Below are 56,113 nucleotides of genomic sequence, written 5' to 3'. Positions count from 1 at the left end.
GGTAACCCGATAGAATACAAAAAAATGGTAGCAAAAATCGCCGTTGGAGATGAAATAAACCAAAGAGATTTTATGCTTAGACTCCTTTCCATGGGATATACAAGAAACGACAAATATTTTGAAAGGGGAAATTTCAGGGTAAACGGGGAAGTAATTGATATTTTCCCCACATATTTTGAAGATGATGTTATAAGAATTGAATTTTTTGGAGATGAGATTGATAGAATTTATACAATAGATTATCTTACAAATGAAAAACTCGAAAACTTAAAAGAAATAACCGTTTATGCGGCCAACCAGTTTATCGTTGGGGCTAACAGGCTGGCCGAGGCTGTAAATTCCATTGAAAAAGAACTGCAGGAGAGACTTAAATTTTATGAAGAAAACGAAAGAATAATAGAATATCAAAGACTAAAACAAAGATGCGAATTTGATTTGGAAATGCTTGAAACTACAGGGACATGCAAGGGAATAGAAAATTATTCAAGGCATCTCACAGGCAAAAAACCGGGAGAAACGCCCTATTCGCTTTTGGATTATTTTGAAATAAAAGGTAAACCTTATTTGGTAATTGTGGATGAAAGCCATGTCAGTCTGCCTCAATTCAGGGGAATGTACAACGGGGACAGGGCAAGAAAAGAGGTATTAGTAGAACACGGCTTCAGACTTCCAAGCGCATTAGACAACAGACCTTATAAATTCGATGAATTTATAAATAAAGCGCCCCATTATCTTTTTGTTTCGGCTACCCCCAATGAATACGAATTAAATCTTTCAACCTGCGTTGCCGAACAGATAATAAGACCCACAGGTCTTTTGGACCCGGTAATTGAGCTGTATCCAAGCAACAATCAGGTGGAAATTCTGTACGATAAAATAAAAGAAGCCACAGCAAAAAATGAAAGGGTTTTGGTTACAACTCTTACTAAAAAAATGGCGGAAGATCTGCAGAAGTATTATCTGGAACTCGGAATAAAAGTAAAATATATGCACAGCGATGTTGATGTGGTTGAAAGAAATGAGATAATTAGGGGGCTTAGAAGCGGGGAATTTGATGTTTTAATAGGAATAAACCTGCTAAGAGAAGGGCTTGATTTGCCGGAAGTTGGCACGGTTGCAATACTTGATGCAGATAAAGAAGGTTTTTTAAGAAGTGAAACAAGCCTGATTCAGACAATGGGAAGGGCTGCAAGAAACGTAAACGGAAGAGTAATTATGTTTGCAAATAAAATTACTGAACCTATTATTTTAGATGATAATTTAGAAAAACTTGAAAAATTAAAAGACAAAATTACAAAATCTATGTACAATGCAATAAAAATAACGCTAAAAAGAAGAATCAAACAAAAAGAATATAATAAAATACATAAAATTACACCAAAAAGCACAGTAAGAAAACTTGATGTAAGCTTAAAAGAGGAAGGCTACGAGGCTATAGCGAAAGAGATTAAAAACAAAAATAAAATTCCGCCCCGTGAGAAAAAATCTATTATAGCCAAACTGAAAAAAGAGATGATTGAGGCGGCAAAACAGTTGGAATTTGAAAAAGCTGCCATGATTAGGGATAAAATAGAAGAAATTAAAAAAAGCTGATTTTAATGTAAAACTGATAATAAAAAATTCAAAAAATATAAAGGAGAGACAATGATTTTAAGATATAAAGATGATTTTCCAAAAATTGCCACGTCTGCATGGATAGCCCCGAGTGCGGATATAATCGGTGATGTGGAAATAGGAGATGATTCAAGCGTATGGTTTGGATGTGTAATTAGAGGCGATGTTCATTATATAAAAATAGGAAAAAGGGTCTCCATTCAGGATTTGTCAATGATACATGTTACACATTTTGAAAAAGAAAAAAAAATTGGTGACGGTTTTCCTACAATAATCGGGGATGATGTAACAATAGCGCATAAAGTAATGCTGCACGGCTGTAAAATTGGGAATGCGTGTCTTATTGGAATGAGTGCCACAATACTTGACGGTGCTGAAATCGGGGATGAATCGATAGTTGGAGCCGGTGCGCTGGTCACAGGAGGTAAAAAATTCCCGCCAAGAAGTTTAATTTTAGGAAGTCCCGCTAAAGTTGTAAGAAGTTTGACAGACGGGGAAGTTGAAAAAATTTATCAAAATGCAAAAAATTATGTAAATTATAAAAATGAATATATAAATTTTTTAAAATAATTATACAATTAAGAATATTAGCAATAACTAAATGGAAATAGAAGAAAGGATAAAAATTAAATGGTAAAAAAGCTCGATTTAAGTGATTATATAAACAGACTCTATTCACTTTTTGCAAGGGAAAAAGATTTTAAACTAAACGGCGATATTAATGTATTTTATAAATATCTTAAAAAACTCGAAAACAAAGATTTCAAAAGCCCGCCTGAGGTTAAAAATCTGGATAAAGAGCTGATTCATTTAAAAAAATACGGTGATTTAAGCCATTCTCAAATTTTCGAATTTGTAAAAATTATCAATTATTTTGACTATTTAAAATCAAGAAACTGGGAAGATTTAGCTGAGTGGTTCGATAAAATTGAAATTCCCTCTGAAATAAAAAAACTGACACTGCATTATAATAAAAAAGGCGAAATAATCGGATTTATAGAACTTGACGAAATAAATGAAAAAATAAAAGAAGTAAAAACCCTGATACGTCAGGAACTTTACAAATATATAAATTCAAAAAAACTTGAGCCTTTTTTGGTAGATAAACAGATACATATGCAAGGAGATGAAGAAACACTTCTTCTAAGAGGCGGCTTTAATAAAATAATCGATGCAGAAATTCTCGGCAGAAGCCAAAGCGGATTTTTTTACATTTTTCCAAGAAGTATAGGAAAACTAAAAAAAAGAATAGATGATTTATTGTCTTTAAAAGAAGAATTTTTAGAAAAAAAATCAAGGAAATTTAGCAATATATTTAGAAAATGGGTCAAATTTCTAAATTTTATTAATTCTGAGTTTGACAAATTCGACCATTTGCAGGCAAGAATATTTTTGGCAAAAAATGAAAATCTGGAATTTATACTGCCTAAAAAAAGCAAAAATTTTTGTTTAAGGGATTTTTGCCATCCGGCTTTAAGTGGTTGCAAACCGGTAAACGTGCAATGGGATAAGCAGGTATTGATTATCACTGGGGTTAACGCCGGCGGTAAAACAATGCTTCTAAAATCAATCCTCAGCTCCGCTTTTATGGCAAAACACCTTCTTCCAATGAAAACAAGGGAAACTTCAATTATTCCCGCATTTAAAGAGATAAAATCAATTATACAAGACCCCCAAAATGTAAAAAACGATATTTCTACATTTGCGGGAAGAATAAAAGAATTTAAAGAAGTTTTTGGAAAAGAAGATTATTTAATAGGAGTGGATGAAATTGAATTAGGGACGGATGCCAACGAAGCCGCAACACTGTTTAAAGTAATTATTGAAGAAATTATGAAAAAAAACAGGATTGTAATTACTACACATCATAAAAGACTTGCCTCTTTACTTGCAAAACACGAAGATGTGGAATTATTAGCCGCTGTTTATGATGAAAAACAACAAAAGCCCACATATGAATTTATAAAAGGAACTATCGGGAGAAGCTTTGCGTTTGAAACGGCAAAAAGATATGGAATTCCTTTAAATATAATAAATAAAGCCAAACAGGAATATTCCGAAGATTTGGAAAAACTTGACATATTGATAGAAAAGGCTGCAAATGCCCAATATGAATACAATAAAAAACTGAACGAATTAAATCAAGAACTTAAAAACACAAAAGAATTAAAAGAATCCCTTCTTTTACAAAAAAAAGAATTTAACGAATCATTAACAAAAGAAAAAAACAAACTTCTAAAAGAATTCAACAACGCAATAAAAGCGGCGAAAGAAGCCATAAAGGCAAAATCTACAGGCGATGCCCACAGAAAATTAAACGAGGCAAATCAAATATATAAAAAAATAAAAATCAAAAAAGAAGAAATTAATAAAGAATTTAAAGTGGGGGACAAGGTAAAATTCAAAAGTTCAGTGGGTGAAATATTGGAAATAAAAGGCAAAAACGCACTTGTAAATATTGAAAGCAAAAAACTTCTGATTCCCAAAAATCAGCTGGAATATTATAAAGCACCTATAAAAAAAGAAAAAATTAAAATTTCAAAGCCAAAAGCTGCTAAGGCCGATATAAAACTTGATTTACATGGCTTGAGAATGGAAGAAGCAATTGAAAAAACAGAAGAATTTTTAAACAATGCCGCGCTTGCCGAGCTTGAAGAAGTATGGATTTATCACGGTATGGGAAAAGGAATATTGGCAAAGGGAATAACCGAACTTCTTAAAAATCATCCTCTGGTAAAAAGTTTTACAGACGCACCGCCTCATATGGGAGGATACGGAGCAAAAATAATTAAATTATAATTGAGTTTAATTAAGTTTCATTTATATAATTAGCATTGCATCACCGTAGCTGTAAAACCTGTATTTTTTTTCTATTGCCTCTTTGTAAATTTCAAGAGTTTTAATTCTGCCTATAAAACTTGCCACAAGCATTATAAGCGTTGATTTTGGAAGATGAAAATTTGTAAGCAGATGATTGACCCTTATGGGAGGATTTTGGGGATGCAAAAACAAATCGCATTCTCCGCTTAATTTTTTTTCTCTTGCATAATATTCCACCGTTCTTGTCACGGTTGTTCCGACTGCCACTATTTCTTTATTTGAATCTAAAATTTTAGCTGTACATTCAGGAATTTCGTAAAATTCGCTATGCATTTTATGCTCTCTTATATCTCTAACCTCAACAGGTTTAAATGTTCCGGCCCCTACGTGAAGCGTTAAAAAATATTTTTCTTTTATTTTTTTTAATAATTCATCCGTAAAATGAAGTGAAGCGGTAGGCGCTGCAACAGCCCCTTCTTTTTTGGCAAAAATACTCTGGTATTCCAATTCATCAATTTGTTCATCTTCCCTTTTAATATACGGAGGCAATGGAACATGCCCTATCTTTTCTAAAATATTAACTAATTCTAAAAAATCCAATGCTTTAAACTTTTCACTTTCAACTTTTAACTTAAAACTAACTATTCTGCTTCCGTCTTCTAAAAGCTCTTTTACCTCAGCCATAAGCCCATTATCAAAATAAAGTTTGCTGCCTGTTTTTACTTTTCCCCTGATATAAACCAAATAACCGTTTTTATAAGGCCTGTTTAAAAGTAATTCTATTTTTCCACCGCTCTCTTTTTTTCCAAAGATTCTTGCTTTTATTACTTTAGTATTATTAAAAATAAAAGTTTTATCGCCCATGAAATCTAAAATATTTCTAAAAACTGTATGAATTATTTTATCTTTTTTCCTGTCGTAGACCAAAAGTTTAGCCAAATCCCTAGGATTTGCAGGATATTTGGCAATTAAACCCTCAGGTAATTTATAATCATAAGAAGAGACTAAAAAATTTTCCATTAAACACCTATTAATTTTCTGAGCTCTTCCGGTTTTGTGCTATAAGCCATGGCTGTATCTTTATCGATTATATGTTTCATTGCAAGTTCAGCCAATACCTGATTCATTGTCTGCATTCCTGTTACACCCTGGTTAAGCTGCATTTGTGAATATATCTGGGCAATTTTATTTTCCCTGATTAAGTTTGCAATTGCAGGATTATTAATCATTATTTCATGAGCCGCAATTCTTCCCCCACCTATTTTTGGTAAAAGAGACTGAGAAATAACCGCTAAAATAGCCATTGAAAGCTGTGTTCTTATCTGGTCCTGTTCTTCTGCTGGGAATACATTCACAATTCTGTTTATAGTCTGACTTGCCGAATTTGTATGAAGCGTTGCAAAAACCAAATGCCCTGTTTCTGCCGCTGTAATTGCGGCGCCTATTGTCTCTCTGTCTCTCATCTCACCGATTAATATAACATCCGGATCTTCCCTAAGAGATGCCCTTAAAGCCCTGAGAAACGATTTTGTATCTCTGTTTATTTCTCTTTGGGATATTAGACATTTGTTATGCTGATGCACAAATTCTATCGGATCTTCAATGGTAATAATATGCTTTCTGAAATTATCATTTATTTCTTTTATCATAGCGGCAAGAGTGGTTGATTTACCGCTTCCGGTAGGCCCTGTTACCAACACAAGACCTTTTTCATGCCTTACTAATTTTTTAAATACTCCCGGGGCGCGTAATTCATCCAGACTAAAAGGCCTCTCAGGAATAATCCTGAATGCGCCTGCCAAATTTTCTCTTTCGAAATAATAATTGGCCCTGAATCTTGAAACTTTCGGTACCTCAAAAGAAAAATCAAGTTCAAGTTCATCTTCTAATTTTGCTTTTTGTTTTTCTGATAAAACGGAATAACAAAGATCCGCAACATCTTCTTTTGTAAGTTTTGGAAGATTTAAAGGGGTTAATTTTCCGTCAATTCTCAGCGTCGGCTCTGCATTGACATTTAAATGCAAATCACTTGCATTGTAATCTTTAATACTTTTTAAAAGCTGTTCTAATGTAAAATTAAGTGCCATGATTTTTCCTATTCGATTATTTTAGGAACTATAAAATAATCATCTTTTGATTTTGGTGCATGCGAAAGAACATCTTTGATAACATTACTTTGCTTAACTTCGTCTTCTCTTAAAGGTGTAGGATTGTTTAATGTTGAAAAAGTAGCTTCTATTTTACTTGTATCTATTTCATGTAACATTTCAACAAATTCTACTATTTCTGCCAAATTCTCAGCCATTTTTTCTTTATCGGCTATCTCAAGCATAGAAAGATTTTCCAATTTTTCAACAAGTTTTGCATCGATTTTCATAAAAATCCTTTTTTAGTATAATTGTAACAAAAAAAAGGTAAAAAAATGAATCTATTTCAAGAAGCACAGAAATATATCGTAGGAGGAGTAAATTCACCTGTTAGGGCATTTAAAAGTGTCGGAGGGGAACCTCCTTTTATTGAAAAAGGGAAAGGGGCATATATATATGATATAACAGGCAAAAAATATCTGGATTTTATACAAAGCTGGGGTCCGCTTATTTTCGGACACTGTGACAAAGAAATAGAAAATGCAATTATAAAAGCCGTAAAAAAAGGAACAAGTTTCGGAGCCCCTACAAAAGTTGAAATAGATTTGGCAAAAGAAGTATTGGAACTATTTCCGCATTTGGATTTAATAAGATTTGTAAGCTCAGGCACAGAAGCCACAATGAGCGCCATAAGACTAGCAAGGGGCGTCAGCGGAAAAGACGATATTATAAAATTTGAAGGGTGTTACCATGGACACAGCGATTCACTGTTGGTCAATGCCGGCAGCGGCGCCGCCACATTCGGGACACCAAGTTCTCCCGGTGTTCCGGCTGATCTTACAAAACATACACTTCTTGCGAAATATAATGATATTGAAAGTGTTAAAAAATGTTTTCAAAACGGTGATGTGGGATGTGTAATAATAGAACCGATTGCCGGAAATATGAGTTTGGTACCTGCCAAAGCAGATTTTTTAGGTGAACTCAGAGAAATTTGCAACCATTATGAGGCAATTCTGATTTTTGATGAGGTGATGAGCGGATTCAGGGCATCTCTTAGAGGAAGTTTTGATATATACGGTATTGAAGCGGACATTGTAACATTCGGTAAAGTAATAGGAGGCGGAATGCCTGTTGGCGCATTTGCGGGAAAAAAAGAAATTATGGAAAAATTATCTCCAATAGGTCCCGTATATCAGGCTGGAACACTCTCCGGCAACCCTGTGGCCATGAGCGCCGGACTTGCACAAATTAAAAAATTAAAAGAAAATCCGGAAATTTATAAGACTCTTGAAAAAAAAGCAAAAAATCTAATGCATGGATTTGCCGAAATTTCAAAAGAAAACAGAATTGAATTTAATTATAATGTAATGGGCAGTATGTTCGGATTCTTCTTTAATTCTAAAAATCCAAAAAATTTTGATGAGGTAAATGAGAGTGATACAAAAAGATACGCATTATTTCATAATAAAATGTTAAAAAACGGTTTTTATTTTGCACCGAGCGCATATGAAACAGGCTTTATCTGTACCCCTATGAATGACGAAGATATACAAAACACAATAAAAACTTACAAACAAATTGCAAAAGAAATTTAATGCAAAAAAAAGGAAATCTGGGAAAAACCGTAAGAGGTGCAGAAAAGCTCTCTTTGGGCATTTCTATAGTTGTTGCGGTATTAATGGGGGTTGGGATAGGATTGTGGCTTAAAAACACTTTCCATCAAATATGGTTATTGTGGCTTGGTGTTTTTTGGGGAATTGCAGCTGCAATTTTAAATATAAAAAAAGAATATGACAAATTAAAAAAAGAATGGGATAAAATAAAAAACGACCCGAGATATAAAAATTACAAAATAAATAAAAAAGAAGATGAAGACGAGGATGATTATTTGGAAAATTTTGAAAAATAATTACATTGCATTTTTTGCCGCACTTGCCAAATCCCACATAGGCAAAAATATACCAAGGGCCAAGAGCAGCACCAAAGCCCCTATTACAGACAACATAATAGGTTCTATTGCAGCCTGCATATTGTCTATGATATCCTGGAATTTGTCTGCATAGTATTTTGCGGCGCTTTCAAGCATATTGTCTAATTCTCCGGATTGTTCCCCGGCACTTATCATCCTAAGGGCTACATAATTTACAAAATTGGTTTCACTTACCATTTCGGCAAAACTTCTTCCCTGATTAACGCCTTTAATAATCTCTCTTAGTTTTTCTTTTATAATTTCGTTTTCGACGATGCCTTCGGTAATTTTCAACGCATCCACCAAAGGAATACCACTTTTGATTAATGATGACAAAGTTGCCAATACCCTAGTCAAAGTGGCATATTCAATAACATCTTTTATCAGATACATTTTTAATAAAAATTTATCGACATAATATTTAAATTTATAAGATGTTTTATAAAAAAATGAAATCAAAACCAGAATTAAGATAAATCCAAACAACACATAAAGACCGTAATTTGATAAAACATGCTCCGCCCAAAGCAATATTCTGGTAGGCAAAGGGAGTTTTGCATGGAGCATGGAAAAAACAGCCTTAAATTTCGGAACTACAACCAAAACCAAAAAAGTAAATGCTGCAGCAATGGCAAAAAGAACAATAACGGGATAACGAAGGGCCTTTATCATTTTTCTTCTGTTTTCATACATATTTTCATAAATTCCGGCTAAAGATTCAAGAGCTGCCACCAAATCCCCCGTCTGCTCACCAAGTCTTATCATGGCGACGGAAATTCCCCCTACATAATTTTCGTATTCTTCAAATACTTCGGATAAACTTTTACCGCTGTCTATAGCTTCTGCCGCCTTTGCAAAAATTTCAGAAATCAGCGAATCTTTTGTATGGGAGGATATATCTTCAAGGGCATCTTTAAGGGAAATCCCCGCTTTTATCAATACAGAAAGTTGCCTTATAGAACCTATGTAAGCCGGATAATTTAATTTTCTTCTTAAAATTTTATTTAAAATAATATCTTTAAAGATTTTAATTTTTTCATTAAAAGGCATAGGAATTTCATTTATATCTATTAAAAGCCCCTTATGCAGTTTTTTTGCTTCAATTATCGCTTCTGCCCTATTTAACGCTTTAAATACCAAATTTTCTTTTTCACCCTTATAAATGAATGTTGCTTTAAAATATTTCATAATTTTGCCACCTTATAAATATCTTCTAATGTAGTAATTCCTTTTAACGCTTTAATCAATCCGTCATAAAACATACTCTGATAACCTTTGCTTCTTAAATAATTCAGTATATCTATTTTTTCTTTTTCTCTGCTTATCATACTTTCCATCTTTTCATCATTTAAAAATATTTCACTTATCATTGTTCTGCCTCCGTATCCGGTAAAATTACAATGTTCACAGCCGATACCTTTATAAAAGACCGCATCTTTAGGTATTATTGTTTTAATAGGATCCAAATAAATATCTTCGGGTTTATGTTTTGTTTTACAGTATGGACATATCGTTTTTACAAGCCTCTGGGCCTCAGCTCCGATTAAAGAAGCTGCAACCATAAAAGCATCCGCACCCATATCTATCATTCTTTGGATTGAGCTGACGGCATCATTTGTATGAAGTGTCGAAAGAACCAAATGGCCCGTCAAAGCGGCCTTGATTGCGATTTCAAGTGTTTCTAAATCCCTGATTTCCCCTATCATTATAATATCCGGGTCCTGTCTTAATATACTTCTTAGGGCGTTTGCAAAAGTCATATCAACTTTTGGATTCACCTGAACCTGTTGTATCCCGTGTAATTTATATTCTACCGGGTCTTCAACAGTAATAACTTTTCTGTTTACTTTTGCTATTTCATGCAAAGCCGCATACAAAGTTGTTGTTTTCCCACTTCCAGTAGGCCCGGTTACGAGAAAAATACCGTTAGGCTGAGAAAGGGCTTTTTTAAAAATTTCAAGATTTTTTGATGTAATTCCTATTTCATCTATTTTTTTAAGAATGCTCCTTTTATCAAGAATTCTTATAACGATACTCTCTCCCCAAATTGTAGGAAGAGTTGAAACCCTAAAATCAAATTTATTTTTGCCTAATTCCATGGAAAAAGAACCGTCCTGCGGCTTTCTTTTTTCGCTGACATCCATATTGGCGAGAATTTTAATTCTTGAATCAAGGGCGTTAAAAATATCCATATCAAAATCCAGCACTTCATATAAATCCCCGAGCACCCTGATTCTCACAACCCCTCCGTCTTCTTCCGCCTCAATATGAATATCACTTGCTTTTTTTTCAATGGAAGAGACAACAAGATATTTAATAAGTCTCATAACCGCAGATTCTTCCCCGGTTACCTCGGCTCCTTTTAATTCTTTTTTTATATCTTTTATAATCTCTTTTACTTTTTCTTTACTTTCAAGTAATTTAAGGACTTTTAAAATATCTTCTTTTAACCCCAATATAAATTCAACTTCTTTTTGAGGATAAAATCTTTTTAAAATTGCCTGTGCGTTCCAGTCAAGCGGATCGGCAACGGCTATTTTTACTTTATTGTATTTCTCTTCCACAGGAACGGCCAGTGTCTGCTTTAAAATGTTGACAGGAATATGAATGTCTTTTAATCTTATGGAACTTAAATCGGAAATATAACCTATTGAATATTTGGAAGAGAGATATTTTAAATATACTTCTTTTGTAATATATCCGTTTTTAAATAAAAGTGTTAACACATCTTCTTTTGGATTTTTTTCTAATAATTCCTGAATCTTATGATACTGTTCTTTGGTTAATTCATTTTCTTTTAGCAAATTATCCAAAAAAATCTTATCTGTAACTACCAAAAAAATTCCTTTTTTATAAGTTTATTGTTTAAATATTCTTTAATTACAATATTATAATTTTTATTAGGAAAAACAATATATTTTTTATTTTTATCAAAAATTACTATTTTATTTTTTTCTTTTTTTACTTTTTTTGTCTGTATATAATTAAACACAATCCCCAATAAATTGTCATTTATAACAGGAAGTTTTATATTATTTAAATTTATATCGTCAAAAATGTATTCGAGTATTAATTTTTTCATTAAAAAAAGAGTGGTTATGTAAGTGGCATTTTTTCTTCCGAGAGGTGTTGTTTTTAACACTTTTGCCAAATCGAGCGCAGGTGTTAAATTTCTTCTTTTCAGACATGCATACGCTACAAGAGAAAGTAAATCTTCCCTTTTATTGATATATTTATTGATATAATCCCATCTTTTATCACATATTTTATAATAAAAACCTTTTTTAAAAGCTACATTCAAAGGCATTTCGGCAGAAAACAGAAAAGTAAAAAAAACAGTTAATATTATTTTTTTCAAAAAGGCCCCTTAAGTTAAATTGCTAAATTATAACAAAATATTTGATATAATTCCAAAAAAAGGAGATAAAATGGCATTAAATATTTATTATGACAAAGACTGTGATTTGAGCATTATTCAAAACAAAAAAGTTGCGATGATAGGTTTTGGAAGTCAAGGTCATGCCCATGCACTTAATCTTAGAGATTCCGGGGTTGATGTAACAGTGGGTCTTAGAAAAGGCAGCAAATCATGGGAAAAAGCCAAAAATTACGGATTTGAAGTAAAAGAAGTGGGCGAAGCCGTAAAAGATGCAGATGTAATAATGATATTATTACCTGATGAAATTCAAAGAACTGTTTATTATAAAGAAATAGAACCTAATTTAAAAGAAGGCGCTGCAATAGCATTTGGACACGGATTTAATATTCATTTCGGAAGAATAATCCCAAGAGCTGATTTAAAAGTAATTATGATAGCCCCTAAAGCCCCGGGGCATACTGTAAGAAGCGAATTTGTAAAAGGCGGGGGAATTCCGGATTTAATTGCTGTATATCAAGGCGGTGAGGAGGCAAAACAGTTAGCCCTCAGTTATGCAAGCGCAATTGGTGGAGGAAGAACCGCAATAATTGAAACAACATTCAAAGATGAAACAGAAACTGACCTGTTTGGTGAACAGGCAGTTTTATGCGGCGGTGTAACATCACTTGTTCAGGCCGGGTTTGACACATTGGTCGAAGCGGGTTACGCACCGGAAATGGCATATTTTGAATGTTTTCATGAATTAAAGCTCATAGTTGATTTGATGTTTGAAGGCGGTCTTGAAAATATGAGATATTCTATTTCAAACACTGCGGAATACGGGGATTATGTAAGCGGGCCAAAAGTAGTTAACGAAGAAAGCAGAAAAGCTATGAAACAGATTTTAAAAGAAATTCAAAACGGTAAATTCGCCAAAGATTTTATACTTGAAGGAATGGCCGGGTATCCAAGAATGACTGCTGAGAGAAATAATATGAAAGTTTCTTTACTTGAGAAAACAGGACAAAAATTAAGAGCTATGATGCCTTGGATTACACAAAACAAAATTGTAGATCCAAATAAAAATTAATCCCTTCTCGGGATAGGAGAAAAAATGGGAAAAGTTATTACTATTACCAGCGGCAAAGGCGGAGTAGGTAAATCAACCACAACCGCCAATATTGCCACGGCTTTGGCCAAAAACGGCAAAAAAGTTATTGCAATAGATTTTGATATAGGGCTTAGAAACCTTGATATGATATTGGGCCTTGAAAACAGAATTGTTTATGATGTCGTTGATGTAATGGAAAAAAGATGCAATCTGGCCCAGGCTATAATAAAAGACAAACGTACAAATAATTTGCATTTTCTGCCCGCAAGTCAGACAAAAGACAAAACGGTACTCGATAAAGATAAAGTTGAAAATTTAATCAACGAATTAAAAAAAGATTTTGATTATATATTAATCGATTCACCTGCAGGAATAGAAAGCGGATTCGAACATTCAATTTATCTTGCCGATATGGCTTTAGTGGTTACAACCCCGGAAATTTCTTCTGTCAGGGACGCCGACAGGGTTATAGGTATAATAGATGCAAAAAGTAAAAAAGCCCAACTTGGAGAAGAAGTTGAAAAAAGAATTATAATAAACAGAATCAAACCCGAACTTGTTGAAAAAGGCGAAATGCTTTCAACCGAAGATGTTTTGCATATATTGGCACTTGACTTAATCGGAATAGTTCCGGATGATGAGGAAATTGTACGTTCAACCAACATTGGTGAACCGATTGCACTTAATGAAAATTCATTGGTCGGGGAAGCTTACAGAAGAATTGCAAAAAGAATAGAAAATGAAGAAATTGAATTTTTGGATTTAACCAAAAAAAAAGGTATTTTCTCTAAACTTAAAGGATTATTCAAATGAGTTTTTTTGACCTGTTTAAAAAGAAAAAATCAAAAGATGTTGCAAAAGACAGACTTATGATGATGCTTGCATATGAAAGAGCAAATACAAAAATCAATAATTTAGATGAAATGAAACAGGATTTAATCAACGTTGTAAAAAAATATGTGGATATTAAAGACATCGGCATTAAAACAAATTCAAACCAAAACATTGAAACATTAGAAATTGAGATAATTCTGAAAAAATGAAAAAAAAACGAAAAAATTCAAAAAAAAACAGTTTAAAATATATTGTTTATATACTTTTACTGGCAATTTTTTCTTTAAGTTTTTTTATTGCGGGTGTTTATATAGGAGAAAACACAAATAAAAAATCCCTGCAAAAAACACAAAATGTAATATCCATGCTTGAAAAAAAAATTAAAAATCTTTCAAATCAGCTGAATCAAAATAATAAAAATTTATATAATCTTCCTTCTGAAATAGAAGATTACGAAACAGCTCATAAACATTATAAAAAAACAAAACCCCCTGTACCGGTTACGGTTAAATTAAAGACCAAAAAACCGAAACTTGTAATTATTCTGGACGATGTTTCATTCGGATATCAGGTAAAAGCTATTAAACATCTGCCTTTTGAAGCGACACCTTCGTTTTTTCCACCCACAAAGATCCATCCCAACACTCCTGTTTATGCAAAAGAATTCAAAGATTACATGGTTCATGTACCTATGCAGGCACTTGCGTTTGCACATCCTGAACCGGACACTATAAATACAAACTGGTCTTATTCCCAAATAAAACAAAGAATTGATGAAATAAAAAAATGGTTTCCGAAAGCGGAGTTTATAAATAACCATACAGGAAGCAAATTTACTGCCGATACCACTGAAATGGAAAAACTTTTTAAAGTTTTAAAAGAAGACAATCTGGGATTTGTAGATTCAAGAACAACCCCTTATTCAAAGGCAAGAGATGCAGAAAAAATTTATCATATTCCCTTTTTTGAAAGAAATATATTTTTAGATAACAAACCGGATATAAACTATATCCAGAACCAGCTTAAAAAAGCGGTTAAAATAGCCCGAAAAAGAGGATATGCCATTGCCATAGGGCATCCTCATAAAACAACCATTGAAGCTTTAAATGAATCACAAAATATTTTAAAAAATGTTGATGTAATAACAATAAATCAACTTTATGAATTAAAAACAAAAAATGAAAAGTAAGCGGTGAAAAATGGAGAATGGATAATGGAAAATGAGCGAAAATGAACAAATCGAATTAAGCTCATCTGGCAGTTTGAAAAGCAGCCATAATGAAAAATTAAAATTTGATGAATTTGAACTCTTTTATAAAGGTAATACTGATTTATTAAACAGAGATAAAATTGCCATTGTAGGCAGCAGAAAAGCGAGCAAATACACAAAAGAAATCACATATCTTTTGGCAAAAAAACTTTCAAAAAAATTTGTAATAATTTCAGGCGGCGCTTTGGGGGTGGATACCCAGGCCCACAGAGGCTCTTTCCCAAACACTGTTTTTGTTTCACCTTCATCACTTGATATTATTTATCCCAAACAAAATGAAAATTTGATAAAATCCGTTTACAAAAAAGCTCTCGCAATCAGTGAATACGAAAAAAATTACAAACCTTACAAACATACATTTCTTGAAAGAAACAGAATTATTGTAAAACTTTCAAAATTTGTAATAATTACGCAGGCTTCATTAAAAAGCGGCAGCATGAGAAGCTTTGAATGGGCAAAAGAATATAACAAAAAAGTTTATGTTATTCCGCAGAGGATCGGTGAAAGCGCTGGCACCAATTATATTGCAAAAACAAATCAGGCGGAAGTTATTTGGGATATAGATGAATTTTGTAAAAATTTGGGAATCAGTTCTAATGAAAAAATTTTATCCTTAAATGAAGCCCTAAAACTTTACGGCTCAAGAATTTATGAAATGGAGCTAAACTCTGAAGTTGAAATAAAAAATGGAAAAGTATATTTTAATGGATAATAAATAATGGAAAATGGAAGACTAATTCATCCATTTGAACCAATAATTTTTAAAACAAGTAAAATTTTAATTCTTGGAACTTTTCCGTCAATCAAATCTTTTGAAAACAGTTTTTATTATTCGCATCCCAAAAACCAGTTCTGGGATATATTGGCAATTATTTATAATGATAAAAAACCTTACACCATCCAGGAAAAAATTTCTTTTTTAAAAAAACATAAAATTGCTTTGTGGGACAGTATATGTGAATGCAAAAGAAAAGACAAAAACAGCAGAGATGACAATTTGGAAATCATAAAACTATGTGATATTGAAAATTTACTTAAAAAATATCCAAATATAAAAAAATTAGCAGTTACTTCAAGAACTGCTGAAAAAGTTATAAAAAAACATTTCAAAAATTCTTCATTTTCCATTTTACATTCTCCATTGTATCTGCCAAGTCCAAGTCCTTTAAATGCAAGAATGAATTTAGAACAAAAGGTAAAAATATGGAAAAAATTGTTACAATAGATGTAGGACTTAAAAGAATAGGTATAGCTTATACCCCTGATAAATCGGTTGTCATTCCCTTAAATGCCGTTATAAGAAAAAACAGAAACCAGGCCGCAAGGGAAATTGATAATATTTTAAAAGAGTATAAAGCCGACATTTTAGTGGTGGGAATTCCCAAAACGAATGAAGAGATGCAAAGAAGAATAAAACATTTTGTATCATTAATTAATTTTAACGGAAAAATAGAGTTTGTAGATGAGAGTTTTACAAGCAATCTGGTGGAAGAGGAAATAAAAGGAAAAATAAAATATAAAAGGGATGGAAGAATTGACAGCTTAGCCGCTAAAAAAATACTTGAGAGTTATTTAAATAAATTAAAAACGAAAAGTGAAAAATGAAAAATTATTGTTTTAACTTTTTATAGTATTTATTGATAAAATCACTCTTTTTAGCCAAAAAACCTGTTAAATTATCCACTTCTGTAAGACCACCATTTTCAAAATCAATCTGCATGCTCATTTTAGAATTATACGGTATATTTAGCGCCTGTTTTATCACTCTTTCTTTTTCATCACTTAAATCAATTCCCTCTTCTTTTGCTATTCTTATAACTTCATCCAAAAATTTTTCCACCTCATCCTTTTTGTTTTCCATTATCCAGCCGGTCGGTTTTTGATAAAAACTCTGCAAGCTAGCAAAAGTAGAGATAAACAGATACTTTTTCCAAATATCCTTGTCAATATTATTACTAAATTTTATTTTTAAATCATCGCAGTTTTTAAAAACTTCTTTTAATTTTTCATCATCTTCAATACACAAATAAAAAAGAGGTGTTTTTTTATGAATAATCCCGTTAACTTTATTTGAAAGTATATAAATACAGGCCTTTTTTAAATTAAAATCTTTAAATTTTTCAAAATGCCCTATTCCGTTTAAAATGGGTACAACAATTGAATTTTTTAAAAATTTTTTGTATTTTTCTATAACTTCATCTAAATGATAGCTTTTTGTTGTAACAAAAACCACATCATAAATTTTAGTCAAATCATCAAATTTTACGCTCTCTTCTTTATCAACATCTTTAATAGTCAATTCTTTAACTTCTCCACTGCTTCCTATAGCACTTACATAATTACCGCATTTTTTTAATTTATAAGCCAAATACCCCCCAACTCCTCCAGGCCCTATTATTAAAACTTTCATTTTTTTCTCCTTATCTTTTCAGCAATAATAACACCAATAGTTATTCCTAAAAACAATAAAATTAAAAAAATCTCTCCTGCTAAATCGTTAAAACTAATCATTTTCCCCTACTCACCACTCACTTCTCACTGTTCACTTTCTAATATCACTCCGCATTCCATATGATTGGTATATGGGAACTGGTCAAAAAATGCAAAAGCTTTTATTTTTCTTTTTTTAGTCAGAGTTTCTAAATCCCTTTTTAAAGTTTCCGGATTGCATGATATATAAATAATATTTTCAAAACTGTTTACAAATTTTCTTGATTTGTCGTCAAGTCCGGCTCTTGGAGGGTCTATAAAAACATTTTTCAAATCGTATTTTGCAAGAAGAGGAGATTTTTCCTCTTTTAGTGAACTGAATTCAGCAGCACTCATAGCAAGAAAAGTTATATTTTTTCTATTGTTTATTTCGGCATTAAAAGTCGCTGCTTCAATACTTTCCTTATTAATTTCAGTTGCTATTATCTTATTGAATTTTTCACTAAGAGGAATTGTAAAATTTCCGTTTCCGCAATAAAGTTCAACCAAATCGCCTTTTAAATCCGCATTTTTTAAAACCCACTCAATCATTTTTTTGTTTATATTTCTGTTTGGCTGTGAAAATGTATTTTCAATTATTTTATATTTATATATATTGCCGTTAATATCAATTTCATCAATTAAATAATTTTTATCAAAAACATATTTTCTGCCTTTTTTTCTAACAATAAAATCAATTTTTTTAAATTTTTCTTTTAATTTTTTAATATCTTCTGCAATTGCTTGATCCACTTTTCTATGATAAATTAAAGTAACAATAAGTGCGCCTGAAGAATTACTTAAAAAATCTATTTCATAAAGCCTGTTTTTTAAATTTTCACTTTTTTCTATCTCTTTTAGCAAATCAGGCATTACGTCATAAATCGCTTTATCCACTATTTTACACTCATCAATCGGGATTACACCCCTTCCCTCCTCTTTTCTTTTTCTCATCGCATAAAAAAGCTCACTTCCTTCATGCCAGATTCTAAATTCAGCCCTAGCCCTGAAATACTCGTCTTTATCATTTATAATTTCAATTTCAGGTATATCAAAATCTTTAAACATCTCTTTTATTTTTTCTTTTTTCATTTTAAGCTGTTTAACATATGGAATTTTCCATAATACACAGCTTCCGCATTTACCAAAACTGCTGCAAGTCATTTATTTCCTTTCATTTTTACTCTATCCTAAATCCTAAATCCTAAATCCTATATCCTATATCCTAAATCCTAAATCCTAAATCCTATATTCTATATCCTATATCCTTACTTAAAGCTCTGCACCAGTCCCATTACAACCAAATCCCATCCGTCAACTAAAATAAATATTAAAATTTTAAACGGTAAACTAATCATCACAGGAGGCAGCATCATCATTCCCAGGCTCATTAAAATACTGCTGACCACCATATCAATTACCAAAAAAGGTAAAAAAATTAAAAATCCTATTTCAAAAGCTGTTTTAAGCTCACTTAACATAAAAGCAGGAACTAAAATTGTTAAAGGCACATCGTTAACTGTTTTTGGATTTGGAAGATGTCTTATTCTGTAAAACAGAGCCAAATCTTTTTCACGTGTATTTTTTATCATAAACATTTTAAAAGGTTTGACACTTCTTTCATAAGCCTGTTCATATCCTATTTTTTCCTGCATATACGGTTTTATTCCGTTATTATAAGACTGCTTTGCATACGGCTCCATTATAAAAAACGTTAAAATAAGCGCAAATGAAACCAAAAGTGTCGTTGGAGGCGATTGAGGTGTCCCGAGAGCCTGGCGCAAAAAACCGAGCACCACAATTATTCTTATAAAAGATGTGGTTACAAGTACAATGCTAGGAGCCAGTACCAACAAGGTCATTAAGATGACTATATTTAACGTACTTACAAGCTGTTTAGGATTAGCGGGGGCGCTTAATGACAAATTAACTGTTGGAATATGCACTGCCGCCGCAAAAATCAAAACAGGGAAAAAAATTAATAATATTTTTTTCATTTAGCTTTATCTAATACTGATTTTTGAACTTTGTTTTGAAGTTCTTTTTTCTTCGCAAAAAACCATATTTCAACTCTTCTGTTTTTTGTTCTTCCTTCAGGTGTGTCGTTACTTGCAATCGGATGATATTCGCCGTATGCCGCGGCACTCAGCTGTTTTGGATTGACTCCGTCTTTTATTAAAATTTTAAGAACGCTGAGTGCTCTTGCCGCACTTAACTCCCAGTTATCCGTATAAGGAGACGTTTGAGGTGGAGGGGTGTTATCTGTATATCCTTTTATCTGAATGTCAATATTTTTAGGAAGATATTCTTTTATAATCAGTGATATTCTTTTTAAAAAAAGCAATGCATCTTCATCTGTAATTTCAGCACTTCCCGGTTTAAATGTAATATCGGCGGGAAGCCTTATAAAAAAGCCCTCCTCGCCTTCTTCCAATGTAATTGAAGGGCCTTTTGAACCCGATGTAAACTGTCTGAATTCCTGAATAGCTTTTGAAAGTTTGTTAACAGTTTGGGAAGTTTCCTGTTTTTCTTCAATAGGGGTGGCTATTTGGTTTCTGTTTTTACTAACCTCGGTTTTAGCTCCGCCTTCAAGCACACTAAGTGCACCCGCAAGAGAGCCTATGGCTTCTTGAACCTTTTTGGCGTTCATAGTGGACATTGAAAGAAGCAAAACAAAAAAACATAAAAGTAAACTCATTAAATCCCCGAATGTCGCCAACCATTCAGGTAGACCCTCGGGACATTCGCATTTACACTTTTTTTTAGCCATTCATTTTTCCTATTCGAATTGGGATTTTCTTTTAGAAGGCGGCAAAAAGCTTAAAAGTTTTGCTTCAAGTGTTCTTGGATTGTCACCCGCCTGAATAGACATAATACCTTCAAGTATCATGGTCTTTGCAAGCATTTCGTCATCATTTCTCAAAGAAAGTTTGCTGGCAATAGGATTTCCGAAAATATTACCTATCATAGCACCGTAAAGTGTGGTAAGTAATGCAACCGCCATAGCCGGACCGATTGATGAAGGGTCGGACATGTTAAGCAGCATGGCGACAAGTCCCACCAATGTTCCAAGCATACCGAAGCCTCCGGCGAGACCTGCCCATGTAGAAAAAATGGAAGCCATTTTTTTATGTCTTTCTTCCATCTGCTCCATTTCTATTTCCAAAAGTTCTCTGATTGTATCGGGCTCGTTACCGTCTACCGCCATTGAAAGGCCTTTTTTTAAGAATTCGTCTTCTTCGTTATTGGCTGCGCTCTCAAGTGAAAGAATTCCGTCTCTTCTTGCCTGAGTTGCATAATCTACAAGTTTTTTTATTAATTCTTCATAATTGGGCTGATAATTAGGTTTTATGGCTATCATGAAAACTTTTAAAAATTTTGTCATCATATCCATTTTATAACTGACCATAAGAGCCATTATTGAACCGAGAATAACAATTAACACTGATTGAGGGTCAATATAAGCCCCTACACCCACACCGAGTGCCATAGCGGCAATAAGAAGACCAAGAGCGCCAACCATTCCAATAACAGTAGCCAAATCCATCAAAATAGCCTTTTTTGCTATAATTATAACAAAAAAAAGGTAAACATATGTCAAGTGTCATTATTTTGGCAGCGGGCAGGGGAACCCGTATGAAAAGTGCGATTCCAAAAGTACTTCATACATTATGCAACAAAGCAATGATTGAATTTGTAATTGAAGAATCTCTTAAAATATCGGGAAATGTAAATATAATACTTTATCATCAGTTTGAAAATGTTAAAAAAACAATAGAAAATTATCCGATTAATATAATAAAACAGGATTTAAAAAATTATCCAGGAACCGGAGGAGCGCTGTTTTCCTTAATGGATAATGGAAAATTAAAAATTGAAAATGACAAAATTTTTATTTTAAACGGTGATATGCCTTTAATTGAAGCAAATGAACTTAAAAAATTTGAGAGTATTGATGCCGATATCGTAATGAGCGTTATGAAATTAAATAATCCCAACGGATACGGAAGGGTGTTGATAGAAAATTCGAATGTAAAAAAAATAATAGAAGAAAAAGACGCAAATGAAAACGAACTTAAAATCCCTTACGTAAATGCCGGAATTTATCTGATAAAAAAAGAAATTTTAGAAAAATATCTTCCTAAATTAAACAATAAAAATGCACAAAATGAATATTATTTAACCGATATAATAGAAATGGCTGTAAATGACGGCTTAAATGTAAAAGCAATAGAAGTAAACGAAGAAAATTTTAAAGGTATTAATACAAAAAAAGATTTGGCGGAAGCCGAAAAAATAATTTGTAACAGAATAAAAAATTTTTGGATGAAAAACGGTGTTATTATGCACTTGCCAGAGACAATTTTTATAGATGCATATTCTTCTTTTGAAGGGGAATGTGAAATATGGCCAAACTGTGTAATTAAAAAAAGCGTAATTATTGAAAGTGAAATCCGTCCAGGCAGTGTAATTGAAGATGCTGTTATAAAAAATTCCGGTATCGGTCCGATGGCGAGAATAAGGCCTAAAAGCGAGCTTATTGATACCCACATAGGGAATTTCGTGGAAGTAAAAGCAAGTAAATTAAATAAAATAAAAGCGGGACACCTTAGTTATTTAGGAGACAGTGAAATAGAAGAAGGTACAAATATAGGGGCCGGAACAATTACCTGTAATTATGATGGAAAAAATAAATATAAAACAAAAATAGGGAAAAATGTTTTTGTAGGAAGCGATACACAGTTAATTGCACCTCTTACAATAGAAGAAGATGTAATAATAGCAGCAGGAAGCACAGTAAACAAGGATATTCCAAAAGGAAGCCTTGCAATCAGCAGAACCCCTTTAAAAATAGTAAAGAATTTTTATTATAAATTTTTCGGGGAAAACAGATGAACGTATTGATAGGGGTTACAGGAAGCATTGCAATATATAAAACATGCGAGCTTATAAGGCTTTTTATAAAAAATAAAGATAATGTAAGAATTGTAATGACAGACGCCGCAGGTAAATTTGTAACTCCTCTTACATTTGAAACACTTACAAGAAACAGGGTTTTAACAAGCAAAAATGAAGACTGGGCAAATGATATTAACCATATTAATTATGCAAAATGGGCTGACATATACATTATAGCCCCCGCCAGTGCAAATACAATAAATAAAGCGGCAAACGGCATCGCCGACAATCTGCTTTTACAGACGTACCTTGCCACAAAAGCCCCCACTCTTTTTGCACCAAGCGCAAATACAAACATGTATTTACATCCCACTACACAAAAAAATTTTAAAAAATTAAACATAATCGAAGCCAATTCCGGTCTTCTAGCCTGTGGAGACGAGGGAATAGGTAAGATGGCCGAACCGGAAGAGATATTTTTACGGGCACTGAGGGAAATAAACAAGCAAGAAATTTGGAAAAACAAAAAAGTTGTTGTAACCGCCGGAGGAAGTAGGGAAAAAATAGACGATGTAAGATTTATAAGTAATTTTTCAAGCGGGAAAATGGGGGAAGCCCTGGCAAAAGCATTTTATATAAAAGGCGCCGATGTAACACTGATTTCTAGTAAAGACCATAATCTTACCAAAGAAATTCAACAGATAAAAGTTGAGAGCGCAAAAGATTATTTAGAAGCAATCTTAAAGGAAAATCCTGATTATTTAATAATGGCAGCCGCAATAGTGGATTATATGTCGGTTTATAAAAAAGGAAAATTAAAAAAAGAGAAAATAGGTAATGAATTTGTTTTAAAATTACATAAAAACATTGATATCCTTGAACATTTAAAAGAAAAAAAATTTAAAAAAATAGGCTTTAAAGCCGAATTTGATGAAAAAAATGCCCTTAAATACGCAAAAAACGCGTTAAATAAAAAAAATTTAGATGCAATATGTCTGAATTTACTTTCAAAAAACAGTTTCGGAAGCGATGAAAACGAAATAATTTTTATCACAAAAGATAAAGAAATTTTATTTCCTCAGGAGAGTAAAGAAAAAATTGCCTTAAAGCTTGCTGATGCCGTTAAATCTCTCTAAAATAGGTAAAATTTTAAAAACCATAAACAGACTCGAAGGCATTAAAGAATTTAATGCTACTTTGCCGGTACAAATCGATATAAAAAAACAATTAAATCCCATAAAATATTTAATAAAACTCGGTAACCGTGAAATTCAAACCAAAAGTTATATACCGTTAAAAGTGGGTAATAAATATCTTGCAGAAATAAAAGAAGGCAGATATTCGATAAAAATTTCCAATCTTAAAGAATATCCCAGAATTTTAAATATTTTAAAAAAAATAAATTTTACAAAAAATTTTTTAGCCCCTGATAAAAAAGAAATAATGAGCCATTTGGCAAATGCGAATAATAAAAACGAATTTATATTCTGGATGAATATATTAATGGCTTTTAATCAAAAAATATATCATATAATTATAAATGATAAAAAAAAAGCTCTTATGCAGCTTAAATATAAAAAAAACACGTTAAAATTTTATGCTGTATTTGAACATCTGGGGGAAATAGAAGGGTTTTTATTTGAAAACAGCTTAAAACTTTTTTGTGAATTTGATTCAACAATAAATTTAATAAATTTATATAAAAAAGAGCTGCCTTTTTCGGTAGAAGTTGTTAAAAAAGAGATAAAACCGATATATGATTTTAGTGAAAATTTAATAAATTTAAAGGCTTAATATATGCATCTTGCAATAATAATGGACGGAAACGGAAGATGGGCAAAAAAAAGAGGCCTTAAAAGAGTTGAGGGTCATAAAAAAGGGGCAGAAGTTGTAAAGGAAATAACAGCTTACTGCGCAAACAGTCCCGAAATTAAAATTTTAACATTATATGCTTTTTCTACGGAAAACTGGAAAAGACCGAAAATGGAAACAGATTTTCTAATGAAACTTCTTGAAAACTGGTTAAAAAAAGAACTTGAGACATATATAAAAAACGATGTAAAATTTGAAGTTATCGGTGATATATCAAAATTTTCCCCTAAACTCAGAAAAAGAATCGAATACACAAAAGAAACTACCAAAAACAATAAAAGACTGACACAGGTTTTGGCCTTAAATTACGGAGGCAGGGACGAAATTACAAGGGCTGTTAAAAAAATAATTAAAAAAAACGAAGAAATCACCCAGGAAAATATCCAAAAAAACCTTGATATAAATGAAGATGTGGATTTATTAATAAGAACCAGCGGAGAAATCAGGGTCAGTAATTTTTTACTTTGGCAGATTGCCTACGCAGAAATGTTTTTTACCCCTACTTTGTGGCCTGATTTTACAAGCAGGGAATTAGAACAAATTTTAAACAATTTTAAAAAAAGGCAAAGAAGATTTGGGGGAATATAAAACAGTGGGTAGTGGGTAGTGAGTAGTGAAAAGTTAAAAGTGGGGAATGAAAAATATAAAACGGAGAATGAAAAATGGATAATTTGATAATTTATATAACAATTTTTGTAATAGGTATTTGTATCGGTAGTTTTTTAAATGTTGTTATTTACAGAGTCCCTAAAGGGAAAAACATCGCATATCCCCCAAGCCATTGCCCAAAATGCGGGGAAAAGCTTAAGCCCTGGCATAATATACCTATTATCAGTTATTTTTTATTAAAAGGAAAATGTGCTTACTGCAGCGAAAAAATTTCTCTGCGTTATCCCATAATAGAATTAATGACGGGTATTTTGGCTATTATAATATATAAAAAAATAGGCTTGGATATTTATTCATTTATTATATTTATAATTTTCACTCTTTTTTTAGCTTTGAGCATGATTGATTTTGATTATAAAGCTGTACCGGACAGTTTAAATCTTTTGGCGTTAACACTTTCATTTTTTTCAACCCCCGATATTATTGAAAATTTTAAAAATGCTTTAATATTAATGGGCGGAATGAGTTTAATAAGATATTATGTCTCATTTTTTATAAAAAGAGAGGCCATGGGCGAAGGGGATATAATTCTGGCTGGAAGCATGGGAGGGCTTCTTGGAATTAAACTTTCGCTTTTTGCAATATTTATAGCAGCATTAATTGCTATTTTTCCATCTCTTTACAACAGAATTTTCAAAAAAGATTTAGAGCTTCCTTTTATACCTTTTTTGGCACTTGGCACTTTTATCGTATGGTGTTTTAATGATTATTTTATAAATTTATGGAGTAGATTGTATGGATAAACTTCAAAAATATATATTAAAAAATTTTTTTAATATATTTATAAATATATTTTTGATTTTATTTCTGATTACTTCTATTATTGTAATAATTTCCATTTCAAATGTTACAGCCTCGATACATATAACATTTTTAGAACTTGCCAAAATGTATTTTTTATCTTTAACAAAAATATTGATTGTAACTTTATCTATTTCTTTTTTCATAGCTTCTGTAATGACATACTCCAATTTAAGTGATACTCAGGAACTTGTTGCTGTTTTTTCAACCGGTATATCCCCTAAAAAAATCCTTTTCCCCATTATGATAATATCTGTTTTAATTGCTGTTGTTAATTTTTTTATTCTTTTTATTTCTATCCCCTATTCCGATTTGGTTTATAAAAATTTCAAAAATGAAAAAAAACAAGAAGCCAAATTTAATATACAGACATCTCAAATTTCACAACAGTTTGGAAAATGGAACGCATTTATAGAAAAAAAAGAAAAAAATTTTTATAAAAAAATATATCTTTTCAACCCGAGTGAAAAAAAATTTATAACTTCAAACAGCGCCGCCATAATTAAAGATAAAAATTATTTGATTTTTCAGTTAAAAAACGGTTATATTTATGATATTGATAAAAATTTAACAATAAAATTTAAAACAATGAATATTAATCAAATAATCCCTTATATAAATTTCAATATCTTAGAATATAAAAAATATTTAAAAAAGAATAAAAAACTGTTTTTATTTTATATACCTTTTGCATTAATTCCAATAACACTCTTTTTTTATATACCGCTTTTTGGATTTTTTCATCCAAGATTGCATAAAAACCATTCACTTGTTTATTCTGTCTTATTGTCAGTAATATATTTGATTTTTACAAAAATCACAAATTCGTTTGTAATAAATTTATTAATAATATCGTTATTCTTTTTTTGCGGATTATTTTTTTATTTAAAGGATAAAAAATTCTAATTAAGGCGATTATTACCTATGACGGCAGCGAATTTTACGGTATGCAGATTCAAAATAATAAAAAAACCGTTCAGGGTGAGATATCAAAAGCGTTGAAAAAATTAAACATAGACACTAAAATTTTTCATTCCGGCAGAACCGATAAGGGTGTCCATGCATTGAATCAGGTAATTTCCTTTGAAACCCCTGATTTCTGGAACTTAAACAAACTAAAAAAATCTTTGAACAATATTTTGTATCCTTATATTTATTTTAAAAAAATTGAAACTGCACCTTTGGATTTTCATCCGAGATTCAGTGCAAAACAGAGAAGTTACAGATATTTAATTACAAAAAAATTTACACCTTTTAATGCAAAATATACACTGTTTTATAATAAACCCGTAAATTTAAATAAAATAAACAAAACTTTAAAACTTTTAACAGGCAGGCACGATTTTGAGTATTTTGCAAAAACCGGAAGCGATGTTAATCATTATATAAGGGAAATTTATGAAGCAAAAGCATTTGAATATAAAAATTTATATGTATTCAAAATCAGAGGAAACGGATTTTTAAGAGGACAAATCAGAATAATTATGGATTTTATCTTAAAAATTAACGAAGAAAAACTAACTATAAAAGATTTAAAAAAACAGTTAAACAAAGAAAAATTAATTTCCAAACACTTGGCGAGTCCAACCGGCTTATATTTAGAAAGAATATGGTATTGATATAAATTAGAAATTAAAAATTAAAAATGTAAAATGAAAAGTAAAAAAATAATAAAATTAATCAATTGCAATATTAGTGACAGACACTTTATAAGTTTAATTTTTGGTTGCGGGGGGAGGATTTGAACCTCCGACCTTCGGGTTATGAGCCCGACGAGCTACCAGACTGCTCTACCCCGCGCCGTTGGCTGGGCTGGGAGGATTCGAACCTCCGAATGCAGGAGTCAAAGTCCTGTGCCTTACCGCTTGGCGACAGCCCATTATTTTTGGGTGATGAAATTATATATAAAAACTTTCTAAAAATCAAGGGTTTTAGGCTAATTTTAAATATTAAAATTTAAATTTTTTTATTTCCAAATCTTTACTGAAATCTATATAATATAAAATTTCTTCTTTAAGCTCGCCTATTAAATATTTTACACCAATCATCGCTTCTATACTGGCGGCCAGGCTTACCATCGGAGGAATTTGTCCTTTGGGGGAAAGTCTTTTTGTTGCAAAAGTGTTAAAATCTGTTTTTTTAAAAAAACCCACCTGGGCATAATATTCATCCACGCTCGTATATACCCATGGAATGGAGTTTTTTTTGGAAAATTTATCAATTTCTTCTCTTGCTTCAAAATTATCTGTTGCATCAAAAACCAAATCCACATCAAAATTCATATCGCTTGAAAATTTATTTTCTACAATTTTTATTTTGGTATCGCATCTTTTTATTTTTTCGCCCAAAACTCTGGCTTTGTTTTTTCCTAAATCATTTTTTGTAAACTGAATCTGTCTGTGGATATTATGAATTTCTATTTTGTCAAAATCAACAATGATAATACTTTCAAGCCCTATACAGCTGATAATAGTGGCCAAAGCATTTCCAAGCCCTCCGGCCCCGACTATTAAAATTTTTTTATTTTCAAGCAGTTTTTGTTTACTCCCAAGAAGTTCTATCTGCCTTCTAAACATCAAATCCCTTAATGGCATCATAAACTTTTAAAGCCTGAAAATGCTCTTTTACATCATGACACCTGATAATACTTGCCCCGTTTCTAAACGCTTCTTGATGAATTGCCAAAGTACCGGGCAGTCTTTCAGAAGGAGTAGTTGAAATACCATATTTTTTCATAATCATATCTATCATAGATTTTCTGCTTGCCCCTATCAAAAGCTCATATCCAAAATGCAAAAAATGCTCCAAATGCTTAATTAACGCAAGATTATCTTCAAGTCTTTTGCCAAAGCCTATTCCAACATCCAAAATTACATTTTTTATTCCAAAATTTTTTGCTTTTGCAATTCTTTGTTCAAAAAATTCGTCGATTTCCAAAATTACATTTTCATAAAATGGATTTTTCTGCATATCTTTTGGAATTCCTTTTTTATGCATAATAATAACATCGGCATTATATTTTGCCGCAACCTCGGCATATTCGTCGCTTTCAAGGCCGGTAATATCATTTGCTATTTTAAAACCGCGCTCAAGTGCATATTCCAAAACTTTGGATTCAAATGTATCTATACTGAAAACAGCTTTTTCATATAATTTATGTTTATAAATTTCATCAATAATTGGGGAGACCCTCTTTAATTCTTCTTCCACCCCGGGATAAACACTTCCAGGTCTGGATGAAACTCCGCCTAAATCAATTATATCCGCACCTTCGTCAATCATTTTTTCAATCTGCTTAAGCGCTTCGCTTCCTTTGAATCTGCTGCCTTCAAAAAAAGAATCTTCATTTGCATTAATAACCCCCATAATTTTTAAAGGAAATTTAGGAAGGTTTACAAAATTTTTAAGCTGTTTTGCCAAATCTTTCAATCCAAACGGCTGAGTGAGCTCTTTTTTGGAAAGTGTAATTAAATGTTTTTCATTACATAACAAAAGCGCATCAAAATATTTGTTTTTGCAGCTTGGAGCCCCTATGGGAACGGCAAGTTCGGCACCAATGCTTAAAGCGTCCTGTTTTAGAATATTTGCGGCGGCACAATTTATGTTTTTAATATAAAAAACATAAACAGAACGCTTTTTTTTCATTATTTCAATTCCGATTTTGTCCACTCCCATTTTTTGCATAACTTCAGCCAAATCAATATCGCTGTTTAATTTATAAATTTTCATTATTTTCCTTTGAAATAAAGCATTATATAAGCCAAAACCGCTTTTTTTTCAATATTCAATTCAAGCATTTTTATAGCATTGCTTAAAACATTCAGCTCTTTTTTTAAATTTTTTTTATTAATCAAATCATAACAAATTGCTTTAATTTCATCTTTATTTAAATCTTTTTGCAATAAATCGAAAATCAAATCATTATTTATTTTACTTAAATCAACATTTACATCTGTTACATTTTTAAAAATTTTATATTCGATGGGAAGCCTTGATTTTATAGTCTCAAGCAATGAATATTTTGATGTCACGGCCAGTATAAACGCAGTATTTGGAGGAGGTTCTTCAAGTATTTTCAAAAGAGCGTTTTGAGAAATTAAATTATATTTTTTTGCGGCAATTAAAATGGTTTTTTCATTTTTGCTTGTAAGATAGGAAATTTCTTTAAGCTCTTTTACATTTTCAACTTTAAATTCATCTGTTATAATCTTTTCATCATATTTAATTTCATTTATACATTTTTCCAAATCGTTTGTAACGATTATTTTATTCAAAGTTCAACCTCACCGAAAATAACCGCTTTTAAGGTTTCATTCAATAAATCCGTTAAATGTAAAAGTTTTAAATCAAGATTTTCATCGATAGATTTTAAAAAGAAGTTTTTATGCAAATCCATATCCATTATCCAGAAAAAAGAATTTTCTTTGCGCCTTGCAAATTTAAGCATCGGAGTTTCAACTCCGATATACCAGAAAATATAATTTTCATTAAAAGTAATATTCAGCATATCCTCTATTAAATCAAAATGCTCGTTCGTTTTTGCATATTCTATTTGGGGTATAAAGGAAATCAGGTCAAAAAAAGGAATAAAAGACGGCTTAAAATCCTGAAAATTATTTATTTTCTGGAGAATATAATCTCTAAGCCATTTTCTTTTGTAATCGGTTATAATTAAAACACATTTTCCTTCAATCACCTGAGAAAGAAATTCACTGATTAAAGGAATCCATTCCAGCCTTTTTTCTTCCATCCATTTTAAGTTTTTTTCTCTTATATATTTTAAAGTAAACTCGTTTAAATCCATTATTTATCCAAATTATAAGCTTTGTGTAAACTTCTGACAGCCAATTCTCCGTATTTTTCATCTATTATCATAGAAATTTTAATTTCACTCGTAGAAATCATTAATATATTTATATTTTCATCCGCCAAGGTTTTAAATGCTGTTGCCGCCACGCCGCTGTGGGATTTCATACCTACCCCGACAATACTTACTTTTGCAATATCCCTGTCATATTCCATTGCTTCAGCTTTTTGCTCATATTCTCCCAATACTTTTTTGGTAAGCTCAAGTTCGGTTTCAGGTACTGTAAAAGTTAAATTTGCTTTATTGTCTTTTCCGACATTTTGAATAATCATATCCACATTTATATTTTTATCAGCTAATTTTGAAAATATTTCGGCACTGATGCCGGGTCTGTCCTCCACTCCAAAAATACTGACTCTCGCCTGATTTTTATCAAGCGCTATCCCACTTACCAAAACTTTTTCCATTTCAGGTGTCTCCTTTGTAATTAATGTTCCTTTAATTTCCGGATTGAAACTTGATTTAACTTCTATATCGACTCCTAATTTTTTTGCAAGTTCCACTGAACGTGACTGCATTACTTTAGCCCCCAAACTTGCAAGCTCAAGCATTTCGTCATAAGTTATCATATTTATTTTTTTAGCTTTTGGCTCTATTCTCGGATCAGTAGTATAAATACCGTCCACATCGGTGTAAATTTCACATTTATCCGCTTTTAACGCCCCTGCAATTGCCACAGCCGTTAAATCGCTTCCCCCTCTTCCCAGGGTTGTAACATCACCTTCCTCGCTTATACCCTGAAAACCGGCTACAATTACTATTTTACCTTCTTTTAAATGTTTTTGCATTTTCCCCGGATTAATATCCATAATTCTGGCTTTTGTGTGGTCTTTTGTTGTTTTAATTCCGGCCTGCCTTCCTGTCAGGGCAATAGCATCCATTCCAATTGACTGCAATGCAATTGAAAGAAGTGCACTCGTAACCCTTTCTCCTGAGCTGACCAGTAAATCCATTTCTCTTTGAGGAGGCGTTTTGGAAAAATAAGAGGCATAATCAATTAATTTATTAGTTTCCCCTGCCATTGCAGAAACCACAACCACAACATCATTTCCCTCATTTTTTGTTTTTTTTACAATATTTGCAACATTTTTAATCCTGTCCAAATCACCTACGCTCGTTCCGCCAAATTTCTGAACAATTAACATTAAACTCCTTTTTTTTAATTACACATAGCACTTGGTACTTGGCTTCTTGGCAACTATTAACATTCTCTACTCACTACTCACTATTCACCACTCACTACTCACTATTTTATATATATCCCAATTTTTTAAAAAAATTCAAAACTATTTTATAAACAGGCCTTTTAAAGGATTTAACATAATTAAAAATTTTATTTACAGGTACAAATTTATAATCTTCAAACTCCGGATGAGCTGTATTTAAATTAATTTTTGCACCTCTTTTAAGTTTTACCAAAAAATATCTTTGTCTTTGTCCGTCATACGGATACATTTTTTTAGCAATAATTTTGGGAAATTCATATGTCTGCCATTCAGGCATTTTTGCAAGAATCTCTACTTCATCGGTTCCTATTTCCTCTTTTAGCTCTCTTAAAAGGGCTTCTTCTTCACTTTCGCCTTCATCAATACCACCCTGTGGAAACTGCCAGGCGTCAACATCGTTTCTTTTGGCTATTAAAACTTCCACTTTTTCGGGATAATTCGGAGATAAAATTACTGCGGCGACATTTGGTCGGTATTTTTTCAATTTACAGCCTTTTTTTGTAAAATTATACTAAAAAAAGGCCCAAATGTTACTATATATTCACATACCTTTTTGTGACAGTAAGTGTAATTACTGCGCATTTAACTCTTATACTAATATAAATCATCTAAAAAAAGAATATTTCAATGCCATAAGAAAACAATATTTAAACGATGTAAAAACAGATACACAATTTAAAACTCTCTTTATCGGAGGCGGAACACCTTCAACGATGAAAGAGTTATTTTATGAAAAGCTGTTTAAACTCATTGAAGTGAATATAAAAAATATAAAAGAAATCACAATAGAAGCAAACCCTAATGTAACCTATGAATGGTTAAAAGAAATCAAAAATTTTGGAATAAACAGGATAAGTTTCGGGGTGCAGAGTTTTAACGAAAAAAAATTGAAATTTTTAAACAGAAACCATTCACCCCTTCAGGCTGTAAAATCTATAGAAAACGCAAAAAAAGCGGGTTTTGAAAATATAAACCTGGATTTAATTTATGCGACTGCCCAAGACAATAAAAAACTGCTTGAAAATGATTTAAACACAGCTTTTAAACTGCCTGTCACACATATCAGCGCATATTCCCTGACGATAGAAAAAGGGACTGAATGGGAAGGGGACTATTCAAAAAGAAAAGAAGATGAAGATCTTGAAATATGGTTTATAAATAAAATAAAAGAAAAATTTTTTCAGTATGAAATTTCAAATTTTGGAAACATATGCCTTCATAATTTAGGTTATTGGATGGGAAAAGAATATATAGGAATCGGAGCCGGGGCGGTGGGATTTAAAAAATGGATAATGGATAATGGAAAATGTAAAATGTTTAGATATTACACTCAAACAAATGTAAAAGAATATTTGAAAAACCCGACAAAATACTCTTACGAAAAATTAAGTGATGAAGATATAAAAAAAGAAAAAATATTCCTGGGACTCCGCTCAATTATTGGTTTTGAAGAAAATATTTTAAATAAAGAAGAAAAAGAAAGAGTGAAAATTTTAATAAATGAAAACAAACTTTATAAAGAAAAAAATAAAATTTATTCAAATGATTTTTTACTGGCTGATGCCTTAACTTCTTTTATCATTTCTTAATTTATCACTCAACATTCATAATTTAACATTAAATACTACCATGGGGCAATAGCATCCCAGATTTTAGCAAACCAGTTTTTTTCTATGTTTCTTTTTATATCACCCTGGGTAAAATATTTAATTTTGGCATCGGCTATATATTTTGAATCAATAGTATTATCCGCTGCAATATCCTGAGGTCTTATTACACCACTTAAGGCGATTACCTGTTTTTGTCCGTCTAAATAAACTTCCCTGGTGCCGTAAATAAAATAATTTCCGTTTTTTAATACTTTAATAATTCTGGCACTGATTGTTGTTTGAAAAAGTTCATTATGCTGCTGAGTTCCGCTTCCGTTAAAAGTTCTTGTAGAATTCATACTGGGCAGCCCCAGTGAAATACCGGTTTTCCCAATATGGGCGGTATGCCCGGCAACACTGACACCCCCGCTGATTCCCGCATCAAAAGTTCCGCCGTTATCTGAATTTGCTTCTGAAAGTTTTTTACTTGCCTGAGATGACTGTTTAACGGTTTCTGTAATTAATACAGTTACAATATCATTTACTTTCATGGCTTTTGTATCAGAAAACAGATTATCCCCGTTTGTAAAAAGCGAGCCTGGATTTTTAGGATAATTAACATTTTTACTCGGCATTTCTTCCACATATTTAGGAGGTTTCATGTTAATAGTAGGATCCATTGGATGCTCGGCACAACCAATAAAAAAAATTAAAAAAGTTAAATTTAAAAAATATTTTACATTCATAAAATTATTGCCTTTTTTAATTAACCAGCAAAATCTATTCCCTTTAATTTCAAAACATCTTTTTTTATATCATTTCCCCTCATAAAATGTTCACCCACCAAAAATGCGTCTACACCGTTTTTATGCAGCTTTTTTACAGTTTCAAAACTGTTTATTCCGCTTTCAGCCACGACAATTACATCTTTTGGCAAAAGCGGCATCAACTTTTCACTTAAATCCATATGCATTTCAAACGTTTTCAAATCCCTGTGGTTAAACCCGATAATATCCGCTCCCACATCAAGAGCTTTTTTTAAATCTTCTTCATCGTGAATTTCAAATAAAACCTCTAAATTAACACTTTTGGCAAAATTATATAATTCTTTAAGTTTTTCAGTATCAAGCGCTTTTGCAATGAGTAAAATAAAATCGGCACCGGCATTGTAAGCCTCTGCTATTTGGTAAATATCGATAATAAAATCTTTTCTAAGAAGCGGTATTTTAGAAAATTTACTTATTTCTCTAAGATATTCTAAACTTCCCTGAAAAAAGAAAGGCTCGGTTAAAATACTCATGGCGTCCGCAACTTCGTTATATATTTTGGCAATTTCAACCGGATTAAAATCTTCTCTTATTATTCCTTTACTGGGACTTGCTTTTTTAACCTCTGCAATAATTCTGTATGGGTTGCCCGAAGTTGATTTAAGGGCTTTTTTTACATTTTTAAAATTTCTTTTTATGTTTAACAGTTCATCAATGCTTTTTTCTTTTTTCAGATTTTTTTGAGTTTTTTGTATGATTTTTTGAAGTATCATAAAAGCACCTTTTTATAAGCTTTTTGTGTTTACTGATTTCTTTATCGTCCATATCTATATTTTTAATAATATCCCATGCGGTTTTGCATTTTTTTAATTTATAATATCCCCAGGCAAGCGAATCTATATAAGCTGTATCGTCAGGCTTTATTTTAATAGCCTTTTTTACATATTCTATACCTTCTTTTGGATTAATATCGTATTCAATTAAAAGATAACCCAAAAAATTATTTATATAATCATTGTCAGGATAAAGTTTTGCTAAAAATTTAAGTTTCGGAATAACTTCCAAAGCAGCCTCTTTATTATTATATGCTTCGTATTCAAAAATACAGTATTTTAATAAAAAAGCCGGGTTATTTGTTTTATTAAATAACTTGTAAGCAATATTCGCAGCACCTTTATATTTATTAAAGCTTTCAAAAAGAATCAGTTTATATTCATCTCCAAGATTATATTTATCAATGAGTTTTAAAGCTTTGTTGAAATCTCCGTTATCTATATAAATTTTTAAGGCAAAAATAACATATTTTTTATCATATTTACCCATTAATGAATATATATAAGCCAAATTTTCAAAATCCTGCGTCTGGCGGTATATTTCGGCCAAACGTTCACAGACATCTGTTTCACAGCCGTATATTTTAAGATGTGTCCTGAGATATGCAAGCGCTTCATTATATTTTTTTATTTTTATTAATAAATCTGCTAACGCCAAAAGAGTATGTTTGTTATGATTAATAGCATATAATGATTTTATATAATCGGCAGCTTTATTATATTTTTTTTCTTTTATTAAAATATATGACATAAGTTCATAAAAGAGAGGCTCTTTCTTGTTAAAATACGTCAACAGCTCTTTTTTTGCCTCACTGCCTTTTTTAAGTTCAAGCAGAGAAAAAATTCTGTATTTAAATATTTCTTTATCCAAATTTTTAATATTTTCGGTTAAATTTAAAACTTTTTTATATTTTTTGGCAAAAAACAAATCTTCTATTTCTTTTTTAAAATAAACATTTTTACCTGTTTTTTTATATAAAAAGTCATATATATCGGCGGCTTGGAGGGGCTTATTGTCATTTTCCAAAACCAGAGCTTTAATTATATAATTGTCTTCTTGGTCAAATGCTTTTTTACCGATTTGGGGTTTTTTAACACTACACCCAGTAAAAATCAATAAAATTACCAACATAAATCTTAAATATTTCATTTTAATTATCCATTTTTCATTTTTCATTAAAAATAACTCCCGGGCATTCGTTTTTTAATTCTTCATAATATCTTTCATCTTTATACCTCTCCCAAAAAGGAAATGTTTTGCATTGATTTGGCCTTACAGGATAAATTTTACATCCGTTTTCAAAAAATATACATGCATATCCCTTTTTGTACGGTTTTTCTTTTATTGAATATTTATATCCAACTTTTATTAAGAATCTGTCGATAAAAATATTTTTGTCAATCCCTAAAAAATCGGCAATAGCTTCTATTTCTTTTGGATTTACCCAAATGTATCCGCTCTCGCCTATGCAGCAGTTTCCTTTGCATTTTTTGCAGGCATCGGGATTAAACTTAAAATCAAATCCGTCTTTACTTATCAATTTTTCACTTCTCACCACTCACTCTTTTCGCTATATTTTTACGCTTTTAGTATTAGCTTTTTTATATATTTCATATGCTTCATTTGAATAATTTTTACCTTCAAACCCGATTAAAGGAGGATGAACATTTATCATTGATTTAGCGTGCCTTTTGGCTCTAATCAAAACCAACGATGCGTTTTTGCCAATCCTCGGATACATAAACCTCAAATCCGTAATTTTAAGGGGTTTGGGGATTTTTGAAATTATATCATCTATTCTTTTTGCATCATAACAGAAAATAAATTCCCCTCTTTCTTTTAATAGAGCGTTTACTTTTTTGAAAAAATCTTTCATAGGTAAAAATTCCTCATATCTTGCAATTTTAATTATTTCATTTTCACTTTTCAGTGTTCCTTTATAAAAAGGAGGGTTTGAAATAATATAATCAAATTTTTTATCAAATTCAAATTTTAAAAAATCATCATTGACAATGTCAGCTTTTAAATTGTTAACTTTTAGATTTTTTACAATTAATTTACTCATTATTTTTTGTTTTTCAATAACGGTTAAATTAATTTCAGGAAAATCCCTTTTAATTAAAAGCCCTAATACTCCGCATCCCCCGCCTACTTCTAAAACATCGCCTTTTATATTAAATTTGGTAATAAAATCATACAAAAACATTGTATCAGAATTATAACAATAACCATTCTTTGGCTGATACAGTATCAATCGGTAAGCCCCAGTTCATCTAAAATAGGTTTAATATCTTCTTCATAATATTTCATTAACAAATTCGGTATCAGATTCATAGCGTCTTTATCGTGTTTCCATTCATCAATTTTTTCCAGAATTACGCTTTTTTTCTTTTCGTCTATATGTTTTGCGTTTTTTACTTTTTCTTTAATTTTATTAATCATTTTAAGCCTTTTTTTTGTAAAATTATACCTAAAAAGGAAATCAATGATTATAATTCCCGCAAGACTCTCTTCTTCAAGACTGCCAAACAAAGTTCTTCTAAGTATAAAAAACAAACCCGTTATAATATGGTGCGCCCAGAGCGCAAAAGAAGTTGATGATGTGGTCATTGCCACCGATTCAAAAGAAGTGATTGATGTTTGTAAAAAATACGGATTTGAAGCGGTGCTTACAGATAAAAACCACAAAAGCGGAAGCGACAGAATAAAAGAAGCAAGCGATATATTAAAACTCCCAGAAAATGAAATTGTTATAAATATGCAGGGAGACGAACCGTTTTTAGAACCGGTTATACTTCAAAAAGTTAAACAAAAACTGATTGATTTAAACAGAAACTTTAAAATGGTAAGCTGTTATAAAATAATAGACGAATTAAGCGCCCAAGACCCCAATTTAGTAAAAGTTGTAGTTGATAAAAATTCAGATGCCCTTTATTTTTCACGCTCAAAAATTCCATACAACAGAGACAACCGGGCACACAAATATAAAGGACATCTCGGGATTTACGGTTTCGATAAAAAAAGCCTTGACATATTTACAAAAATGCAAGGAAAATTAGAACATATTGAAAAACTAGAACAGTTAAGAGTTTTAGAAAACGGGGAAAAAATAGCAATGATTGAAGTTGAATCTAAAAGTTTCGGGATTGATACAAAAGAGGATTTGGAAAAAGCGAGGGAAATGGCATGAAAGTAGCAGTAAGTATAGGGGATTTAAACGGAATCGGGCTTGAAATTGCTCTAAAAAGCCATAATAAAATAAAAAATTGGGTAAAACCTGTATATTGTATAAATAAAACAATGCTAAGTAAAGGTGCAAAACTATTAAATTATGAAATTCCCGATGATTTTGAAACATTGGAAGTTAAAGGGGATTTTGAGATTAATCCGGGGGAAATAGACAAAAACAGCGCCGAATATTCATTTAAGAGTTTTTTAAATGCTATTGAACTTGCAAAAGAAAAAAAAGTAAACGCAATCACAACCCTTCCAATAAACAAAGAAGCCTGGGCAAAAGCCGGAATCAAATACAAAGGACATACGGAAGTTTTAAGGGATATTTTTAAAAAAGAGGCAATTATGATGCTCGGATGCGAAAAGCTGTATGTCGCTTTATTTACAGAACATATTCCCCTAAAAGAAGTGCCTTCAAAAATAAAAAAAGAAAAATTAATACAGTTCTTTATTGATTTTTACAGAAGCACCCATTTTGAAAAAATAGGCGTTTTGGCACTTAATCCTCATGCGGGAGACGGAGGTGTTTTGGGTGATGAGGAAATAAAAGAAATATTTCCGGCTATTATAGAAACAAACGAAATTTTGGAAAAAGAAATTTTTTACGGACCGCTTGTGCCGGATATTGCCTTTAAAGAAAAAAAAGGAAATTTTATTGCAATGTATCACGACCAGGGACTTGCGCCTCTTAAAGCTTTGTATTTTGATGAAAGCATAAATGTAAGTCTTAATCTACCGATATTAAGAACTTCAGTTGACCACGGAACAGCATTTGACATCGCCTATAAAGGAATAGCAGATACAAAAAGTTATGAAAATGCCATTAAATACATTATTAAACATAAAAATTGATTTATATCAATAAAAAAAATTTTTCTTTTGATACAATTAATCAAAAAAGGAGAGGTAATGATTGATTATCAAAAATTAATAAGATTTTCTCATGAAAGTTTTATTAAATTTATTTATGCAAATGTAATGGTAAAAGAAACGAATGCCAAAAAATTATTTGAAGATATAGCAATGTTTAAATACAGACATATGGTATGGGCAATGGCTGATGCAAAAAAATGATGACGTAAAATTTAATATGGATTTTAATACTGAGGAAATAAGAAAAATACAAAAAAAATATGCATCCGATTTATTAGAGGAGCTTGTTAACGATTTAGAGGAAAATCTGAAATTTTATAAGGATTATAACACGCCTACAATTGAAAGACTTAAAAATGACGACAGTTACTTTTTATCTCAAATTAAAAAACTGGATTTGGAATGTATTATTACAGCATTTAATGAAAATAAAGAATTATCCGGTGTTAAACTTGATGAAAACGCAAAAGCGGCACTTGTGTTTTTCTTAATGGAAGAGACATTCAAAGAATATGAATTAATTACAATTTATTCATATTTAAAAGCATTTTCAGATAATGAGGTTGCAAATTCCGCTTTTACGGATTTGGCATATGATTCAATCTATCATTTAAGAAGATTTGCACAGCTTGCAAGTGAAATGGGTGTGCTTACCCTTCCAAGACCGATACCTCACGGAAAATATGAAAATATTGGAATTGTGGAATTTTTAAAAGAAAATATTGAAGAAGAAATGGATGCTGAAAAACAATGCCTGATTTTAGCCGAAAAAATAGGAAATGAAGAATTAAGCGAGTTTTTACTGTTTATTTCGCGTCAGGAGTTATATCATGCAGAGCTTCTTAAAAGAGCTTTGAATTCATTGAAATAAATTCAAAAGCAAAAGCTTTTGAATTTTATGAATTTTCTTTTTCTAAAGCAGCAACTGCGGCTTGGAAACCTAGTTCAAATGCTTTTTTGTTAATCTCAACCGCTTTAGGCGGAACTGTTTGAATCATAGTTTCATATACCATATCTTTGTCTATATCATTCATTTTTGTAGCAATTGCAAGAGCCACAACTGACTGGGTAATAACATTTCCGACTTTTTCTTTTGCGATATCAATAATATCTATAGCAAACATTTTCCATTTCGCTTTGTCATCATCACTCGGATAAACCAGATTCGGTTCATATACAATTATACCGCCTTCTTTAACACCTTCTTTAAACAACTGATAAGATTTATCTGCAACACTGAGCATAAAATCAATTTCACCGTCAACCGCATAAGGATAAAGAATAGGCTCATCATCTAAGATAATATCAACTTTTGTAGGGCCTCCCCTTACCTGGGAAGTATAGGTACCTACCTGAATTCCGTATTTACCGGCCCTGACATAAGCTCTTGCTAAAATTTCACCGGCAAGAAGGACACCTTGTCCTCCAACCCCTGTAAATCTTAATTGTTTTCTCATTATTTACCCCTTACTCTATCGATTAATTTATAATACTCTTCAGTGTATTCAGGTTCCTCCTGTTGATATAAAATTCCTCTTGGTTTTTTACCCTGCTGTTTTAATTCATATTTTTCTTCTTCGCTTAACTTATCCCATTTTGCTTTAGGAACTAAATTGCTTTCAATCCAGTCCATATTCTGTTTTGCTTGAGCCATTTTATTCTTTCTACCGAAATTAACATGACAGTTTGAATGGACATCTATAAAACTGAACCCTTTATGGCCAAAAGCTTTTATAAATATTCTTTCAAGTTTTTGAGCTTCGGCCACACTTTCTCTTGCTACAAAAGTCGCCCCTGCCCCTTTAGCTAATTCACAGGCATCAAAAGTCGGGTCGATATTTCCATACTGGGTAGTTACTGACCATGCTCCTTTTGGAGTTGTAGGAGAAACCTGAGAGTTTGTAAGCCCGTAAATAAAATTATCGACTAAAATAAAATTTAAATCTATATTTCTTCTGCATGCGTGAATAGTGTGGTTACCTCCAATGGCAAGTCCGTCTCCGTCACCCGCTACAACGACAACATGTTTATCAGGATTGGCAAGTTTTACTCCTGTTGCATAAGCAAGTGTTCTTCCATGGGTAGTATGAACCGTGTTTGCGTCAATATAGCTTGAGAATCTTCCGCTGCATCCGATTCCGCTTACAACACAGACATCGTTTTTATCCCATCCGAGTTTTGCCATAGCTCTTATAACAGCTTTCATAATAATACCGTCACCGCATCCCCAACACCAAAGTGTCGGCATTTTTTCCGTTCTTAAATAATAATCATAATTAAACGCCATTGTTTCTCCTTATACCATTTCTTTTATTTTTGCTTTAAATTCAGCAGGGCTAATTGGTCTTCCGTTTGCTTTAAATAAAGTATCAAATGTTTCGGCTTTTCTTCCGCTTGCTCTTTGAATTTCTTTAAAATATTGACCTTTATTCATTTCAGCCACCAATACTTTATCAAATTTTTTACATACTTCATCAATTTTTTCTTCCGGAGACGGCCAAAGTGTAATTGGTCTGAATAATCCCGCTTTAATACCCTCAGCCCTAAGTTGTCTGATTGCTTCTTTTGCCGCCAAGCTCACACTTCCATATGCAATAACTAAAATATCGGCATCATCAAGCATATATTCTTCATAACTTTCTATTTCGTCTTTATGGGCTAAAATTTTATTAAATAATCTGTCAATTAATTCCTGTGAAAGTTTTGCATCTTCTGTAGGGAATCCTGTTGGTCCGTGATGAAGCCCGGTAATATGATATCTGTATCCTTTAAAAAATGGATTTAAAATTGCAGGTTCATCTGCCGGAACATTATACGGTTCATATGTCGCAGGATCACCTTCATATACACGTCTATTGACAATATTTTTTTCAACTTCATCTTTTGGAGGAAGTACTGCTTTTCCTACCATATGCCCAAGTGTTTCATCAAGTAACACAAATACAGGCGTCATAAATCTTTCAGCTAAATTAAATGCCCTGACTGTTTCAGTGTAACACTCATCCAAACTTCCCGGACACAGTGCAATTGACTGATAATCTCCATGAGTTGGTGCCTGAGCCTGTAAAATATCCTGTTGTGCAGGTCTTGTAGGAAGCCCGGTTGAAGGTCCTCCTCTCATTACATTTGTGATAACCAAAGGAACTTCTCCCATAAACGCAAGTCCTATTTGCTCCGCTTTTAGACTTATTCCGGGGCCTGAAGTATTTGTCATAGCCTTGGTTCCGCTCATACTGGCCCCAAGCGCAACTGAAATACCTGCGATTTCATCTTCCATTTGGATAAATACGCCGCCAACTTTTGGTAACAGTCTGCTCATTTCATGGGCAATTTCACTTGAAGGTGTAATCGGATATCCTCCGAAAAACCTGCATCCCGCATCAATGGCTGCAAGTGCCGCAAGCTTATTTCCTGTTGATACTACTTCTCTCATTACGCTTCTCCTTTTAACTTCTTAACTTCATTTAATTTTTTAAATTTATATTCGTCTCTTTCCGCTACAAAAATACAAAAATCAGGACATTCAAGCTCACATTCCCTGCATCCTATACAATATTCTGGATGGGCAACTTTAACCATCTGACCTAAAATATTATGAGGGTCAACGACCATTTCAAGAACCCCGGTAGGACAAAAATCTACGCAAAGTTCACAGCTTTTGCATTTATTTTCATCTACCCACACAGGTGTGTTTTCTGGAGCTTTTAATTTAAAATTTACATTTAACGCCATTTATTCTCCTTTTATTCTTTGTGTAAATATAATAGCATATAAAAAATGATTTAACTTAATCTGTTTTTCAAAGTTAAAAAAATAATATTATATTGTTACTTTTCGAAACTATAAAAAAATTAAAAATTAATATAAATTTAATAACAAATAGAAAATATTGGTAGTATAATTTCACTGAAACTTTCCCAAATTATCTTAAAGGCGAAATAGATGTTCGAATTTAATTCTTTTTCTGTATTGTTTTTATTTTTAATTTTTTTAGGTGCGTTGCCCAATCTGTTTTACATGGCTGGATATTTAAGCCATATTGAAAGAAAATTCCATTTTTTATTGCATTATTTTACATTTATTATTTCAATGATTGGCGTAGTATTAAGTAATAATATAGTTGTATTTTTATTTTTCTGGGAACTTATGAGTCTGAGTTCATGGCAGCTGATTTTAACCGAACCGGAGGGAAAAAACTTAAAAGCCGCCAGATTTTACTTTTTTATGACACATTTCGGTTTTGTGTTTATATTACTGTTTTTCCTGCTTGTTTCGCCGCAAAATTTATTTATGCCTTTTAGCTTTTTAAAATTAAATATGGCCAATTTCAAATATCCGACTCTTCTATTTATTTTAATGTCTCTGGGCTTTTTAAGCAAAGCCGGAGCAGTGCCTCTTCATGTATGGCTTCCGTATGCCCATCCGGCAGCCCCTTCTCCCGTTTCAGCCTTAATGAGCGGAGTTATGCTAAAAGTTGCAATTTTTGCATTTTTAAAATTTTTATTTATGATTCCTTCATGGCCTATAGAATGGGGAATTATTATATTGATAATAGGGACATTGAGCGCGCTCATAGGGGTATTGTATGCTCTTAGCGAACATGATATAAAAGCTCTTCTTGCAAACCATTCGGTAGAAAATATTGGAATAATATTAATAGGTATAGGCGTAGGTATGATATTTAATACTTTAAATATGCCCATTTTAAGTGCTTTTGCTTTTATTGCTGCGATTTATCATACATTTAACCATATGAGTTTTAAATCACTTCTTTTTATGAGTGCGGGAAGCGTATTATATGAAACTCACACCAAAAATCTTGAACAATACGGCGGACTTATTAAAAATATGCCGATAACCGCTTTTAGTTTTTTACTCGCCGCCGTTTCCATATCAGCTCTTCCCCCTACAAACGGATTTTTGAGTGAATGGATGACATTTCAAAGCATGTTAAGTTCAAGCGGAATAAGCAACATTGCTTTAAAACTTGCCTTTCCATTTTCTATTTTTGCCCTTGCCCTTACCGGAGGTCTTGCAATTGCATGTTTTGTAAAAGCATTCGGTATTGCATTTTTAGGACTCTACAGAAGCGAAAACGCAAAAAACGCAAAAGAGGTAAATATTTTAATGCAAATAGGACAGATTTTAATGGGTATAGTTGTAATTTCTTTAATGCTTTTCGCCCCTTTTGTTATTAAATTTATAAATATTTCAACACCTGTTTTAAATATTTATAATAAAATCTTTCCGGATATCTGGATAATGCACAGTGTAAATTCCAATGGTGGAAGCGTATCTCCTCTGATACTGTTTTTTGCCTTAATAATCGTAACTGCAGTTATTTATTTAATATATAAATCGTTAAATATAAAAACAAGAACATATCACACCTGGGGATGCGGATACGAAGTTAATAAAACCAACCAGTATTCATCAGTAGGATTTGCCGGACCAATCAGAAAATTTTTCACATGGCTGTATAGACCAAAAGAGCATAGGGTAAAAGAAACTATTTTAGGACATAAAACTAAATTTACATATTCTTTTTATGAAGTGCATGTAAAACCTCTTTTTGAAAAAAGTTTATATGACGGAAATGTAAAATTAGCCAATATTATCAGTTACTATGTATATAAAATTTCGCATTTCGAAAAAACAAAATATGTCGCTTTAATTTTTAATCTTTTGATTTTAGTTCTTTTTTCTTACAGGGTTTTTTATCATCAGGTTTCCTGGGGCGAAATATTGCTTGAAATAACTGTTATAGCTATTTTTATCAAAATATTACTTTTAGGAGACAGAAAATGATTGATTATTTTTTGAGTATAATTTTTATAGCTTTAGTTTCCCCTTTTTTAACTGGTATGATTAAATCAATAAAAATGTTTCTTTTGTTTAAAAAGCCCCTTTCACCTTTTCAATCTTATATTGATATAACCAAACTTTTTAAAAAAGAGGTAATATATTCAAAAGAAACAAGTCTTATTTCAAAAATGGCGCCTTTTTTAATAATTTCCCCTTTGATTATTGTTTTGTTTTTACTGCCCCCTATTTATAACAAAAGTTTTTATATTTCATTTATGGACGCATTTACAATCACAGGGCTTATGAGTTTATCTACATTCTTTCTTATGCTTTTAGGACTTGACAGTGCAAGCAGTTTTGGAGGAATAGGCTCAAGCAGGGAAGCTTTTATTTCCGCCATGGTCGAACCTGCAATGATTCTTACCATTTTTGCTGTTTCTTTAATGGGGGGAAATATTTCAATTTCAAAAGCGGCTGTATCTCTTTCAAATCATTTTCCTATTATTTACAGTGCCAGCTTTATACTTTCCGCAATAAGTTTTTTTATTTTGTTGATAGCTGAAAACGGCAGAATTCCGGTTGACAATCCCGAAACCCATCTTGAGCTTACAATGGTTCACGAAGCCATGATACTTGATGCAAGCGGGGCTAATTTGGCTTTAATAGAACTCGCGGGAAGTTTGAAATTTGGAATTTTTGCCTCGCTTTTTGCAACACTTTTTATGCCTTTTGGAAGCAATTTATGCTGGTGTTTGGCTCTCGGTATTTTTATTATAAAACTTTTGTTAATTGCCGTAATGGTAGCTTTGGTTGAAGTCAACACAACAAAACTCAGGCTTTTTAAAGTACCTAATTTACTTGCAGTTGCGATAATTTTCGGATTTTTGTCTTTAACAACTTATTATATTTTAGGAGCATAAAATGACAAACGTTTTAATAGGCTTTTTTATAGCTGTTTTAATTATAGAGGCTATTACTACAAGGCTTTATACACTGTTTTTATGGTATGGTTTAAATTCTTTATTCCTGGGACTTATTGCATTAAATATAGGTTTGGAAATAAACGATAAAGCCCTTTTGATTACAGGAACTCTTACTATTTTAATTAAATCGCTTTTCATTCCTATAATAATGAAATATCTTACCCAAAAATTTTCCATTCCCAGAAAAATTTATCCAAAAATCCCTATTTATTATCAAATAATTATTATTCCGCTTCTTTTGGTTTTCACATATTATTTAATTACACCTGTTATAAATAATTTTGAAATACATAAAAATTGTATAGCAATATCAATAGCATCTCTTTTTATTGCAACACTTTTAATTATAGAACATAAAAATATCGCAGCAAAAATAATAGGATTTTTAAATGTTGAAAACGCCCTGTTTCTTTTAGGGGTTTCAGCCACCGAAGGAATGCCAATGCTTGTTGAACTTGGTATTTTTGTTGATTTATTAATGTTTATTATTATTATAAATTTACTTTTGAAATATCAAGGAGAATAAATGGAATTTATATTTTTACCGCCGATAGCAATTTTTATTTTAAGTTTTTTCAAAATAAACAGAATTGCTATGAGTCTGATAGCTTTAAGTATTATTTTCCCGGCTATTTACATTTTCAATAATCATTTTACAAACACCCTGTTTTTTGTGGATAATTTAAACGCTTTTGTAATTTTAGTTTCATCAATTGTTTCCATAGGAATAAGCATCGGAGCTATCTCACTGAAAGATAGAATAAACCTCAGTGAAGATGAATATAAAAAATTTTACAGATTTTACGGAATATTCTGGCTCGGGGTAATTATTTCAATTTTAGCAAACAATATGGGACTTTTTTGGATAGGACTTGAGTTTGCCACTCTTTCAACTGTTTATATGATAAAAATCATACCTTCAAAAGAGGCACATAATGAGGCCTGGAAATATTTAATTGTAGGTGCAATCGCTATTGCTTTAATATTATTCGGAATTATTTTGATATATGCATCCGGAAAAGCAAATTTAGGCGAAAACGCTATGAACTTTTATATTCTTGAGGCACACACCAAAAGCCTTAAACCGTTTCTTTTTGAATTAGGTTTTGCAATTGTGGCAACCGGAATGTTTATTAAAATGGGATTTTTTCCTATGAATTTATGGCTTGCGGATATTGAAAGACACTCTATTTACCCGGTAGGGGCGCTTTTTAGCGGAATACTTGAAAGTGCCATTATTTTAGGATTTTTCAGATTTTCTAAAATTGCAATGGAGGTTAATTATTCTCATTTAATCGCTTTTACATACATTTATGCCCTTTTTACTCTTTTTATAGTAAGTTTTTTAATTTACAGAAGCAAAGATTATATAAGACTGTTTTCCCTTTCCGGTATAGAACATATGACTCTAATATCAATATTTTGGGTCAGCGGTGGATATTTTGCGGCTTTACTTCATTTTGCAGCCCATGCATTTTTTAAACCGGCTCTGTTTTTAAGCGGCGCTGTAATAGAACAAAATGGAAAATTCAGATTTAAAGGCAGCTTGAATATTCCTGTTATGGGTAAAATATTAATTTCCGCATTACTGCTTGGAATTATTTCCCTGCCTCCCAGTCCAATGTTTTTCAGCGAAATTTTCGGATTTAAATCAATGATTGATTTAGCAAAAAATTCCGAGTATTTCGGATTGATGATATTTACCATTTTCCTAATTTTAGTATTTTTAAGTGTTATTTTTTACAAATTTGTTAATATATTTCAAGAAGGAGTATACAGCTATGGTAAAAAAGGGGATGTTAAAAAAAGCGAATATTTAATGCTTATATGGTTTATAATCGCTTTATCTGTTTTAATTTTACCAAACACATTTAATTACCTTGAAGGAATTGTAAAATGAGACTGATAGCAAGATTTGCCAGGGAAAATACAGAAAAATTTGAAATTATTGATATTTTTGAGGGGGAAATAAAAAAAACACAGATTGATAAAAAGAACCCGTCTATAAAAACCATTACAGACATATATCCAGCAGCAATATGGATGGAAAGAAAAATAAGAGATGAATTTGGAATAAATTTTGAAGACAGTTTTGATGAAAGATATTTAGTTAAGCATGAAAGATTTCCAAAAAATATATATCCTATGAGAAAAGATTTTACACAAAAAAATATAGAATTCAGTGAATTTAAACCGTATCAATATGAAGAGGTAAAAGGTGAAGGCGTATTTTATGTACCTGTCGGTCCTATTCACGCAGGAATTATAGAACCGGGACATTTTCAGTTTTCACAGGCAGGTGAGGATATGCTGCACATTGAAGTAAGACATTTTTATAAATACAGGGCAATTGAAAAAATGTGTGAAAACAAAACACCTCTTGAAATAAAAAAAATAGTTGAAAGAATAAGCGGTAATGAATCAATAGCTTATCAAATCTGTTTTTTTGATATTTTACACCAGGCGTCTGAAATTGAACAAAGCGAAATTTATAAAAGAAAAACGGCTATTTTATTAGAAATGGAAAGAATAATCAATCATTTAAACGATTTGGGTTTCATTCCAAACGATGCGGGTTTTTCTCCGGCTTTGGCGTTTATGAGCCAATTAACAGAAGATGCAAGAAGAGTTTTGGCAAAAGTTACAAATCACAGATTCGGATTTGGTGCAATAAATGAAGAAATGGATTATGATTTTAAACCTGTATTTGAATTTTTAGATTATTTAGAAGAAAAAATGAACTTCTTTGAAAACTGGATAATTGACATTCCTTCCCTTTGGGACAGATTTGACACCACAGGGACCTTAACTAAAGAAAAAGCCGTAAAATACGATGTTGTAGGTGTTGGGGCAAGAAGCAGCGGAATTAAACTAGACAGAAGAGATAATGAATGGTATAAAACACATGGATTTGAAATTCAGCTTGGCAAAAAAGGTGAAGTCAGTGACAGATTTTTACTTAGAATTAAAGAAATTAAAAATTCAATTGAAATAATAAGAAACTGTAAAATAAACAATGAAAATAAAAAAATAGAATTTAAATCTTTTAAAGACGGTGAATATTACTCATTTACAGAAAGCAGCATAGGCGAGCTTTTTATGTATATGTATATAAAAGACGGTTTAATAGACAGATTTTATGTAAGAGACCCTTCTCATATAAACTGGCAGGCTTTTCATACTTGTATTTATAAAGATATTATTGCAGATTTTCCACTTATTAATAAAAGTTTTGATTTAAGTTATGCGGGAAATGACCTTTAATTAAATGAATAATGTAAAATGGAAAATGGAAAATTAAGGAGAATTTGAATGTTAAGATTTTGGAAAGAAAGATTCAAAACAGGTATAGTCACAGAAAATATCGAGATTGACAAAGAATTAGAAGAACTTAGGAAAAATTTAAAAGATAAAATAAAAAAACTTTTTGCAGGAAGTCTTGCAATAAGAATGGTAGATAGTGGAAGCTGCAATGCATGCGAAGCCGAATGCAACGCCTTAAGCAATCCTTATTACGACCTTGAAAGACTTGGAATCCATTTTGTTGCAAGCCCGAGACATGCGGATGTTTTACTTGTAAGCGGCGTAATGACCATGAATATGTATCATCATGTATGGGATGCTTATCATCAGGTTCCAAATCCAAAATGGGTAATAACCCTGGGAGATTGTGCCAAAGATTTGGGGGTTTTTGAAAAAACATACGCTATAAAAGGAATTGATTTACCGGTAGATTATCATATCCCAGGATGTCCCCCAACTCCGAAAGATATTATTAAAGGATTGATTGAATTTTTAAAAAAAATAGAAACAGAATCTAAAAATTAATTTTCTTTTTCTTATTTTCAACAAATAAGATAAAAAGTGTCAAACACTAAATTATAAAATAAAAAAGAAAGAAAAGGAAAAAGTTATTATCTGTTTTTTAAAGCCTTGGCTACGGTAGCTCCGATATCTGCAGGAGATTCAACTACATAAGCTCCGGCTTCTTTAAGTGCCGCCATTTTTTCAGCAGCGGTTCCTTTACTTCCGCTAATAATTGCACCGGCGTGCCCCATTCTTTTACCTTTTGGTGCCGTTTGTCCGGCAATAAATGCAATTACAGGTTTTGTAATTTTTTCTTTAATAAGTTTTGCTGCCTGAATTTCCAAATCGCCTCCGATTTCACCAATCATTACAATAGCCTCAGTTTCAGGGTCTTCTTCAAACATCGGTAAAAGTTCTTTATAACTTAGCCCGATAATAGGGTCTCCCCCGATACCGATGGCGGTGGTAATTCCAAATCCGGCTTTTACAACCTGATTACTTGCTTCATAAGTTAGGGTACCTGATTTGGAAATAAGCCCTACATTTCCCTTTTTGAAAATGCTTGCTGGCATAATTCCTATTTTACATTCTTCCGCCGTCACAATTCCCGGGCAGTTTGGCCCTATTGTTTTCATGCCTTTTTTTAGGGCATAATGTTTAGCCATCATCATATCCTTTACAGGAGCACCTTCAGTAATAATAACAGCAAGTTCAATTCCCCCGTCAGCCGCTTCCATAACGGCATCAGCAACAAATGCAGGCGGAACAAAAATCATACTAACAGTAGCGCCTGTAGCTTTTAGGGCATCTTCAACAGTATTAAATACGGGTTTTCCTAAATGAGTCATACCGCCTTTATTTGGAGTAACCCCGCCAACTATTTTAGTCCCATATGCCATACATTGTTCTGAATGGAAAGTTCCTTCTTTTCCTGTAAAACCTTGTACTATTACTTTTGTATCTTTATTTACTAAAATACTCATTATAGCTCTCCTTTCGCTGCTTTAACCGCTTTTTGTGCTCCATCTTTCAAATCACTTGCCGGAATAATATTTTTGATATTTGCATTTTTAAGAATTTCCGCTGCTTCAGCGGCATTTGTTCCATCAAGCCTTACAACCAACGGTACATTTACTTCTACCTTTTCAGTTGCCTGAAGTATTCCGTTAGCAATTCTGTCACATCTTACAATTCCACCGAAAATATTTACAAAAATACTTTTTACATTAGGATCGCTTAAAATAATTTCAAATCCTTTTGCAACTGTATCAGGATTTGCTCCACCACCAACATCAAGGAAGTTCGCAGGCTCCCCGCCTTCGTGTTTGATAATATCCATTGTAGCCATTGCAAGTCCTGCACCGTTTACCATACATCCGACATTTCCGTCAAGTTTAATATAACTTAGACCGTATTTCTTAGCTTCAATTTCAGTCGGTTCTTCTTCGTCTAAATCTCTCATTTCAGCAATATCAGGATGTCTGTATAGTGCGTTATCGTCAAATCCCATTTTTGCGTCAAGTGCTAAAAATTTATTATCCCCTGTTTTAATAAGAGGGTTAATTTCAATCATTTCGGCATCATTATCCACATAAACATTATAAAGAGCTTTTGCAAATTTTATAAATTCTTTTTGCTCTTCTTTATTAAGGCCTAGTCCAAAAGCCAATTTTCTTGCATGAAATCCCTGAAAACCGATTGTCGGGTCAATTGATACTTTTACAATCTTTTCAGGTGTTTTGGCTGCAACTTCTTCTATTTCCATACCGCCCTCTGTTGAAGCCATCATAACCGGCATTTCAAGAGCCCTATCAAGTACCATTCCAAGGTAATATTCAGCCTTGATATCAGCACCTTCTTCAATATAAACTTTTTTTACCACTTTCCCTTCAGGCCCTGTCTGATGGGTTACAAGTGTCATTCCAATCATCTCTTCAGCCAGTTTTTCCACTTCATCAAGACTTTTTGCCAATTTCACACCACCGGCTTTTCCCCTGCCGCCTGCGTGAATCTGAGCTTTTACAACCCATAAATTTCCGCCGAGTTCCTGAGCTACTTTTTTGGCTTCAGGCCCGCTGAATGCAACTCCCCCTCTTGGGGTCGGAACACCGTATTTTTTAAATATTTCTTTTGCCTGATATTCATGAATATTCATTTATTCTCCTTTCAGTTATTTACTTTATTAATTATTTTTGCTCCCAAAGTTTTCTTCCTTCTTCATATAAATCATTTCCGTAAATATCATTTATAACAACCACAGGAAAATCTTCCACTTCTATTCTTCTTACGGCCTCAGGTCCAAGTTCAGGATAAGCGATAATTTCAGCTTTTTTAATGGCTTTTGCAATAAGTGCCGCCGCACCCCCTGTAGCGCCGAAATATACTGCTTTATATTTTTTACACGCATCTATTACATCTTTATTTCTTTTTCCTTTACCAATCATCCCCTTTAGACCATGTTCTATTAAAATAGGAGCGTAAGGGTCCATTCTATAACTTGTAGTAGGACCGGCACTTCCAATAGGTTCACCCGGTTTTGGAGGGGTAGGCCCTACGTAATAAATAACGGCACCTTTTACATCAAATGGGGGTTCTTCCCCGTTTAATATCAAATCAACAATTTTTTTGTGAGCCGCATCTCTTGCTGTATACATAGTTCCGCTTAAATAAACCAAATCGCCTGATTTTAATTTACTTACATCTTCATCCGTAAGGGGAGTAGTTAATTTATATTCAGCCATTTTTTTCTCCTTAAATAATTATATGAGCATGTCTTGATGAGTGACATTGAATATTTACAGCCACAGGAAGTGATGCAATATGACACATTCTGTTTTCATATGTTTCTATATGAACTGCAAGAACAGTTTCAGTTCCTCCCATTCCCATAGCACCGATTCCAAGTTTATTAAGTTCAACTTTAAGTTCTTTTTCAAGCTGATCTAATTCCGGGTCTGGATTTGGAGTTCCTATATTTCTAAATAACGCATGTTTACTCATTACAGCGGACATATCAAAACTTCCGCCTATTCCAACGCCTACAACAAGAGGCGGACATGGATTAGGACCTGCATCGCTTACAACTTTTTTTACAAATTCTTTTATTCCTTCTTTTCCGGCAGCAGGTGCCAAAACAGTTGCACGGCTTACATTTTCGCTTCCTCCGCCTTTTGCGGCAAATTCAATGTCGATTTTATCGCCTGGAACAATGTCAAAATAAATAATAGGAGGAAGGTTATAACCTACTGTATCTTTTAAATTTGCCCTTGTAAAACAATCACATGTACTGGCTCTTAGATACCCTTCTTCATAACCTTTTTTAGTTCCCTCATAAATAGCTTCTCTTAATGTTCCGCCGTCAACCTTTACATTTTCACCCACTTTTACAAAATAAATGGCAAGTCCGGTATCCTGACATAAAGGTTTTGTTTCATTTTTGGCAATTTCGGCATTTTCAAGTATCTGGGCAAGAACAGCCCTGCTTACTTCACTTTTTTCTTCTTCATAAGCTTTTTTTAGGGCTTCCAGCATATCAGGTGCTAAATGTGTTGTGGAATATATTATTGTATCTCTTATTGATTTGACTATTGTCTCATACTTTATTACTCTCATTTTTTCTCCTTAAAAAAATCTTTATCTAATATATTTATCATTTCTTTTACGGTATCGCTTGAACGTCTGAAAAGTTCTCTTTCACAAGGATCTAGTGTAACTTCAATTACTTTTTCTGCTCCGTTGCTTCCAAGCATTACAGGCACTCCGTTAACAACACCGTTAACGTTGTATTCACCCTCCAGAAGAACCGCACACGGAAAAATCTGTTTGGAATCTTTAAGTATTGCCTCAACCATAATAGCCGTTGATTTGCCTGGTGCAAAATAAGCACTTCCTGTTTTTAAATATCCCACTATTTCAGCTCCCGCTTTTTTTGTTCTTTCGACAACCTCATCAATTTCTTTTTGAGAAAGCAAATCACTGAGAGGGACCCCTGCAACAGTGGAATATTTTGGAAGCGGAACCATAAAATCCCCGTGTCCGCCTATTACACTTGCCCTTATCTGTCCTGCACCGTAACCTAATTTTTCATAAATAAAATAAGCCATTCTGGCACTGTCAAGTATTCCGGCCATTCCCAAAACCTGATTTCTTTTAAAATTACCGACTTTCAAGGCTGTATAAGTCATAGCGTCAAGAGGATTGGACACAACTATTATTATAGCATCCGGAGCAACACTTTTTAAATTATCGATAACATCTTTCATAATTTCCGCATTTTTTAAAAGTAAATCTTCCCGGCTCATTCCCGGCTTTCTCGGAAATCCGGCAGTTATTACAACAACTTTGCTTCCTTTTACATCTTCATAACTCTCAGCCGCCCTTACAATGGAATGGCTTCTCACAGCGCTTGCAGCCTGACTCATGTCAAGCGCCTTCCCTTTTGCCCTGTCCGTATCTCTGTCAACCAATATAACTTCATGAGCAAGCCCTTGCATTGCAAGGGAATATCCGACTATGCTTCCGACATTCCCGGCACCTACAATTGAGACTTTATTTGTCATTTTTTTCCTTTAAAAAAATCCCAAAAGGGATTATCTGAGTGCATCTATAATTTTATTAAAAGTATTACTAGGTCTCATGCAATTAGCTAATTTTTCTTCATTTGGATGATAATATCCGTCAATTTCACAAGAATTACCTTCATTTGCCGCAATTTCTGAAAGAATTTTCTCTTCATTTTTAGCCAATTCTTTCGCAACAGGTGCAAATTTTTCCTCTAAAACTTTATTACCGCAATTTGCAAGCTCTTCCGCCCAGAATTTAGCTAAATAAAAATGGCTTCCTTTGTTATCAAGCTCTCCGACTTTTCTTTTCGGTGTCCTGTCTTCGTCAAGATATCTTGCCACAGCCCTGTTTAAAGCACTCGCAATTATTGTAATTTCTTCTTTTCCGCCCTGTTTTTTGGCAAGTTTTAAACTCTCTGCCAAAGCCAAAAATTCACCAAGGCTGTCCCATCTTAAATGGCCTTCTTTAATAAACTGGTCAACATGTTTAGGAGCACTGCCCCCTGCACCTGTTTCATAAAGCCCTCCACCTGCGAGAAGCGGAACAATAGAAAGTGTTCTTGCACTCGTACCGACTTCTATAATAGGGAAAAGGTCTGTTAAATAATCTCTTAAAATATTTCCGGTTACTGAAATTGTATTTTCCCCCGCCCTGAATCTTCTTAATGTATATCTCATAGCTTTTTCAGGCGCCATTAAATAATATTCGACATCGCTTAAATCATATTTTGGTAGTTCTTCAATAACTTTTTTAATTAAATTGGCTTCGTGAGCCCTGTTGGAATCAAGCCAGAATACAATAGGATACCCGCTTTCTTTTGCCCTGTTTACAGCTAATTTTATCCAGTCTTTAACAGCATCGTCTTTTGCGCTGTATGCTCTCCAGATATCGCCTTTTTGGACTTTATGTTCCATTACTTTGTTGCCGCCTTCATCTTCTATATAAATTTTTCCGTCATCAGGCGCATAAAATGTTTTATCGTGACTTCCGTATTCTTCCGCTTTTTTCGCCATAAGACCAACATTTTGCACAGTTCCTACTTTTGTAGGATCAAACTGTCCTTTTTCAACCAAATCTTTTACAATCTCTTTATACATTCTTGCATATGTTCTATCAGGTACTGTGATAACCAAATCTTTGGTTTCACCCTCAGGCCCCCATCCCTGAAGTCCGTTTTTTATAACCGCCGGAATGGAAGCGTCGATAATTACATCGTTTGGTTTGTGTAAATTTGTAATACCCTTATCTGAATCAACCATATACAGTTCCGGATTTTTTGCATAAATTTCGTTTATTTCTTTTTTTATGCTTTCCTGTTTATCAGCCGGAAGTTTATTTAATTTTGCTTCCAAATCACTTAATCCGTTATTTGGGTTAAATCCGATTTCTTCAAGAGCTTCCCCAAATTTTTCAAAAAGTTCTTTATAATATACCCTGATTGCATCCCCGAACATAACAGGATCGCTTACTTTCATCATTGTCGCTTTCAAATGAAGTGAAAACAAAATATCTTTTTCTTTTGCCTCTTTCATAGTTTTGGCATAAAAATCTTTTAAAGAGTTTCTGTTTATAAAACTTGAACTTAAAATTTCATTTTTTTCTAACTCAAGTTCTTTTAATAATTTTTTATTCCCTTTTTTATCTTCAAAAATTATATTTACCGTTTGATTTTCAGGTGAAACAAAACTTTGCTCGTTTTGATAAAAATCATTATCATCCATATGGGCGACATAACTTTTGCAATTTTCACTCACATCCCTCATTCTGTGAGGATGATTTCTTGCATATT

General features: G+C 32.3%; 63 protein-coding genes and 2 tRNA genes (2 of these 65 cut by a window edge). 30 read left to right on the top strand and 35 right to left on the bottom strand.

The features are described from left to right. The 3 genes in view from uvrB to DZ68_RS0107350 are tightly spaced (at most 60 nt apart) and all read left to right on the top strand, a layout consistent with a single transcriptional unit that may run on beyond the window. On the top strand, nt 1-1,593 hold the 3' portion of the coding sequence (uvrB, locus tag DZ68_RS0107360; RefSeq protein WP_024790944.1) for an excinuclease ABC subunit UvrB. 435 nt of this gene lie to the left of the window's left edge; only the last 1,593 of its 2,028 coding nucleotides appear in the window; its start codon lies off the left edge, out of view; the stop codon is at nt 1,591-1,593. Nucleotides 1,594-1,644: 51 nt separating this feature from the next. After that, nucleotides 1,645-2,184, top strand: coding sequence for a gamma carbonic anhydrase family protein (locus DZ68_RS0107355; protein ID WP_024787975.1), 540 nt, complete (start codon nt 1,645-1,647; stop codon nt 2,182-2,184). A gap of 60 nt (nt 2,185-2,244) precedes the next feature. Next, nucleotides 2,245-4,413: an endonuclease MutS2 gene (locus tag DZ68_RS0107350; protein WP_024790943.1), complete on the top strand. Its 2,169-nt coding sequence runs from the start codon at nt 2,245-2,247 to the stop codon at nt 4,411-4,413. Between the two features lie 21 nt (nt 4,414-4,434). Here the strand turns inward: DZ68_RS0107350 and queA are convergent, their stop codons facing one another. From queA to gatC, 3 genes are read right to left on the bottom strand one after another with little or no spacing between them, the layout of a single operon-like run. Beyond that, nucleotides 4,435-5,454 carry a tRNA preQ1(34) S-adenosylmethionine ribosyltransferase-isomerase QueA gene (gene queA / locus DZ68_RS0107345; protein ID WP_024787973.1) on the bottom strand — a complete coding sequence of 340 codons (1,020 nt, stop codon included), beginning with the start codon at nt 5,452-5,454 and terminating at the stop codon, nt 4,435-4,437. Further along, nucleotides 5,454-6,521 (bottom strand): type IV pilus twitching motility protein PilT, encoded by a 1,068-nt coding sequence (locus DZ68_RS0107340; RefSeq protein WP_024787972.1) that lies wholly within the window; start codon nt 6,519-6,521, stop codon nt 5,454-5,456. Before DZ68_RS0107340 ends, queA begins: the two co-directional genes overlap by 1 nt. A gap of 8 nt (nt 6,522-6,529) precedes the next feature. Further along, entirely contained in the window at nt 6,530-6,811 is a 282-nt protein-coding gene (gene gatC, locus DZ68_RS0107335; protein WP_024787971.1) for an Asp-tRNA(Asn)/Glu-tRNA(Gln) amidotransferase subunit GatC, read from the bottom strand. Between the two features lie 45 nt (nt 6,812-6,856). On the opposite strand from gatC, the gene hemL reads away from it, so the two are divergent. Beyond that, nucleotides 6,857-8,119 (top strand): glutamate-1-semialdehyde 2,1-aminomutase, encoded by a 1,263-nt coding sequence (gene hemL / locus DZ68_RS0107330; protein WP_024787970.1) that lies wholly within the window; start codon nt 6,857-6,859, stop codon nt 8,117-8,119. Further along, nucleotides 8,119-8,433 carry an AtpZ/AtpI family protein gene (locus DZ68_RS0107325; RefSeq protein ID WP_024787969.1) on the top strand — a complete coding sequence of 105 codons (315 nt, stop codon included), beginning with the start codon at nt 8,119-8,121 and terminating at the stop codon, nt 8,431-8,433. The genes hemL and DZ68_RS0107325 overlap by 1 nt, the downstream gene beginning before the upstream one ends. Here the strand turns inward: DZ68_RS0107325 and DZ68_RS0107320 are convergent, their stop codons facing one another. Genes DZ68_RS0107320 through DZ68_RS0107310 form a run of 3 tightly spaced genes read right to left on the bottom strand, consistent with a single transcriptional unit; the run spans nt 8,434 to nt 11,851 of the window. Then, the gene (locus DZ68_RS0107320; RefSeq protein ID WP_024787968.1) at nt 8,434-9,681 is read right to left on the bottom strand and encodes a type II secretion system F family protein; all 1,248 of its coding nucleotides are present in this window, start codon (nt 9,679-9,681) and stop codon (nt 8,434-8,436) included. Continuing rightward, nucleotides 9,678-11,330 carry a GspE/PulE family protein gene (locus tag DZ68_RS0107315; RefSeq protein WP_024787967.1) on the bottom strand — a complete coding sequence of 551 codons (1,653 nt, stop codon included), beginning with the start codon at nt 11,328-11,330 and terminating at the stop codon, nt 9,678-9,680. The genes DZ68_RS0107320 and DZ68_RS0107315 overlap by 4 nt, the downstream gene beginning before the upstream one ends. Further along, on the bottom strand, nt 11,324-11,851 hold the full coding sequence (locus DZ68_RS0107310) for a hypothetical protein (protein WP_024787966.1): 528 nt from the start codon (nt 11,849-11,851) through the stop codon (nt 11,324-11,326). Before DZ68_RS0107310 ends, DZ68_RS0107315 begins: the two co-directional genes overlap by 7 nt. A gap of 70 nt (nt 11,852-11,921) precedes the next feature. On the opposite strand from DZ68_RS0107310, the gene ilvC reads away from it, so the two are divergent. Genes ilvC through ruvX form a run of 7 tightly spaced genes read left to right on the top strand, consistent with a single transcriptional unit; the run spans nt 11,922 to nt 16,671 of the window. Continuing rightward, complete coding sequence (gene ilvC, locus DZ68_RS0107305) at nt 11,922-12,941, top strand: ketol-acid reductoisomerase (protein ID WP_024787965.1); 1,020 nt, start codon at nt 11,922-11,924, stop codon at nt 12,939-12,941. 24 nt (nt 12,942-12,965) lie between these two features. Next, complete coding sequence (gene minD / locus DZ68_RS0107300) at nt 12,966-13,775, top strand: septum site-determining protein MinD (RefSeq protein WP_024787964.1); 810 nt, start codon at nt 12,966-12,968, stop codon at nt 13,773-13,775. Then, the gene (minE, locus tag DZ68_RS0107295) at nt 13,772-14,005 is read left to right on the top strand and encodes a cell division topological specificity factor MinE (protein WP_024787963.1); all 234 of its coding nucleotides are present in this window, start codon (nt 13,772-13,774) and stop codon (nt 14,003-14,005) included. Before minD ends, minE begins: the two co-directional genes overlap by 4 nt. Beyond that, nucleotides 14,002-14,985: a divergent polysaccharide deacetylase family protein gene (locus DZ68_RS0107290; protein WP_024787962.1), complete on the top strand. Its 984-nt coding sequence runs from the start codon at nt 14,002-14,004 to the stop codon at nt 14,983-14,985. The genes minE and DZ68_RS0107290 overlap by 4 nt, the downstream gene beginning before the upstream one ends. 31 nt (nt 14,986-15,016) lie before the next feature. Continuing rightward, the gene (locus tag DZ68_RS0107285; RefSeq protein ID WP_024787961.1) at nt 15,017-15,778 is read left to right on the top strand and encodes a DNA-processing protein DprA; all 762 of its coding nucleotides are present in this window, start codon (nt 15,017-15,019) and stop codon (nt 15,776-15,778) included. Nucleotides 15,779-15,784: 6 nt separating this feature from the next. Continuing rightward, nucleotides 15,785-16,291, top strand: a complete 507-nt coding sequence (locus tag DZ68_RS0107280) for a DNA-deoxyinosine glycosylase (protein WP_024787960.1) — start codon at nt 15,785-15,787, stop codon at nt 16,289-16,291. Further along, complete coding sequence (ruvX, locus tag DZ68_RS0107275) at nt 16,270-16,671, top strand: Holliday junction resolvase RuvX (protein ID WP_024787959.1); 402 nt, start codon at nt 16,270-16,272, stop codon at nt 16,669-16,671. The genes DZ68_RS0107280 and ruvX overlap by 22 nt, the downstream gene beginning before the upstream one ends. A gap of 4 nt (nt 16,672-16,675) precedes the next feature. Here ruvX and DZ68_RS0107270 read toward each other — a convergent pair whose 3' ends face one another. The 5 genes from DZ68_RS0107270 to DZ68_RS0107245 form a co-directional block, all read right to left on the bottom strand. Then, nucleotides 16,676-17,476: a ketopantoate reductase family protein gene (locus DZ68_RS0107270; RefSeq protein WP_024787958.1), complete on the bottom strand. Its 801-nt coding sequence runs from the start codon at nt 17,474-17,476 to the stop codon at nt 16,676-16,678. A 125-nt stretch (nt 17,477-17,601) separates the two neighbouring features. Continuing rightward, on the bottom strand, nt 17,602-18,699 hold the full coding sequence (trmA, locus tag DZ68_RS0107260; protein WP_024787957.1) for a tRNA (uridine(54)-C5)-methyltransferase TrmA: 1,098 nt from the start codon (nt 18,697-18,699) through the stop codon (nt 17,602-17,604). 104 nt (nt 18,700-18,803) lie between these two features. Further along, nucleotides 18,804-19,532 (bottom strand): flagellar type III secretion system pore protein FliP, encoded by a 729-nt coding sequence (gene fliP / locus DZ68_RS0107255; RefSeq protein WP_024787956.1) that lies wholly within the window; start codon nt 19,530-19,532, stop codon nt 18,804-18,806. Beyond that, nucleotides 19,529-20,305, bottom strand: coding sequence for an OmpA family protein (locus DZ68_RS0107250; protein ID WP_024787955.1), 777 nt, complete (start codon nt 20,303-20,305; stop codon nt 19,529-19,531). The genes fliP and DZ68_RS0107250 overlap by 4 nt, the downstream gene beginning before the upstream one ends. Before the next feature lie 9 nt (nt 20,306-20,314). Beyond that, nucleotides 20,315-21,082 (bottom strand): motility protein A, encoded by a 768-nt coding sequence (locus DZ68_RS0107245; protein ID WP_024787954.1) that lies wholly within the window; start codon nt 21,080-21,082, stop codon nt 20,315-20,317. 47 nt (nt 21,083-21,129) lie between these two features. Between DZ68_RS0107245 and glmU the strand changes: the two genes are divergently transcribed. From glmU to truA, 7 genes are all read left to right on the top strand, one after another. Continuing rightward, the gene (glmU, locus tag DZ68_RS0107240; protein WP_024787953.1) at nt 21,130-22,431 is read left to right on the top strand and encodes a bifunctional UDP-N-acetylglucosamine diphosphorylase/glucosamine-1-phosphate N-acetyltransferase GlmU; all 1,302 of its coding nucleotides are present in this window, start codon (nt 21,130-21,132) and stop codon (nt 22,429-22,431) included. Then, nucleotides 22,428-23,570 (top strand): bifunctional phosphopantothenoylcysteine decarboxylase/phosphopantothenate--cysteine ligase CoaBC, encoded by a 1,143-nt coding sequence (gene coaBC, locus DZ68_RS0107235; protein WP_024787952.1) that lies wholly within the window; start codon nt 22,428-22,430, stop codon nt 23,568-23,570. The genes glmU and coaBC overlap by 4 nt, the downstream gene beginning before the upstream one ends. Beyond that, nucleotides 23,551-24,228 carry a hypothetical protein gene (locus tag DZ68_RS0107230; protein ID WP_024787951.1) on the top strand — a complete coding sequence of 226 codons (678 nt, stop codon included), beginning with the start codon at nt 23,551-23,553 and terminating at the stop codon, nt 24,226-24,228. The genes coaBC and DZ68_RS0107230 overlap by 20 nt, the downstream gene beginning before the upstream one ends. Nucleotides 24,229-24,231: 3 nt before the next feature. Continuing rightward, the gene (locus DZ68_RS0107225) at nt 24,232-24,894 is read left to right on the top strand and encodes a di-trans,poly-cis-decaprenylcistransferase (RefSeq protein ID WP_024790942.1); all 663 of its coding nucleotides are present in this window, start codon (nt 24,232-24,234) and stop codon (nt 24,892-24,894) included. Nucleotides 24,895-24,968: 74 nt separating this feature from the next. After that, the gene (locus DZ68_RS0107220) at nt 24,969-25,718 is read left to right on the top strand and encodes an A24 family peptidase (protein WP_024787950.1); all 750 of its coding nucleotides are present in this window, start codon (nt 24,969-24,971) and stop codon (nt 25,716-25,718) included. Further along, on the top strand, nt 25,711-26,682 hold the full coding sequence (locus DZ68_RS0107215) for an LptF/LptG family permease (protein ID WP_024790941.1): 972 nt from the start codon (nt 25,711-25,713) through the stop codon (nt 26,680-26,682). The genes DZ68_RS0107220 and DZ68_RS0107215 overlap by 8 nt, the downstream gene beginning before the upstream one ends. Next, nucleotides 26,676-27,395 carry a tRNA pseudouridine(38-40) synthase TruA gene (gene truA / locus DZ68_RS0107210; RefSeq protein ID WP_024787949.1) on the top strand — a complete coding sequence of 240 codons (720 nt, stop codon included), beginning with the start codon at nt 26,676-26,678 and terminating at the stop codon, nt 27,393-27,395. Before DZ68_RS0107215 ends, truA begins: the two co-directional genes overlap by 7 nt. Before the next feature lie 104 nt (nt 27,396-27,499). Here the strand turns inward: truA and DZ68_RS0107205 are convergent. The 8 genes from DZ68_RS0107205 to DZ68_RS0107170 form a co-directional block, all read right to left on the bottom strand. Next, nucleotides 27,500-27,576: transfer RNA gene (locus tag DZ68_RS0107205), tRNA-Met, on the bottom strand. Nucleotides 27,577-27,580: 4 nt separating this feature from the next. Next, a tRNA-Gln gene (locus tag DZ68_RS0107200) sits at nt 27,581-27,655 on the bottom strand. Between the two features lie 70 nt (nt 27,656-27,725). Continuing rightward, nucleotides 27,726-28,352 carry a ThiF family adenylyltransferase gene (locus tag DZ68_RS0107195; protein WP_051428203.1) on the bottom strand — a complete coding sequence of 209 codons (627 nt, stop codon included), beginning with the start codon at nt 28,350-28,352 and terminating at the stop codon, nt 27,726-27,728. Further along, nucleotides 28,345-29,505, bottom strand: coding sequence for a dihydropteroate synthase (folP, locus tag DZ68_RS0107190; protein WP_024787947.1), 1,161 nt, complete (start codon nt 29,503-29,505; stop codon nt 28,345-28,347). Before folP ends, DZ68_RS0107195 begins: the two co-directional genes overlap by 8 nt. Further along, complete coding sequence (locus DZ68_RS0107185) at nt 29,505-30,050, bottom strand: DNA polymerase III subunit delta' (RefSeq protein WP_024787946.1); 546 nt, start codon at nt 30,048-30,050, stop codon at nt 29,505-29,507. The genes folP and DZ68_RS0107185 overlap by 1 nt, the downstream gene beginning before the upstream one ends. Continuing rightward, on the bottom strand, nt 30,047-30,580 hold the full coding sequence (locus DZ68_RS0107180) for a HobA family DNA replication regulator (protein ID WP_051428201.1): 534 nt from the start codon (nt 30,578-30,580) through the stop codon (nt 30,047-30,049). The genes DZ68_RS0107185 and DZ68_RS0107180 overlap by 4 nt, the downstream gene beginning before the upstream one ends. Further along, a complete protein-coding gene (locus tag DZ68_RS0107175) occupies nt 30,580-31,788 on the bottom strand; it encodes an aspartate kinase (RefSeq protein WP_024790940.1) in 1,209 nt (402 codons plus the stop codon). Before DZ68_RS0107175 ends, DZ68_RS0107180 begins: the two co-directional genes overlap by 1 nt. A gap of 106 nt (nt 31,789-31,894) precedes the next feature. After that, complete coding sequence (locus DZ68_RS0107170) at nt 31,895-32,353, bottom strand: RNA pyrophosphohydrolase (protein ID WP_024787943.1); 459 nt, start codon at nt 32,351-32,353, stop codon at nt 31,895-31,897. A gap of 43 nt (nt 32,354-32,396) precedes the next feature. Here DZ68_RS0107170 and hemW point away from each other — a divergent pair, with 43 nt between their 5' ends. Then, a complete protein-coding gene (hemW, locus tag DZ68_RS0107165) occupies nt 32,397-33,458 on the top strand; it encodes a radical SAM family heme chaperone HemW (RefSeq protein ID WP_024790939.1) in 1,062 nt (353 codons plus the stop codon). 35 nt (nt 33,459-33,493) lie between these two features. On the opposite strand, the gene DZ68_RS0107160 is transcribed toward hemW, so the two are convergent. From DZ68_RS0107160 to DZ68_RS0107135, 6 genes are read right to left on the bottom strand one after another with little or no spacing between them, the layout of a single operon-like run. Then, nucleotides 33,494-34,204 (bottom strand): flagellar basal body L-ring protein FlgH, encoded by a 711-nt coding sequence (locus DZ68_RS0107160; RefSeq protein ID WP_024787941.1) that lies wholly within the window; start codon nt 34,202-34,204, stop codon nt 33,494-33,496. A gap of 20 nt (nt 34,205-34,224) precedes the next feature. Beyond that, on the bottom strand, nt 34,225-34,998 hold the full coding sequence (gene trpC / locus DZ68_RS0107155; RefSeq protein WP_024787940.1) for an indole-3-glycerol phosphate synthase TrpC: 774 nt from the start codon (nt 34,996-34,998) through the stop codon (nt 34,225-34,227). Then, complete coding sequence (locus DZ68_RS0107150) at nt 34,937-36,235, bottom strand: lipopolysaccharide assembly protein LapB (protein WP_024790938.1); 1,299 nt, start codon at nt 36,233-36,235, stop codon at nt 34,937-34,939. The genes trpC and DZ68_RS0107150 overlap by 62 nt, the downstream gene beginning before the upstream one ends. After that, nucleotides 36,225-36,614, bottom strand: coding sequence for a YkgJ family cysteine cluster protein (locus DZ68_RS0107145; protein ID WP_024787938.1), 390 nt, complete (start codon nt 36,612-36,614; stop codon nt 36,225-36,227). The genes DZ68_RS0107150 and DZ68_RS0107145 overlap by 11 nt, the downstream gene beginning before the upstream one ends. A 15-nt stretch (nt 36,615-36,629) precedes the next feature. Beyond that, nucleotides 36,630-37,313: a tRNA1(Val) (adenine(37)-N6)-methyltransferase gene (locus DZ68_RS0107140; RefSeq protein ID WP_024787937.1), complete on the bottom strand. Its 684-nt coding sequence runs from the start codon at nt 37,311-37,313 to the stop codon at nt 36,630-36,632. Then, nucleotides 37,310-37,501, bottom strand: a complete 192-nt coding sequence (locus tag DZ68_RS0107135) for a hypothetical protein (protein ID WP_024787936.1) — start codon at nt 37,499-37,501, stop codon at nt 37,310-37,312. The genes DZ68_RS0107140 and DZ68_RS0107135 overlap by 4 nt, the downstream gene beginning before the upstream one ends. Nucleotides 37,502-37,544: 43 nt before the next feature. On the opposite strand from DZ68_RS0107135, the gene kdsB reads away from it, so the two are divergent. From kdsB to DZ68_RS0107115, 4 genes are read left to right on the top strand one after another with little or no spacing between them, the layout of a single operon-like run. Then, nucleotides 37,545-38,249 carry a 3-deoxy-manno-octulosonate cytidylyltransferase gene (gene kdsB / locus DZ68_RS0107130; RefSeq protein ID WP_024787935.1) on the top strand — a complete coding sequence of 235 codons (705 nt, stop codon included), beginning with the start codon at nt 37,545-37,547 and terminating at the stop codon, nt 38,247-38,249. Further along, nucleotides 38,246-39,145 (top strand): 4-hydroxythreonine-4-phosphate dehydrogenase, encoded by a 900-nt coding sequence (gene pdxA, locus DZ68_RS0107125; RefSeq protein WP_024787934.1) that lies wholly within the window; start codon nt 38,246-38,248, stop codon nt 39,143-39,145. Before kdsB ends, pdxA begins: the two co-directional genes overlap by 4 nt. Before the next feature lie 57 nt (nt 39,146-39,202). Further along, complete coding sequence (locus DZ68_RS11120; protein ID WP_236619709.1) at nt 39,203-39,367, top strand: hypothetical protein; 165 nt, start codon at nt 39,203-39,205, stop codon at nt 39,365-39,367. Then, nucleotides 39,354-40,037, top strand: a complete 684-nt coding sequence (locus DZ68_RS0107115; protein ID WP_024790937.1) for a ferritin-like domain-containing protein — start codon at nt 39,354-39,356, stop codon at nt 40,035-40,037. The genes DZ68_RS11120 and DZ68_RS0107115 overlap by 14 nt, the downstream gene beginning before the upstream one ends. Nucleotides 40,038-40,062: 25 nt before the next feature. Here DZ68_RS0107115 and DZ68_RS0107110 read toward each other — a convergent pair whose 3' ends face one another. Genes DZ68_RS0107110 through DZ68_RS0107095 form a run of 4 tightly spaced genes read right to left on the bottom strand, consistent with a single transcriptional unit; the run spans nt 40,063 to nt 42,898 of the window. Further along, a complete protein-coding gene (locus DZ68_RS0107110) occupies nt 40,063-40,623 on the bottom strand; it encodes a 2-oxoacid:acceptor oxidoreductase family protein (RefSeq protein ID WP_024787932.1) in 561 nt (186 codons plus the stop codon). After that, entirely contained in the window at nt 40,623-41,453 is an 831-nt protein-coding gene (locus DZ68_RS0107105; protein WP_024787931.1) for a 2-oxoglutarate ferredoxin oxidoreductase subunit beta, read from the bottom strand. The genes DZ68_RS0107110 and DZ68_RS0107105 overlap by 1 nt, the downstream gene beginning before the upstream one ends. A 9-nt stretch (nt 41,454-41,462) precedes the next feature. After that, the gene (locus tag DZ68_RS0107100) at nt 41,463-42,599 is read right to left on the bottom strand and encodes a 2-oxoglutarate synthase subunit alpha (protein ID WP_024787930.1); all 1,137 of its coding nucleotides are present in this window, start codon (nt 42,597-42,599) and stop codon (nt 41,463-41,465) included. Further along, nucleotides 42,599-42,898: a 4Fe-4S binding protein gene (locus DZ68_RS0107095; RefSeq protein ID WP_024787929.1), complete on the bottom strand. Its 300-nt coding sequence runs from the start codon at nt 42,896-42,898 to the stop codon at nt 42,599-42,601. Before DZ68_RS0107095 ends, DZ68_RS0107100 begins: the two co-directional genes overlap by 1 nt. Before the next feature lie 210 nt (nt 42,899-43,108). Here DZ68_RS0107095 and DZ68_RS0107090 point away from each other — a divergent pair, with 210 nt between their 5' ends. Genes DZ68_RS0107090 through DZ68_RS0107065 form a run of 6 tightly spaced genes read left to right on the top strand, consistent with a single transcriptional unit; the run spans nt 43,109 to nt 49,782 of the window. Continuing rightward, on the top strand, nt 43,109-44,974 hold the full coding sequence (locus DZ68_RS0107090) for a proton-conducting transporter membrane subunit (RefSeq protein ID WP_024790936.1): 1,866 nt from the start codon (nt 43,109-43,111) through the stop codon (nt 44,972-44,974). Beyond that, nucleotides 44,971-45,891, top strand: a complete 921-nt coding sequence (locus tag DZ68_RS0107085) for a respiratory chain complex I subunit 1 family protein (protein WP_024790935.1) — start codon at nt 44,971-44,973, stop codon at nt 45,889-45,891. The genes DZ68_RS0107090 and DZ68_RS0107085 overlap by 4 nt, the downstream gene beginning before the upstream one ends. Nucleotide 45,892: 1 nt before the next feature. Continuing rightward, nucleotides 45,893-46,480: a hydrogenase gene (locus DZ68_RS0107080; protein WP_024787926.1), complete on the top strand. Its 588-nt coding sequence runs from the start codon at nt 45,893-45,895 to the stop codon at nt 46,478-46,480. Continuing rightward, a complete protein-coding gene (locus DZ68_RS0107075; protein ID WP_024787925.1) occupies nt 46,481-47,854 on the top strand; it encodes a proton-conducting transporter membrane subunit in 1,374 nt (457 codons plus the stop codon). It begins immediately after the preceding gene. After that, nucleotides 47,851-49,218, top strand: a complete 1,368-nt coding sequence (locus DZ68_RS0107070) for an NADH-quinone oxidoreductase subunit C (RefSeq protein ID WP_024787924.1) — start codon at nt 47,851-47,853, stop codon at nt 49,216-49,218. Before DZ68_RS0107075 ends, DZ68_RS0107070 begins: the two co-directional genes overlap by 4 nt. A gap of 48 nt (nt 49,219-49,266) precedes the next feature. Next, nucleotides 49,267-49,782 (top strand): NADH-quinone oxidoreductase subunit B family protein, encoded by a 516-nt coding sequence (locus tag DZ68_RS0107065; RefSeq protein WP_024790934.1) that lies wholly within the window; start codon nt 49,267-49,269, stop codon nt 49,780-49,782. A gap of 86 nt (nt 49,783-49,868) precedes the next feature. On the opposite strand, the gene sucD is transcribed toward DZ68_RS0107065, so the two are convergent. The 6 genes in view from sucD to DZ68_RS0107035 are tightly spaced (at most 31 nt apart) and all read right to left on the bottom strand, a layout consistent with a single transcriptional unit that may run on beyond the window. Then, nucleotides 49,869-50,744 (bottom strand): succinate--CoA ligase subunit alpha, encoded by an 876-nt coding sequence (gene sucD / locus DZ68_RS0107060; protein WP_024790933.1) that lies wholly within the window; start codon nt 50,742-50,744, stop codon nt 49,869-49,871. Next, nucleotides 50,744-51,916: an ADP-forming succinate--CoA ligase subunit beta gene (gene sucC / locus DZ68_RS0107055; RefSeq protein ID WP_024787921.1), complete on the bottom strand. Its 1,173-nt coding sequence runs from the start codon at nt 51,914-51,916 to the stop codon at nt 50,744-50,746. The genes sucD and sucC overlap by 1 nt, the downstream gene beginning before the upstream one ends. 31 nt (nt 51,917-51,947) lie before the next feature. Beyond that, the gene (locus DZ68_RS0107050) at nt 51,948-52,502 is read right to left on the bottom strand and encodes a Fe-S-containing hydro-lyase (protein WP_024787920.1); all 555 of its coding nucleotides are present in this window, start codon (nt 52,500-52,502) and stop codon (nt 51,948-51,950) included. Between the two features lie 10 nt (nt 52,503-52,512). After that, nucleotides 52,513-53,373 (bottom strand): fumarate hydratase, encoded by an 861-nt coding sequence (locus DZ68_RS0107045; RefSeq protein ID WP_024787919.1) that lies wholly within the window; start codon nt 53,371-53,373, stop codon nt 52,513-52,515. After that, nucleotides 53,370-54,320, bottom strand: a complete 951-nt coding sequence (locus DZ68_RS0107040; protein WP_024787918.1) for a malate dehydrogenase — start codon at nt 54,318-54,320, stop codon at nt 53,370-53,372. Before DZ68_RS0107040 ends, DZ68_RS0107045 begins: the two co-directional genes overlap by 4 nt. Nucleotides 54,321-54,350: 30 nt before the next feature. Continuing rightward, a protein-coding gene (locus DZ68_RS0107035; RefSeq protein ID WP_024787917.1) for an NADP-dependent isocitrate dehydrogenase crosses the window boundary here: on the bottom strand, nt 54,351-56,113 show its 3' portion. 454 nt of this gene lie beyond the right edge of the window; 1,763 of the gene's 2,217 nt are visible here — the last part of the coding sequence; the start codon falls outside the window, past its right edge; it ends in the stop codon at nt 54,351-54,353.

Origin of the sequence: Lebetimonas sp. JS085 (assembly GCF_000523295.1) — a bacterium.
In the GTDB taxonomy this organism is placed as follows: Bacteria; Campylobacterota; Campylobacteria; order Campylobacterales; family Nautiliaceae; genus Lebetimonas.
The sequence above is the reverse complement of the archived record's forward strand: the minus strand, read 5'-3'. Positions and strand labels throughout refer to the sequence as shown.

What these genes read in the sequence shown, in the direction of transcription:
- DZ68_RS0107355 (WP_024787975.1), top strand. Translation starts at nt 1,645, where the DNA reads ATGATTTTAAGATATAAAGATGATTTTCCAAAAATTGCCACGTCTGCA.
- DZ68_RS0107350 (WP_024790943.1), top strand. Translation starts at nt 2,245, where the DNA reads ATGGTAAAAAAGCTCGATTTAAGTGATTATATAAACAGACTCTATTCA.
- queA (WP_024787973.1), bottom strand. Translation starts at nt 5,454, where the DNA reads ATGGAAAATTTTTTAGTCTCTTCTTATGATTATAAATTACCTGAGGGT.
- DZ68_RS0107340 (WP_024787972.1), bottom strand. Translation starts at nt 6,521, where the DNA reads ATGGCACTTAATTTTACATTAGAACAGCTTTTAAAAAGTATTAAAGAT.
- gatC (WP_024787971.1), bottom strand. Translation starts at nt 6,811, where the DNA reads ATGAAAATCGATGCAAAACTTGTTGAAAAATTGGAAAATCTTTCTATG.
- hemL (WP_024787970.1), top strand. Translation starts at nt 6,857, where the DNA reads ATGAATCTATTTCAAGAAGCACAGAAATATATCGTAGGAGGAGTAAAT.
- DZ68_RS0107325 (WP_024787969.1), top strand. Translation starts at nt 8,119, where the DNA reads ATGCAAAAAAAAGGAAATCTGGGAAAAACCGTAAGAGGTGCAGAAAAG.
- DZ68_RS0107320 (WP_024787968.1), bottom strand. Translation starts at nt 9,681, where the DNA reads ATGAAATATTTTAAAGCAACATTCATTTATAAGGGTGAAAAAGAAAAT.
- ilvC (WP_024787965.1), top strand. Translation starts at nt 11,922, where the DNA reads ATGGCATTAAATATTTATTATGACAAAGACTGTGATTTGAGCATTATT.
- minD (WP_024787964.1), top strand. Translation starts at nt 12,966, where the DNA reads ATGGGAAAAGTTATTACTATTACCAGCGGCAAAGGCGGAGTAGGTAAA.
- minE (WP_024787963.1), top strand. Translation starts at nt 13,772, where the DNA reads ATGAGTTTTTTTGACCTGTTTAAAAAGAAAAAATCAAAAGATGTTGCA.
- DZ68_RS0107290 (WP_024787962.1), top strand. Translation starts at nt 14,002, where the DNA reads ATGAAAAAAAAACGAAAAAATTCAAAAAAAAACAGTTTAAAATATATT.
- DZ68_RS0107285 (WP_024787961.1), top strand. Translation starts at nt 15,017, where the DNA reads ATGAGCGAAAATGAACAAATCGAATTAAGCTCATCTGGCAGTTTGAAA.
- DZ68_RS0107280 (WP_024787960.1), top strand. Translation starts at nt 15,785, where the DNA reads ATGGAAAATGGAAGACTAATTCATCCATTTGAACCAATAATTTTTAAA.
- ruvX (WP_024787959.1), top strand. Translation starts at nt 16,270, where the DNA reads ATGGAAAAAATTGTTACAATAGATGTAGGACTTAAAAGAATAGGTATA.
- DZ68_RS0107270 (WP_024787958.1), bottom strand. Translation starts at nt 17,476, where the DNA reads ATGAAAGTTTTAATAATAGGGCCTGGAGGAGTTGGGGGGTATTTGGCT.
- trmA (WP_024787957.1), bottom strand. Translation starts at nt 18,699, where the DNA reads ATGACTTGCAGCAGTTTTGGTAAATGCGGAAGCTGTGTATTATGGAAA.
- fliP (WP_024787956.1), bottom strand. Translation starts at nt 19,532, where the DNA reads ATGAAAAAAATATTATTAATTTTTTTCCCTGTTTTGATTTTTGCGGCG.
- DZ68_RS0107250 (WP_024787955.1), bottom strand. Translation starts at nt 20,305, where the DNA reads ATGGCTAAAAAAAAGTGTAAATGCGAATGTCCCGAGGGTCTACCTGAA.
- DZ68_RS0107245 (WP_024787954.1), bottom strand. Translation starts at nt 21,082, where the DNA reads ATGGATTTGGCTACTGTTATTGGAATGGTTGGCGCTCTTGGTCTTCTT.
- glmU (WP_024787953.1), top strand. Translation starts at nt 21,130, where the DNA reads ATGTCAAGTGTCATTATTTTGGCAGCGGGCAGGGGAACCCGTATGAAA.
- coaBC (WP_024787952.1), top strand. Translation starts at nt 22,428, where the DNA reads ATGAACGTATTGATAGGGGTTACAGGAAGCATTGCAATATATAAAACA.
- DZ68_RS0107230 (WP_024787951.1), top strand. Translation starts at nt 23,551, where the DNA reads ATGCCGTTAAATCTCTCTAAAATAGGTAAAATTTTAAAAACCATAAAC.
- DZ68_RS0107225 (WP_024790942.1), top strand. Translation starts at nt 24,232, where the DNA reads ATGCATCTTGCAATAATAATGGACGGAAACGGAAGATGGGCAAAAAAA.
- DZ68_RS0107220 (WP_024787950.1), top strand. Translation starts at nt 24,969, where the DNA reads ATGGATAATTTGATAATTTATATAACAATTTTTGTAATAGGTATTTGT.
- DZ68_RS0107215 (WP_024790941.1), top strand. Translation starts at nt 25,711, where the DNA reads ATGGATAAACTTCAAAAATATATATTAAAAAATTTTTTTAATATATTT.
- DZ68_RS0107195 (WP_051428203.1), bottom strand. Translation starts at nt 28,352, where the DNA reads ATGTTTAGAAGGCAGATAGAACTTCTTGGGAGTAAACAAAAACTGCTT.
- folP (WP_024787947.1), bottom strand. Translation starts at nt 29,505, where the DNA reads ATGAAAATTTATAAATTAAACAGCGATATTGATTTGGCTGAAGTTATG.
- DZ68_RS0107180 (WP_051428201.1), bottom strand. Translation starts at nt 30,580, where the DNA reads ATGGATTTAAACGAGTTTACTTTAAAATATATAAGAGAAAAAAACTTA.
- DZ68_RS0107175 (WP_024790940.1), bottom strand. Translation starts at nt 31,788, where the DNA reads ATGTTAATTGTTCAGAAATTTGGCGGAACGAGCGTAGGTGATTTGGAC.
- hemW (WP_024790939.1), top strand. Translation starts at nt 32,397, where the DNA reads ATGTTACTATATATTCACATACCTTTTTGTGACAGTAAGTGTAATTAC.
- DZ68_RS0107160 (WP_024787941.1), bottom strand. Translation starts at nt 34,204, where the DNA reads ATGAATGTAAAATATTTTTTAAATTTAACTTTTTTAATTTTTTTTATT.
- trpC (WP_024787940.1), bottom strand. Translation starts at nt 34,998, where the DNA reads ATGATACTTCAAAAAATCATACAAAAAACTCAAAAAAATCTGAAAAAA.
- DZ68_RS0107150 (WP_024790938.1), bottom strand. Translation starts at nt 36,235, where the DNA reads ATGAAAAATGAAAAATGGATAATTAAAATGAAATATTTAAGATTTATG.
- DZ68_RS0107135 (WP_024787936.1), bottom strand. Translation starts at nt 37,501, where the DNA reads ATGATTAATAAAATTAAAGAAAAAGTAAAAAACGCAAAACATATAGAC.
- kdsB (WP_024787935.1), top strand. Translation starts at nt 37,545, where the DNA reads ATGATTATAATTCCCGCAAGACTCTCTTCTTCAAGACTGCCAAACAAA.
- pdxA (WP_024787934.1), top strand. Translation starts at nt 38,246, where the DNA reads ATGAAAGTAGCAGTAAGTATAGGGGATTTAAACGGAATCGGGCTTGAA.
- DZ68_RS11120 (WP_236619709.1), top strand. Translation starts at nt 39,203, where the DNA reads ATGATTGATTATCAAAAATTAATAAGATTTTCTCATGAAAGTTTTATT.
- DZ68_RS0107115 (WP_024790937.1), top strand. Translation starts at nt 39,354, where the DNA reads ATGCAAAAAAATGATGACGTAAAATTTAATATGGATTTTAATACTGAG.
- DZ68_RS0107110 (WP_024787932.1), bottom strand. Translation starts at nt 40,623, where the DNA reads ATGAGAAAACAATTAAGATTTACAGGGGTTGGAGGACAAGGTGTCCTT.
- DZ68_RS0107105 (WP_024787931.1), bottom strand. Translation starts at nt 41,453, where the DNA reads ATGGCGTTTAATTATGATTATTATTTAAGAACGGAAAAAATGCCGACA.
- DZ68_RS0107100 (WP_024787930.1), bottom strand. Translation starts at nt 42,599, where the DNA reads ATGAGAGAAGTAGTATCAACAGGAAATAAGCTTGCGGCACTTGCAGCC.
- DZ68_RS0107095 (WP_024787929.1), bottom strand. Translation starts at nt 42,898, where the DNA reads ATGGCGTTAAATGTAAATTTTAAATTAAAAGCTCCAGAAAACACACCT.
- DZ68_RS0107090 (WP_024790936.1), top strand. Translation starts at nt 43,109, where the DNA reads ATGTTCGAATTTAATTCTTTTTCTGTATTGTTTTTATTTTTAATTTTT.
- DZ68_RS0107085 (WP_024790935.1), top strand. Translation starts at nt 44,971, where the DNA reads ATGATTGATTATTTTTTGAGTATAATTTTTATAGCTTTAGTTTCCCCT.
- DZ68_RS0107080 (WP_024787926.1), top strand. Translation starts at nt 45,893, where the DNA reads ATGACAAACGTTTTAATAGGCTTTTTTATAGCTGTTTTAATTATAGAG.
- DZ68_RS0107075 (WP_024787925.1), top strand. Translation starts at nt 46,481, where the DNA reads ATGGAATTTATATTTTTACCGCCGATAGCAATTTTTATTTTAAGTTTT.
- DZ68_RS0107070 (WP_024787924.1), top strand. Translation starts at nt 47,851, where the DNA reads ATGAGACTGATAGCAAGATTTGCCAGGGAAAATACAGAAAAATTTGAA.
- DZ68_RS0107065 (WP_024790934.1), top strand. Translation starts at nt 49,267, where the DNA reads ATGTTAAGATTTTGGAAAGAAAGATTCAAAACAGGTATAGTCACAGAA.
- sucD (WP_024790933.1), bottom strand. Translation starts at nt 50,744, where the DNA reads ATGAGTATTTTAGTAAATAAAGATACAAAAGTAATAGTACAAGGTTTT.
- sucC (WP_024787921.1), bottom strand. Translation starts at nt 51,916, where the DNA reads ATGAATATTCATGAATATCAGGCAAAAGAAATATTTAAAAAATACGGT.
- DZ68_RS0107050 (WP_024787920.1), bottom strand. Translation starts at nt 52,502, where the DNA reads ATGGCTGAATATAAATTAACTACTCCCCTTACGGATGAAGATGTAAGT.
- DZ68_RS0107045 (WP_024787919.1), bottom strand. Translation starts at nt 53,373, where the DNA reads ATGAGAGTAATAAAGTATGAGACAATAGTCAAATCAATAAGAGATACA.
- DZ68_RS0107040 (WP_024787918.1), bottom strand. Translation starts at nt 54,320, where the DNA reads ATGACAAATAAAGTCTCAATTGTAGGTGCCGGGAATGTCGGAAGCATA.